The 53,776-nt window shown below is 70.5% G+C and carries 57 protein-coding genes and 1 tRNA gene (1 of these 58 cut by a window edge); 23 read left to right on the forward strand and 35 right to left on the reverse strand.

Going from position 1 to position 53,776, the window contains the following annotated elements:
* Window positions 1-311 precede the first annotated feature (311 nt).
* The gene (locus IE325_RS41025; protein ID WP_190075286.1) at window positions 312-1,106 is read right to left on the reverse strand and encodes a response regulator transcription factor; all 795 of its coding nucleotides are present in this window, start codon (window positions 1,104-1,106) and stop codon (window positions 312-314) included.
* Window positions 1,107-1,406: 300 nt separating this feature from the next.
* Between IE325_RS41025 and IE325_RS41030 the strand changes: the two genes are divergently transcribed.
* Window positions 1,407-2,078: a ScbR family autoregulator-binding transcription factor gene (locus tag IE325_RS41030; protein ID WP_190075287.1), complete on the forward strand. Its 672-nt coding sequence runs from the start codon at window positions 1,407-1,409 to the stop codon at window positions 2,076-2,078.
* Between the two features lie 26 nt (window positions 2,079-2,104).
* Here IE325_RS41030 and IE325_RS41035 read toward each other — a convergent pair whose 3' ends face one another.
* Complete coding sequence (locus IE325_RS41035) at window positions 2,105-3,013, reverse strand: quinone oxidoreductase family protein (RefSeq protein WP_190075288.1); 909 nt, start codon at window positions 3,011-3,013, stop codon at window positions 2,105-2,107.
* An 85-nt stretch (window positions 3,014-3,098) separates the two neighbouring features.
* On the opposite strand from IE325_RS41035, the gene IE325_RS41040 reads away from it, so the two are divergent.
* Window positions 3,099-3,869 (forward strand): SDR family NAD(P)-dependent oxidoreductase, encoded by a 771-nt coding sequence (locus tag IE325_RS41040; protein ID WP_190075289.1) that lies wholly within the window; start codon window positions 3,099-3,101, stop codon window positions 3,867-3,869.
* A gap of 57 nt (window positions 3,870-3,926) precedes the next feature.
* On the opposite strand, the gene IE325_RS46765 is transcribed toward IE325_RS41040, so the two are convergent.
* A complete protein-coding gene (locus IE325_RS46765; protein ID WP_190075424.1) occupies window positions 3,927-4,820 on the reverse strand; it encodes a ScbA/BarX family gamma-butyrolactone biosynthesis protein in 894 nt (297 codons plus the stop codon).
* A 101-nt stretch (window positions 4,821-4,921) separates the two neighbouring features.
* Between IE325_RS46765 and IE325_RS41050 the strand changes: the two genes are divergently transcribed.
* Window positions 4,922-5,608 (forward strand): ScbR family autoregulator-binding transcription factor, encoded by a 687-nt coding sequence (locus IE325_RS41050; protein WP_190075290.1) that lies wholly within the window; start codon window positions 4,922-4,924, stop codon window positions 5,606-5,608.
* Between the two features lie 362 nt (window positions 5,609-5,970).
* Here the strand turns inward: IE325_RS41050 and IE325_RS41055 are convergent, their stop codons facing one another.
* From IE325_RS41055 to IE325_RS41065, 3 genes are all read right to left on the reverse strand, one after another.
* Complete coding sequence (locus IE325_RS41055; RefSeq protein ID WP_190075291.1) at window positions 5,971-7,203, reverse strand: MFS transporter; 1,233 nt, start codon at window positions 7,201-7,203, stop codon at window positions 5,971-5,973.
* Window positions 7,200-7,898 carry a YczE/YyaS/YitT family protein gene (locus IE325_RS41060; protein ID WP_229912420.1) on the reverse strand — a complete coding sequence of 233 codons (699 nt, stop codon included), beginning with the start codon at window positions 7,896-7,898 and terminating at the stop codon, window positions 7,200-7,202. Before IE325_RS41060 ends, IE325_RS41055 begins: the two co-directional genes overlap by 4 nt.
* Window positions 7,899-8,001: 103 nt before the next feature.
* Window positions 8,002-8,322 carry a VOC family protein gene (locus IE325_RS41065; RefSeq protein ID WP_190075292.1) on the reverse strand — a complete coding sequence of 107 codons (321 nt, stop codon included), beginning with the start codon at window positions 8,320-8,322 and terminating at the stop codon, window positions 8,002-8,004.
* Between the two features lie 223 nt (window positions 8,323-8,545).
* Between IE325_RS41065 and IE325_RS41070 the strand changes: the two genes are divergently transcribed.
* Together IE325_RS41070 and IE325_RS41075 are read left to right on the forward strand one after the other, a co-directional pair.
* Complete coding sequence (locus IE325_RS41070; protein WP_190075293.1) at window positions 8,546-9,187, forward strand: TetR/AcrR family transcriptional regulator; 642 nt, start codon at window positions 8,546-8,548, stop codon at window positions 9,185-9,187.
* A gap of 124 nt (window positions 9,188-9,311) precedes the next feature.
* The gene (locus IE325_RS41075) at window positions 9,312-9,899 is read left to right on the forward strand and encodes an NADPH-dependent FMN reductase (protein ID WP_190075294.1); all 588 of its coding nucleotides are present in this window, start codon (window positions 9,312-9,314) and stop codon (window positions 9,897-9,899) included.
* A 582-nt stretch (window positions 9,900-10,481) separates the two neighbouring features.
* Here IE325_RS41075 and IE325_RS41080 read toward each other — a convergent pair.
* The gene (locus IE325_RS41080) at window positions 10,482-11,870 is read right to left on the reverse strand and encodes a M1 family metallopeptidase (RefSeq protein ID WP_190075295.1); all 1,389 of its coding nucleotides are present in this window, start codon (window positions 11,868-11,870) and stop codon (window positions 10,482-10,484) included.
* A 66-nt stretch (window positions 11,871-11,936) separates the two neighbouring features.
* Between IE325_RS41080 and IE325_RS41085 the strand changes: the two genes are divergently transcribed.
* Window positions 11,937-12,437 (forward strand): hypothetical protein, encoded by a 501-nt coding sequence (locus IE325_RS41085; RefSeq protein ID WP_190075296.1) that lies wholly within the window; start codon window positions 11,937-11,939, stop codon window positions 12,435-12,437.
* Window positions 12,438-12,510: 73 nt separating this feature from the next.
* Here the strand turns inward: IE325_RS41085 and IE325_RS41090 are convergent, their stop codons facing one another.
* Together IE325_RS41090 and IE325_RS41095 are read right to left on the reverse strand one after the other, a co-directional pair.
* Window positions 12,511-12,723, reverse strand: coding sequence for a hypothetical protein (locus tag IE325_RS41090; RefSeq protein WP_190075297.1), 213 nt, complete (start codon window positions 12,721-12,723; stop codon window positions 12,511-12,513).
* 210 nt (window positions 12,724-12,933) lie between these two features.
* On the reverse strand, window positions 12,934-13,629 hold the full coding sequence (locus IE325_RS41095) for a pentapeptide repeat-containing protein (protein ID WP_190075298.1): 696 nt from the start codon (window positions 13,627-13,629) through the stop codon (window positions 12,934-12,936).
* A 211-nt stretch (window positions 13,630-13,840) separates the two neighbouring features.
* Here IE325_RS41095 and IE325_RS41100 point away from each other — a divergent pair, with 211 nt between their 5' ends.
* From IE325_RS41100 to IE325_RS41110, 3 genes are all read left to right on the forward strand, one after another.
* Complete coding sequence (locus IE325_RS41100) at window positions 13,841-15,001, forward strand: NAD(P)-binding protein (protein ID WP_190075299.1); 1,161 nt, start codon at window positions 13,841-13,843, stop codon at window positions 14,999-15,001.
* Between the two features lie 53 nt (window positions 15,002-15,054).
* Window positions 15,055-16,035: a zinc-binding dehydrogenase gene (locus tag IE325_RS41105; RefSeq protein WP_190075300.1), complete on the forward strand. Its 981-nt coding sequence runs from the start codon at window positions 15,055-15,057 to the stop codon at window positions 16,033-16,035.
* A 143-nt stretch (window positions 16,036-16,178) separates the two neighbouring features.
* Window positions 16,179-17,612 (forward strand): MFS transporter, encoded by a 1,434-nt coding sequence (locus tag IE325_RS41110; RefSeq protein ID WP_373315335.1) that lies wholly within the window; start codon window positions 16,179-16,181, stop codon window positions 17,610-17,612.
* 66 nt (window positions 17,613-17,678) lie between these two features.
* On the opposite strand, the gene IE325_RS41115 is transcribed toward IE325_RS41110, so the two are convergent.
* Window positions 17,679-19,085, reverse strand: a complete 1,407-nt coding sequence (locus tag IE325_RS41115; protein ID WP_190075302.1) for an NAD(P)/FAD-dependent oxidoreductase — start codon at window positions 19,083-19,085, stop codon at window positions 17,679-17,681.
* A gap of 55 nt (window positions 19,086-19,140) precedes the next feature.
* Between IE325_RS41115 and IE325_RS41120 the strand changes: the two genes are divergently transcribed.
* From IE325_RS41120 to IE325_RS41130, 3 genes are all read left to right on the forward strand, one after another.
* Window positions 19,141-20,028 carry an aminoglycoside phosphotransferase family protein gene (locus tag IE325_RS41120; RefSeq protein WP_190075303.1) on the forward strand — a complete coding sequence of 296 codons (888 nt, stop codon included), beginning with the start codon at window positions 19,141-19,143 and terminating at the stop codon, window positions 20,026-20,028.
* 10 nt (window positions 20,029-20,038) lie between these two features.
* On the forward strand, window positions 20,039-20,530 hold the full coding sequence (locus IE325_RS41125; RefSeq protein WP_190075304.1) for a GNAT family N-acetyltransferase: 492 nt from the start codon (window positions 20,039-20,041) through the stop codon (window positions 20,528-20,530).
* 70 nt (window positions 20,531-20,600) lie between these two features.
* Entirely contained in the window at window positions 20,601-21,743 is a 1,143-nt protein-coding gene (locus tag IE325_RS41130) for a DUF4037 domain-containing protein (RefSeq protein ID WP_229912423.1), read from the forward strand.
* On the opposite strand, the gene IE325_RS41135 is transcribed toward IE325_RS41130, so the two are convergent.
* From IE325_RS41135 to IE325_RS41160, 6 genes are all read right to left on the reverse strand, one after another.
* Window positions 21,740-22,999, reverse strand: coding sequence for a condensation domain-containing protein (locus IE325_RS41135; protein ID WP_190075305.1), 1,260 nt, complete (start codon window positions 22,997-22,999; stop codon window positions 21,740-21,742). The two genes, IE325_RS41130 and IE325_RS41135, sit on opposite strands and share 4 nt — an antisense overlap.
* A 51-nt stretch (window positions 23,000-23,050) precedes the next feature.
* The gene (locus IE325_RS41140; protein ID WP_190075306.1) at window positions 23,051-24,259 is read right to left on the reverse strand and encodes a beta-ketoacyl-[acyl-carrier-protein] synthase family protein; all 1,209 of its coding nucleotides are present in this window, start codon (window positions 24,257-24,259) and stop codon (window positions 23,051-23,053) included.
* On the reverse strand, window positions 24,256-24,546 hold the full coding sequence (locus IE325_RS41145; RefSeq protein ID WP_190075307.1) for an acyl carrier protein: 291 nt from the start codon (window positions 24,544-24,546) through the stop codon (window positions 24,256-24,258). The genes IE325_RS41140 and IE325_RS41145 overlap by 4 nt, the downstream gene beginning before the upstream one ends.
* A gap of 26 nt (window positions 24,547-24,572) precedes the next feature.
* A complete protein-coding gene (locus IE325_RS41150; RefSeq protein ID WP_229912425.1) occupies window positions 24,573-25,814 on the reverse strand; it encodes a wax ester/triacylglycerol synthase domain-containing protein in 1,242 nt (413 codons plus the stop codon).
* 81 nt (window positions 25,815-25,895) lie between these two features.
* On the reverse strand, window positions 25,896-26,174 hold the full coding sequence (locus IE325_RS41155; RefSeq protein ID WP_190075308.1) for a hypothetical protein: 279 nt from the start codon (window positions 26,172-26,174) through the stop codon (window positions 25,896-25,898).
* Between the two features lie 72 nt (window positions 26,175-26,246).
* Window positions 26,247-27,008, reverse strand: a complete 762-nt coding sequence (locus IE325_RS41160; RefSeq protein WP_190075309.1) for a hypothetical protein — start codon at window positions 27,006-27,008, stop codon at window positions 26,247-26,249.
* 401 nt (window positions 27,009-27,409) lie between these two features.
* On the opposite strand from IE325_RS41160, the gene IE325_RS41165 reads away from it, so the two are divergent.
* The 3 genes from IE325_RS41165 to IE325_RS41175 all read left to right on the forward strand — a co-directional run bounded on the left by IE325_RS41165 (window position 27,410) and on the right by IE325_RS41175 (window position 29,018).
* A complete protein-coding gene (locus IE325_RS41165; protein ID WP_190075310.1) occupies window positions 27,410-27,892 on the forward strand; it encodes a hypothetical protein in 483 nt (160 codons plus the stop codon).
* Between the two features lie 264 nt (window positions 27,893-28,156).
* Entirely contained in the window at window positions 28,157-28,447 is a 291-nt protein-coding gene (locus IE325_RS41170) for a hypothetical protein (protein ID WP_190075311.1), read from the forward strand.
* Between the two features lie 268 nt (window positions 28,448-28,715).
* Complete coding sequence (locus IE325_RS41175; RefSeq protein ID WP_190075312.1) at window positions 28,716-29,018, forward strand: hypothetical protein; 303 nt, start codon at window positions 28,716-28,718, stop codon at window positions 29,016-29,018.
* Between the two features lie 85 nt (window positions 29,019-29,103).
* Here the strand turns inward: IE325_RS41175 and IE325_RS41180 are convergent, their stop codons facing one another.
* The 5 genes from IE325_RS41180 to IE325_RS41200 form a co-directional block, all read right to left on the reverse strand.
* Window positions 29,104-29,451 carry a hypothetical protein gene (locus IE325_RS41180; RefSeq protein WP_229912426.1) on the reverse strand — a complete coding sequence of 116 codons (348 nt, stop codon included), beginning with the start codon at window positions 29,449-29,451 and terminating at the stop codon, window positions 29,104-29,106.
* Between the two features lie 236 nt (window positions 29,452-29,687).
* Window positions 29,688-30,014 carry a hypothetical protein gene (locus tag IE325_RS41185; protein WP_190075313.1) on the reverse strand — a complete coding sequence of 109 codons (327 nt, stop codon included), beginning with the start codon at window positions 30,012-30,014 and terminating at the stop codon, window positions 29,688-29,690.
* 295 nt (window positions 30,015-30,309) lie between these two features.
* Window positions 30,310-30,687, reverse strand: coding sequence for a hypothetical protein (locus IE325_RS41190; RefSeq protein WP_190075314.1), 378 nt, complete (start codon window positions 30,685-30,687; stop codon window positions 30,310-30,312).
* A gap of 184 nt (window positions 30,688-30,871) precedes the next feature.
* Complete coding sequence (locus IE325_RS41195) at window positions 30,872-31,108, reverse strand: hypothetical protein (protein ID WP_190075315.1); 237 nt, start codon at window positions 31,106-31,108, stop codon at window positions 30,872-30,874.
* 192 nt (window positions 31,109-31,300) lie between these two features.
* Window positions 31,301-31,375 (reverse strand) — tRNA-Thr (locus IE325_RS41200).
* Between the two features lie 216 nt (window positions 31,376-31,591).
* On the opposite strand from IE325_RS41200, the gene IE325_RS41205 reads away from it, so the two are divergent.
* The 3 genes from IE325_RS41205 (at window position 31,592) to IE325_RS41215 (ending at window position 34,135) form a co-directional block, all read left to right on the forward strand.
* Window positions 31,592-32,680: an ABC transporter ATP-binding protein gene (locus IE325_RS41205; RefSeq protein WP_190075316.1), complete on the forward strand. Its 1,089-nt coding sequence runs from the start codon at window positions 31,592-31,594 to the stop codon at window positions 32,678-32,680.
* A 218-nt stretch (window positions 32,681-32,898) separates the two neighbouring features.
* Window positions 32,899-33,357: a hypothetical protein gene (locus IE325_RS41210; RefSeq protein ID WP_190075317.1), complete on the forward strand. Its 459-nt coding sequence runs from the start codon at window positions 32,899-32,901 to the stop codon at window positions 33,355-33,357.
* Window positions 33,358-33,403: 46 nt separating this feature from the next.
* On the forward strand, window positions 33,404-34,135 hold the full coding sequence (locus IE325_RS41215; RefSeq protein WP_190075318.1) for a nucleotidyltransferase family protein: 732 nt from the start codon (window positions 33,404-33,406) through the stop codon (window positions 34,133-34,135).
* A 136-nt stretch (window positions 34,136-34,271) separates the two neighbouring features.
* Here the strand turns inward: IE325_RS41215 and IE325_RS41220 are convergent, their stop codons facing one another.
* From IE325_RS41220 to IE325_RS41245, 6 genes are all read right to left on the reverse strand, one after another.
* Window positions 34,272-35,906: a DoxX family protein gene (locus IE325_RS41220; RefSeq protein WP_190075319.1), complete on the reverse strand. Its 1,635-nt coding sequence runs from the start codon at window positions 35,904-35,906 to the stop codon at window positions 34,272-34,274.
* 134 nt (window positions 35,907-36,040) lie between these two features.
* Window positions 36,041-36,982 carry a 23S rRNA (guanosine(2251)-2'-O)-methyltransferase RlmB gene (rlmB, locus tag IE325_RS41225; RefSeq protein ID WP_190075320.1) on the reverse strand — a complete coding sequence of 314 codons (942 nt, stop codon included), beginning with the start codon at window positions 36,980-36,982 and terminating at the stop codon, window positions 36,041-36,043.
* A gap of 98 nt (window positions 36,983-37,080) precedes the next feature.
* Complete coding sequence (gene cysS / locus IE325_RS41230) at window positions 37,081-38,478, reverse strand: cysteine--tRNA ligase (protein WP_190075321.1); 1,398 nt, start codon at window positions 38,476-38,478, stop codon at window positions 37,081-37,083.
* Window positions 38,479-38,530: 52 nt separating this feature from the next.
* The gene (ispF, locus tag IE325_RS41235; protein ID WP_190075322.1) at window positions 38,531-39,025 is read right to left on the reverse strand and encodes a 2-C-methyl-D-erythritol 2,4-cyclodiphosphate synthase; all 495 of its coding nucleotides are present in this window, start codon (window positions 39,023-39,025) and stop codon (window positions 38,531-38,533) included.
* A complete protein-coding gene (ispD, locus tag IE325_RS41240) occupies window positions 39,015-39,767 on the reverse strand; it encodes a 2-C-methyl-D-erythritol 4-phosphate cytidylyltransferase (protein WP_190075323.1) in 753 nt (250 codons plus the stop codon). The genes ispF and ispD overlap by 11 nt, the downstream gene beginning before the upstream one ends.
* A 275-nt stretch (window positions 39,768-40,042) precedes the next feature.
* Window positions 40,043-40,525 carry a CarD family transcriptional regulator gene (locus tag IE325_RS41245; protein WP_003953493.1) on the reverse strand — a complete coding sequence of 161 codons (483 nt, stop codon included), beginning with the start codon at window positions 40,523-40,525 and terminating at the stop codon, window positions 40,043-40,045.
* Window positions 40,526-41,151: 626 nt separating this feature from the next.
* On the opposite strand from IE325_RS41245, the gene IE325_RS41250 reads away from it, so the two are divergent.
* Window positions 41,152-41,859, forward strand: coding sequence for a copper chaperone PCu(A)C domain-containing protein (locus tag IE325_RS41250; RefSeq protein WP_190075324.1), 708 nt, complete (start codon window positions 41,152-41,154; stop codon window positions 41,857-41,859).
* A 101-nt stretch (window positions 41,860-41,960) separates the two neighbouring features.
* Here the strand turns inward: IE325_RS41250 and phoP are convergent, their stop codons facing one another.
* Window positions 41,961-42,632: a two-component system response regulator PhoP gene (phoP, locus tag IE325_RS41255; RefSeq protein ID WP_004000192.1), complete on the reverse strand. Its 672-nt coding sequence runs from the start codon at window positions 42,630-42,632 to the stop codon at window positions 41,961-41,963.
* 5 nt (window positions 42,633-42,637) lie between these two features.
* Window positions 42,638-43,915 (reverse strand): two-component system sensor histidine kinase PhoR, encoded by a 1,278-nt coding sequence (phoR, locus tag IE325_RS41260; RefSeq protein WP_190075325.1) that lies wholly within the window; start codon window positions 43,913-43,915, stop codon window positions 42,638-42,640.
* Window positions 43,916-44,310: 395 nt separating this feature from the next.
* Between phoR and phoU the strand changes: the two genes are divergently transcribed.
* Complete coding sequence (gene phoU, locus IE325_RS41265) at window positions 44,311-45,012, forward strand: phosphate signaling complex protein PhoU (protein WP_190075326.1); 702 nt, start codon at window positions 44,311-44,313, stop codon at window positions 45,010-45,012.
* Window positions 45,013-45,405: 393 nt separating this feature from the next.
* Here the strand turns inward: phoU and IE325_RS41270 are convergent, their stop codons facing one another.
* Together IE325_RS41270 and IE325_RS41275 are read right to left on the reverse strand one after the other, a co-directional pair.
* Window positions 45,406-46,050, reverse strand: a complete 645-nt coding sequence (locus tag IE325_RS41270) for a DNA alkylation repair protein (protein ID WP_373315336.1) — start codon at window positions 46,048-46,050, stop codon at window positions 45,406-45,408.
* Between the two features lie 147 nt (window positions 46,051-46,197).
* Complete coding sequence (locus IE325_RS41275; protein ID WP_190075328.1) at window positions 46,198-46,959, reverse strand: phosphoglyceromutase; 762 nt, start codon at window positions 46,957-46,959, stop codon at window positions 46,198-46,200.
* Window positions 46,960-47,112: 153 nt separating this feature from the next.
* Here IE325_RS41275 and IE325_RS41280 point away from each other — a divergent pair, with 153 nt between their 5' ends.
* Complete coding sequence (locus tag IE325_RS41280; RefSeq protein WP_190075329.1) at window positions 47,113-48,372, forward strand: MDR family MFS transporter; 1,260 nt, start codon at window positions 47,113-47,115, stop codon at window positions 48,370-48,372.
* Between the two features lie 4 nt (window positions 48,373-48,376).
* On the opposite strand, the gene IE325_RS41285 is transcribed toward IE325_RS41280, so the two are convergent.
* A complete protein-coding gene (locus IE325_RS41285; RefSeq protein ID WP_373315326.1) occupies window positions 48,377-48,862 on the reverse strand; it encodes a DUF2000 domain-containing protein in 486 nt (161 codons plus the stop codon).
* Here IE325_RS41285 and IE325_RS41290 point away from each other — a divergent pair.
* The gene (locus IE325_RS41290; protein WP_190075331.1) at window positions 48,861-49,658 is read left to right on the forward strand and encodes a helix-turn-helix transcriptional regulator; all 798 of its coding nucleotides are present in this window, start codon (window positions 48,861-48,863) and stop codon (window positions 49,656-49,658) included. The genes IE325_RS41285 and IE325_RS41290 overlap by 2 nt on opposite strands.
* Here the strand turns inward: IE325_RS41290 and IE325_RS41295 are convergent.
* The 3 genes from IE325_RS41295 to mshA all read right to left on the reverse strand — a co-directional run bounded on the left by IE325_RS41295 (window position 49,637) and on the right by mshA (window position 53,233).
* Window positions 49,637-51,295, reverse strand: a complete 1,659-nt coding sequence (locus tag IE325_RS41295) for a glycosyl hydrolase family 28-related protein (protein WP_190075332.1) — start codon at window positions 51,293-51,295, stop codon at window positions 49,637-49,639. The genes IE325_RS41290 and IE325_RS41295 overlap by 22 nt on opposite strands.
* 137 nt (window positions 51,296-51,432) lie before the next feature.
* Window positions 51,433-51,933, reverse strand: a complete 501-nt coding sequence (locus IE325_RS41300) for a type III secretion system chaperone family protein (protein ID WP_190075333.1) — start codon at window positions 51,931-51,933, stop codon at window positions 51,433-51,435.
* On the reverse strand, window positions 51,926-53,233 hold the full coding sequence (gene mshA / locus IE325_RS41305) for a D-inositol-3-phosphate glycosyltransferase (protein WP_373315337.1): 1,308 nt from the start codon (window positions 53,231-53,233) through the stop codon (window positions 51,926-51,928). The genes IE325_RS41300 and mshA overlap by 8 nt, the downstream gene beginning before the upstream one ends.
* A gap of 291 nt (window positions 53,234-53,524) precedes the next feature.
* Between mshA and IE325_RS41310 the strand changes: the two genes are divergently transcribed.
* Window positions 53,525-53,776, forward strand: the beginning of a protein-coding gene (locus tag IE325_RS41310) for a class I SAM-dependent methyltransferase (RefSeq protein ID WP_190075335.1). Its footprint extends 543 nt past the window's final position; the window shows 252 of its 795 coding nt (coding positions 1-252); it begins with the start codon at window positions 53,525-53,527; the stop codon falls past the right edge of the window.

Raw genomic sequence — 53,776 nt, forward strand, 5'->3', positions numbered from 1 at the left:
TGGAGGTCTCCTAGATACGAGAGACCCACCTGTCAATAACGTCCGTCAGTTTTAGACCTAGGGCGTGCCCGGCGGATCATGCCGGCGTCGCGGGGCCTGGCACGCACTCCCCCACTGCCTGAAGGGCGTGGGGGGACCCCCAGCCGCGTTGTCGTCACTCGCCGCCTCCCCCACGCTCGAACAACCTCGCGCGGGGGGACCCCCATCGCGTCGGCTCCCTCCTCCGCCTTGCAGCTGCACGCACCAGACCCCGCTCACCAGCGTTGATGAGGCTCCGTTCCTTGCAGCCGCCCTGATCCGCCGGACAGGCCCTAGGCGTGCCCGAGCCGGAAGCCGACTCCCCGTACCGTCACCACCCAGCGGCTGGAGCCGAGCTTGTTGCGCAGACTGCTCACATGGGTGTCGAGCGTGCGGCCGGGCCGTGACCAGGGGTCGTCCCAGACCTGCATCATCAGCTGGCGGCGGGAGATGACCTTGTCCGGCTGGGAGGCCAGCAGGTGCAGCAGGTCGAACTCCTTACGGGTCACATCGATGTGCCGCCCGCCGAGACTGACCTCGCGCGTGCCCGCGTCGATCCGCAGCAGGCCGCGGACGATGACCTGCGGGCGGGGCTGCTGCGGACGGGCCCGGCGCATGACGGCCTCGATACGGGCCATCAGCTCCAGAAAGCTGTACGGCTTCGCCAGGTAGTCGTCCGATCCGGCCTGCAGACCCAGCACTCGTTCGAGTTCGGAGTCCCGGGCCGTGACGATGATGATCGGGGTGTCGCAGACGGCGCGGATGCTCCGGCAGATCTCCAGGCCGTCCAGGTCGGGCAGTTCGAGGTCGAGGAGGATCAGGTCGCAATTGTGGTGCGCCTGCAGTGCCTTGGCGCCGGTGGCCACGCTCTCGGCCTGGCAGCCGTGCCGCCGCAGCCGCTGCACCAGGCTCATGGCGGTCTTCGGGTCGCTCTCGACCACGAGAACCCGGACAGCGGCCCGCCGTGGACGGGCCGCGCCGGCGCCCGCCGGCTCCCGCGCCTCGGCGGACAGCGATGTCAACTGGTCCTGATAGGCGGTCAGCTCGGTTATGTGTGGGTTGAGTAAGGCGATGGGCTGCTGCGTCATCTGCTGCTCCTGCACATCCGCGATACGGACAGTCATCCCCGGTAGAGCTTTTGGCCCGATCACGATAAAAACCAGCTCGCCGGTTTGTCAACGACTCCCAAAATGTGCAAAGTTCGGCCAGGAAACGCGGTGTTTACGCCATATTCTCGATCCAGTGCGCTACCCAGCCCCACCTGGGCACCTCCGTATACAAACCAGTGCGCTGGTTTAATTGGGCCATCTCGCAGACATACAACGTCTGCTTCGTCTTCCCCTGCCGGCCTCGGCGCCGCAGGAGCAGTTCCCCGACTGGAGCCACCGGTGACCAAACAGGAACGGGGCACCCGCACCCGCCACATGCTGATCCGTTCGGCGGCCGAGGTGTTCGAACAGCACGGGTACGAGCGGACCCGCCTGGCCGACGTCAGTGCGCACGCCGGTGTCAGCACCGGCGCCCTGCACTTCCACTTCAAGAGCAAGGCGGCCCTGGCCGACGCCGTGGAGTCGGCGGCCTCCCGTTCCCTGCATCACGCGGCGAGCAGCGTCGGCCGCCATCCGGTGAGCGCACTGCAGACGCTCACCGACATCTCACACATCTTCGCCCTCCTCCTCGACCGTGACGTGGTGGTGCGCGCCGGGGTCCAACTGGGCTGCGACACCGTCCGGGACCCCACCCTGAACTTCCATCGGGAGTGGCAGGACTGTGTACGACGCCTGCTGGACCGTGCCGCGGCCGAGGGCAGCCTCGCCGACGACGTGTCCCAGCAGGATGTGACGACGACCGTGGTCGGGGCGACCATGGGCTTTCTGTCCATGCGCCGGGAGGGCGGCGAGTGGCTGACACACCGTTCGCTCACCGGGTTCTGGCGGCTGCTCCTGCCCCGTGTGGCCACTCCCCCGCTCCTCGGCTCGCTGGCCCCGGAGGGCACGCGCTCCGTGGCGGGCGCCTTTCCGTCCACGGCCCGGACCGTGCCGGAGCGTCAGCCGCAGTAGCCCCGGGGCGGACCGCCTCGCCGGGCTCACGGCCGCAGGATCACCTTGCCCATGGTGCGCCGGGCCAGCAGGTCCGCATGGGCCCGCCCCGCCTCGGCCAGCGGATACTCGGCGCCGGCGACCGGCCGCAGCCGCCCCTGCCCGGTCAGCGAGAACAGCTCCTGGAGCGGCTCGGTGAAGCCGCCGGGCCGGGCCAGCACAGGGCGCAGCCAGAAGCCGACGACCGAGGCGCCGAGCCGGCTGAGCCGCGCGGGGTCCAGCGGAGTGAACCCGGCGCGGGAGGCGTTGCCGTAGGTCACCAGGCGGCCCGACACCGCGAGGGAGCCGAGGCCCTCGTCGAAGAGCCGGCCGCCGACCGCGTCGAGGACGACGTCGACCGGCTTGTCCAGCGGATACTCGACCACCGCGTCGGCTCCGAGGCCCAGGGCGAGTTCCCGCTTGGCGGAGGTGGAGACCTCGGCCCCGACCCACGACGCCCCGAACTCCCGGGCCAGCTGCACCGCGAGGCTGCCGACGCCGCCCGCCGCGGAGTGGACGACGACGCTCTCGCCGGGCTGCAGCCGGGCCGCGGTGCGCAGCAGATGCCAGGCGGTCAGCCCCTGCATGAGCAGGGCCAGCACCTGGCCCGCGGGCAGCTCCTCGGGTACGTCGATCGTCTTCGTGTCGTCGGCCAGGGCGAGTTCGGCGTAACCGCCCCGGGTCAGGGCCGCCACCCTGCGGCCGTCGGCGGTCCGGCCGACCACCTCTCGGCCCGGCACATACGGCAGCTGGTCCGCGCCCTCGTAGGAGCCTTCGGCCTGGAGGGCGTCGGCGAAGTTGACGCCCGCGGCCTCGACGGTGATCAGCGACTGGCCGGGGCCGGGGACCGGCTCGGGCACCTGTCGCGGTGTCAGCACCTCGGGACCGCCGAAGCGGTCGACCTGAATGGCACGCATGGTCAGTGAACTCCGTTCGTTCGGCAAAGGCCCGGTAACCCGCGTGTCATGAACTCTTCCAGGACGACCTGCAAGACTGCGAGGCATGATCACATCGGGTGGACTGTTACTTGGGAAAGTGGTTCTGATCACAGGGGCGAGCAGCGGCATAGGTGCCGCGGCCGCTGCCGTCTTCGCCCGTGAGGGCGCCTCGGTCGTGCTCGCCGCACGCCGGGAGGACAGACTCGCGGCCCTCACCGCCGAGTTGACCGGCAAGGGCTTCGACGCGGCATACGTCGTAGCCGATGTCACACGCGCCGACGACATGCGCGAAGCGGTCGCCTTCACCGTGGACCGGCACGGCCGGCTCGACGGGGCGTTCAACAACGCCGGCATAGGCGGCGACCAGACCCCCTTGCACGAGATGCAGGACGACATCTACGACTCCGTCATCGACACCAACGTCCGCGGACTGTGGAACTGCATGCGGGCCGAGATCGCGGCCATGCTGGCGAGCGGCGGCGGCGCCGTAGTGAACAACAGCAGCGTCGGCGGCCTGGTGGCCATACCGACCGCCGCGCCCTATGTCGCCGCCAAGCACGCGGTGGTCGGTTTCACCCGGGCCGCCGCCGACGAGTACGCGCGTCAGGGCATCCGGGTGAACTGCGTGGCCCCGGGCTCGACCCGCAGCGAGATCACCGCCGACTGGTACGGCCGCAACCCCGGCCTGGAGGAGGCGATCCACGCGATCACCCCCCAGGGCCGTACGGCGGCCCCCGAGGAGATCGCCGAGGCCGCGACCTGGCTGCTCAGCGACCGCGCGTCGTATGTCACCGGCGTGGTGATGCCGGTGGACGGCGGTTTCGTCAACCGTTGATGCGAGAGGGGAAGCCGCCCGGTTCACGGACGGCTTCCCTGCCGCGCCCCCGAGGGGCTACTCACCGACCAGACCGACCCTGAACGCCGTGGCCCCCCGCTGCACACCCGTGACCTCGACCCGCGTACGACCGTCGTCGGCCGACGAGTCGACCACCGCCTCGATCCAGCAGGGCGCGTCGAACTCTATGTACCGGTCGTACCAACTGGTCACCTCGACCGGCGTGAACACCGCGGGCCGCATGAGCCCCTGTGCCGCCTGGCATGCCCCCTCGATCAACGCCAGCGCGGGCACATGGTCGACGGGATGGTCGTAGAGGACCTTGTTGTCGACGTCGGTGCGCAGCTGCCACCGGCCCGGCAGGTCGGTGGCGGCGAGCACCACGCATGAGGTGTCCGCACGTCCCACGGTGTGCGCCTCGACGGGCGCGGGGAGGGGGACGGGGAACCGGCCCCAGGGAACGTCCAGATACTCCCCCCGCAGCCGGCGGTACACCGCGGGAGCTATCCAGCTGAAGGAGACCACGGACGTGGCGACGGTCTGCTTCTCGTGCAGCAGGGTGAGTTCCATCCGCATCGAGCGGCGGCCCGTACTTCGACACGAGACCTTGACAAGAAGGTCAACCGGTCGGTTTTTGAGAGCACGAAAACCGGGAGCGAGGGAGAAATCCATTCGCTCCATCAATGTCTGATGCGACAACGGAACCGACCGTTCCGCGTGCGCTATGACCAGGCAGCTCTGCCGGATCGTCTGGGTGAGCAGCAGCGGATCGGGTAACCCCTGCTCCGCCGCAGGCCAACGCGCGCCTACCGAGTACTGGTCGTCACCGTCCTTGGACCAGCCGGTGACCAGGACGGATTCCTCCCGATGCAGGTGGACGTACTCTTTGGGAACGCCCTTCCCCTGGGCCTCGTCAACATGATCGCAACCAGGCAGCAAAATATTTGACATAAATCCCCCTCTGTCTGGCGACAACTGCTCCGACCCTCGTTAAGATACCGGCTTGCCGGTCTTTTTTAAAGAAATGATTGATTGCGGTGAGGAGAACAGCCGTGGCACGACAGGAGCGGGCGATCAGGACCCGCGGCGTCATCTTGGAGGCCGCCGCGACGGTCTTCGATGAACTCGGCTACGAAGCCGCGACCATCTCAGAGATCCTGAAGCGGGCCGGTGTGACCAAGGGAGCCTTCTACTTCCACTTCCCGTCCAAGGAGGACCTGGCCTGGGGGCTGCTCGACCAGGCGGTGACGACCGAAGGCGTCCGGCCGCAGCCGATCAAGCTCCAGGAGGTGGTGGACACGATGCTGATCATGGCGCACCGGCTGCCCCGGGAGCCCGTGTTCAGCTCCGCGCTGCGGCTGTCGGTGGACCGCAACTCGCAACGCCTGTTCGGTACGCGCTGGCCGGACTGGATCTCGCTGCTGACCTCCCTGCTGGGTGAGGCGAAGGAGCGCGGCGAGATCTACCCGTATCTCGACGAGACGACGACCGCCCGGCTGCTCCTGTCCGCCTGGACCGGGGTCCAGATCGTGTCCGAAGGGCTGCCGGAGGAGCACGACCTGTCGACCGAGGTCTCGCGAATGCTCCAGCTGATGCTGCCGAGCATCGCCGTGCCCACGGTACTGAGCCAACTGGAGGTCTTCGCCGACCGAGGCGCCCGCCTCCTCGCCGCCGCCCTGCCGGACACCGAAGCGGACGACACCACGGTCGAGAAGAACGCCGCCACCACCGCCGGCTGAGACCCCGACCATGCCACCGGACGGCGAGCCCGTCGCGCCCGCCCGGCTGACCACCACGCCCGGTACGGTCGCGGCCGGTTGAGGCCCCGTCCACTCCGGCCCCACCGCCGTACGGCTACCGCCGGGCCGCTGCCCGGCGGCCCGGCCGTGTCCTGCGGGCGGCGGCGGTGCCCAAGCGCACACGGAGCCCCGGCCGTTCCTCACCTGATGCGGGTGGAGGAGGCCGGGGAGCACCGACAGGACCACCGCCACCCGCGGCTCAGGCCTCATCCGCTCCGGCCCCACCGCCGTACGGCAGCCGCCGGGCCGCTGTCCGGCGGGCGGGTGCGATGCCCGTGCGCACCGCGAGCCCTGGCCGCTGCTCACTTGACCCGGGCGGCGGCCGGGGCGGGTTCGTCGGACGGGGAGTCCGTCGTGTCCGCGCGGCTGAGGACCAGGAGGATCACCGCCACGGCCGGTACGGTCGCCGCGACCAGGAAGCCGGTGATGGCCGAGGTGGCCTGGATGAGCGGGCCGATCAGCAGTGGGGAGGCGAACTGGCCGGCGAAGGTGGCGGTGCCCGACAGGGAGGTGGCCTTGCCGCGGATCTCCGCGGGCACTCCCTCGCCGACCAGCACCGTGGTCACCGGGAAGAACACGCCCTGGCCGAGGCCGAACAGCAGTGGTGCCAGGAACAGCAGCGGCGCGTTGGGCGCCACGGCCAGCAGCAGGAACCCGGCCACCCACAGCGACAGCGATCCGCGCAGCAGCACGCTGTAGGCGAGGCGGGCCCGCATCGAGGCGTAGGCGAGGCCGATCAGGCTCATCGCGGCGGACATGCCCACGGTGTAGAAGGAGACCAGCAGCGGGTCCTCGACGCCGACCTCGGCCAGCCGCTGGGGGAGGAAGACCACCAGCACGTACAGCAGCAGAGAGCCACAGAACTGCAGCGCGTACCAGACCAGCAGGAGCCGGTGTTCGCGCAGCATGGCCCAGACGCCGGGCGCCGGTCCGCCCGCGCGGCCGGAGCTGGCCGGTGCGGTGCGGGGCAGCATCAGGGCGGTGGCGATGCCGAGGGGCACACCGACCAGGTAGATCCCGAACGGCAGATGCCAGGAGATCCCGCCGATCGCCCCGGCCAGCAGCGGCCAGAGGACTCCGCCCAGACTGGTGGCCGTACCGCGCCAGCCCATCGCGCGGTCCTGCGCCGGCCCCCGGTACATGTTCAGCAGGGCCACGGTGGTGCCCGAGAAGACCAGGGCCGCTCCGGCGCCGAAGACGGCACGGGTGGCTATGAGCGCCGGATAACTGTCGACGAGGAGCCCGGCACCGCCGGCCACCCCGTACAGCACCAACCCGCCCGCCAGCGGCAGCCGTACGCCCCAGCGGTCCAGCATCCATCCGGCCAGCGGACTGGTGACGGCGATGGCGAGGCTGTGGGTGGTGATGATGAGGCCGCCGGCGGTGCCGCCGACCCCGAGGTCACCGCGGATGACCTGGATGACCGGCGCGAGGATGGAGCCCGCCATCACCGTCAGGGTCGAGGCGAAGAGGAGCAGCGGCAGCGTCCCGGGGCGGATCGCCGCCGGTGCCGGTTCCTGTGCGAGCGCGCTCATCGGGTGGCCTGCAGAACGGGGCCGCCGACTCCACCGGTGTGCGTCAGACCGTGGTTGGTCAGGTTCAGCGCGCGGGAGTTGAAGGACATGAAGGGCTGGATCAGTCCGTCGACGAAGACCAGGAAGGCCAGGGTCCCGATGCCGACCGGGCCGCCGAGCAGCCAGCCGAGGGTGAGCAGTACGGCTTCGACGCCGACCTTGGCACCCCAGAAGGGCACCTTCCAGCGCTGGTTGAGGGTGATCACGATGAGGTCCATGGCGCGGATGCCGGTGCCGCTCATGATGATCAGGGCGGAGCCGTAGGCGCACAGCACGACCGCGACACACAGGGACGGCACGGAGGCGATCCAGCTCAGGTCGGCCAGCAGTAACAGGTCGATGAGGCTGCCGCAGAGAAGGAAGGTGACGAACGGCATCAGGACCGGGCGCCGGCGGTTCCACACCGACCAGATGGCGATGCACACGGCCGCGACGAGCGCCTGGACCACGCCGATGGTGAGCGGGAGGTGCTCCAGCACGCCCAGCGAGAGGACGTCCAGGGGGTCCACGCCGAGTTCGGAGTGGATGAACAGGGTGGCGCCGGACGCGAAGACCACGCATCCGGTCAGATAGAGGGCGTAGCGGTACAGGCGCTCGCGCAGGTCACCGGGGAGCGGGCGGCGGGCGGTCGCTTGGGTGGTCACTGACTTGGACATGATGAGGCTCCTCGACAAAGACCCCTGCGGACCGTCCGGCAGACGACGGGGGATGACGGAGCGGACGGCCCGCAGGGGAGTTTCGGGTTGGAGACGGCTTCGGTCAGGCGTTGACGAAGATCAGCTGGTTGCCCTCGGGGTCGGTGATCTCGAAGCGCTCGCCCGTCTTGTGCGGAACGATGCCGGTCGGGCCCAGGTCGCCGATCTCCTTGTGGGCGGCGGGGATGTCCACCTCGGTGAAGGCGATGGCGTTGGGCTGGTCGCCCTTCTGGATGATCAGCTCGCCGTCGTGGCCGGTGTCGAAGACGACCGAGACCCCGGGGTACTCCTCGCGGATCCTCAGACCGAGCCGGTCGCGGTAGAAGGCGACCATCGTGTCCAGGTCGTCGCAGTAGATCTTGATCACGGTCAGCTTGCCGAACATCGCGTGTTCCCTTTCATGAGCGCCCCTCAGCAGGGGATCCGACGCTTGGCGGGGCATCGCCCGACCGAGAAGGAAACTACACGGTGCAGTGCAGAAAGTAAACCGCTGAGTGCAAAAGGGCCGGGTCTGTAAACTAAACGGTATAGTTTCGCCCGAGACACACAGGCGCCCCGAACATCAGCGCGATCGAACAAGGCCAGCGCGGTCGAAGGAGTGAACCACCATGACGGCCCCCACCCCGACCCGAACAGGACGGCCCGCGAAACGCACGGCGATCGACTGCGCCGCCCGCGCCGTCTTCGGCCGCGAGGGATACACGCGCGCCAGCATGGACAGCATCGCCGCGGAGGCGGGCGTCTCCAAGCGCACGATCTACAACCACTACCAGGACAAGGAGCAACTCCTGCTGAGCGTCCTCCAGGAGAGCACGCACGCACTCTCGGCCCACCAGCAGGAACTCATCGACCGCCACCTGTCCGACCCCGCCGACCTGAGAGCCGGACTCCTGGCACTGGGCCGCGCCCTCGCCGCCCCGCAGAGCGGGTTCGAGCAGCACTTCGCCCTGGTGCGGGTCATCTTCGCGGAGGCGTCCCGGCTGCCCGCCGAGGTCATCGGCGGCTGGCGCGCCGAGGGCCCGCGGCGCACCCAGGCCCTGCTCGCCGAGCACTTCACCACCCTGACGCAGGCCGGCCGGCTCCGCGCGGACGACCCCGCGCAGGCCGCCGCCCACTTCACCCAGCTCGCCATGTCCGAGGCCTACGAGCGCTCCTTCCACGGCGCTCTCCCGCTGCCGTCGACCGAGCTGGACGAGCTGGTCGCCTCCGGCGTGAACGCGTTCCTGCGGCTGTACGAAGCGGTCGACTGACCGACGTCGCGCCTCCGCCCTCGTAGCACGGGGAAGACTTTTTGCTCCGCACGGTGTAGTTTACTTTCTGTCGGGGCACTCGCCGCTCCGTCCGGCCGCAAGCCGTCTCTCCCGGAGGTAGCGCATGACCAGCCAGCCCCTGTCCGTCGCCGTCATCATCGGCAGCGCACGCGGCGGACGCCTCGGTGACAAGGTCGGCCACTGGTTCGCCAAGCAGGCCCAGGCACGCGACGACATGACGGTCGATGTGATCGACGTCCTGGAGCACCCGTTGCCGGTCGCCCTGCCCGCGATGAACGAGGAGCCGGCCGACCACGTACGGACCGTCAAGGACGCCCTGTCCGCCCGGCTGACGGCCGCCGACGCCTTCATCGTCGTCACCCCCGAGTACAACCACTCCTACCCCGCCTCCCTGAAGAACGTCATCGACTGGCACCTGCGGGAGTGGGCCGCCAAGCCGGTCGGCCTCGTGTCCTACGGTGGCATGGGCGGCGGTCTGCGTGCCGCCGAGCACCTGCGCCAGGTCTTCGCCGAGGTGCACGCGATGACCGTGCGCGAGATGGTCAGCCTGCACAACCCCTGGGGTTCCTTCACCCACGCCGACGACGCCCCGGAGGGCGCGGACGCCGCCGCGAAGAAGCTCCTCGACCAGGTGGCCTGGTGGGGCCGCGCACTGCGCACCGCACGCGACGAGCAGCCCTACGCCCTCTGACCCGAACGGGCCGTGCCCGATGAGCACCGAGCCCCCCGCCGAGGCAGACGCCCTGCCGCCGGACCGCGTGGAACGCGACGGCGGCAGGGCGTTTTTGACGGTGGGCCGACCGCCGCGACCCCGCTGTCGCACCCGCCCGCCCAAGTCGGGGTCAGCGATGGACGGTTCGGCTGGCGTGGGCAGCTCCCACCAGGCACTTCGGGCAGTGTTCGCGGAGCGGCTGCGGGAGGGCGACAGCCACGCGGCCCTGACCGCCGCAGACACCGCTCACGACCAGGCGCTGGCCGCCGGGCTCTCTGAGCTGTGCGGGCCTTGCGCGGTTCGAGCTCGGCGAGTTCGCCGCGCTGCGGGCCGGCCTCGCCCGGATCGCCGCCGGTGATCGACTCTCGGGTGACCCGTTCCAGCAGGAGCTCGCCCTGACCGCCCACCGGCTCGGGGAGATGGCCGCCCGGGACGGCGACACCGACGAGGCCGTACGCCACCTGGAGCGGGCCCGTGACACCGGCGACGCGGCCTTCGGCCCCCGGGCCACCCGGCTGCCGGCCCGCCCGACCGGATGAACCGGCCTCGGCACACCGTCGGCTAGGGCCGCGCAGGCTTGCCATCCCCATACAGCCACTCGTCCCAGATCGCGGTGAAGTCCTCGTCCGGGGCCGTCTTCTCCACGTACCTCGTGAAGTCCTCGGTGTCCGCGTTGCCATGGCGGTGGGTGGCGGCCCAGCCCTGGACGATGTCGTAGAAGGTGTCGTCGCCGACCTTCTGGCGGATCTTGTGCAGGACCATCGCGCCGCGCTCGTAGACCGGCGCGTCGGAGATGTGCGCGGCGCTCGTGGGCTCGGCGGGCGGGAAGGACCAGAGGTCCTCCTCGTCGTCCTCGCCGTGGGCGTAGAGGTGGTCGAAGGTCTTCTGGGCGCTGTCGCCGCCGTCGTCCTCCTCCCACAGCCATTCCGCGTACGTGGCGAAGGCCTCGTTCAGCCACATGTCCCGCCAGCTCTTCGGTGTCACGGAGTTGCCGAACCACTGGTGGGCCAGCTCGTGGACGAGGAGTTCGGTGCTGGGGGCGCCCGGGAAGACGGGCCGGTTCTGGGTCTCCAGGGCGTATCCGGCGTCGTCCTCGTCGGCGACGATCGCGCCGGTGGAGGAGAAGGGGTAGGGGCCGAAGTTGTACTCCGCCCACTCCATGATCTCGGGCAGCCGGGCGAGCACCTTGCGGGCGGGGCCCGACTGGGAGCGGGTCACGGCCGTGTAGACGGGGAGATCGGCAGCCGTCGTGGAGCGGGCGATGTCGTAGTCGCCGATGGCGAGAGTCGCGACGTAACTCGCCATGGGTTCCGCCGTCCGCCAGTGGAACGTCGTACGGCCGCCCCTCGTGCCGTGGTCCGTCAACTCGCCGTTGGAGACGGCCTCCAGGCCCTCCGGCACGATCACCGAGATGTCGTACGTCGCCTTGTCCGAGGGGTGGTGGTTGCCGGGGAACCACGCCATGGACCCGGTGGGCTCACCGAGCGCGAGCGCGCCGTCGGTGCGGGGCAGCCAGCCCTCCTCGGAGCCGTCGGGGTCGGTGAGGGTCTGCGGGGTGCCGGAGTAGCGGACGGTGATCCGGAAGGTCTCGCCCTCGTCGAGGTCGTCGTGCGGTCGGACCACCAGTTCCTGGCCGTTGCGGCTGAAGCGGGCGCGCTCGCCCTCCACCGAGACCCGCTCGACGTCCATCCCCTTCAGGTCGAGGTCGAAGGCGGAGAGGTCCTTCTCGGCGCGGGCGGTGATCTCGGCGGTACCGGTGAGGTGGCGGTCGTCGGGGTCGTAGGCGAGGTCGAGGGCGTAGTGGTCGACGTCGTAGCCGCCGTTGCCGGCCTTGGGGAAGTACGGGTCGCGCACACCGGCCCCGCCGGGGGTGCCCTCGACGCCGCCGCACGCGGTGAGGACGAGCAGGGCAGAGGTGACGGTCAGGGCAACGGGCGCGAATCGGGACACGCCAGCGATCCTATGAGACGGGCACGCCGAGTGATCCTATGAATTCGGCCGTGACACCATCCCTACGTGCTCGACATCGGCTACGCCCTCTCCAACCGCTTCCCGGACCCTCCGCAGACGGACTACCGCCGCGCGGACGTCCACGCCCTGCGCCATGACCTGTTCTGCGGTGACGTCTATCTCGCCGACACCAAGGCGGACCGGGAACTGTCCACAGCCTGGGGATGGGTGCCGGTGCTCGACTTCGCCTGGGCGTTGTGCGACATCGCCGAGCGGCTGGACCGGGACCCGGCCGGCTCCCGCGCCTCGCGCCCCCAGCACGCGGAACTGGACTTCACCGAGTCCACCGACCGCATGCTCTTCGAGCGCCGCTTCGGCTGGGTGGACATCGAGGCGGACTGGATGCCGGCCGAGGAGCCCCCGCTGTCCTTCGCGCACTCCGAACTGCGCCGCGAGGCCCGCGACTTCCTGCACGACCTGCTCGCCGACCTGGTCGACCTGCACGACGACCTGGGCGAGAACCCGGCGATCTGGACGCTCCAGGCCCGCTACCCCCGGATGACCTGAGCGGACGCGAACCGCCGACTCCCGAGGCCGTCCCAGGCCCTGAGAGCCGGCGTCACGGGCGCCGAGCCGCGGCTCAGCCCGCGGAGATCGGGCCCAGCGGGATGTCCTCGACCGACAGGCTGACGGACTTCACGGAGCCGCCGGTCAGGATCGGCAGACCGTTCGGGCCGGGCGCGAACGACGCGGTCAGGCCCTCCACGGAGCCGCTGACGGACAGACCGCCCGCGACGCCGTCGAGCTCGGCGTCGGCTATCTCACGGGTCTCGATGCGAGAGATGCTGCTCATGCTGATGAGCGTCCTTCTTCTCTAGTGGGAACGGTCGCGGCGCGTGGCGGCGCACCGCGTGACGGGAAGCCATGCGTGAACTCCCGCCCCGACCAGGATCGAAGCACGCCCAGGTAGGGACCGGCACCTCGAACGCCCACCCTCTACGCGCCGTTCACAGCATGGATCGCCCCTGTCCTTCACCCTTGCGAACACTCCACCGATCGGTCGTCATCCCTCCACCCGGATCCCGAGCTGCGCCGCCAGCACCGGTGCCAGATCGAGGAGTTGTCCCGCACTGATCACCGCACCGGACAGCCGGTCCACACCCCGGGCGATCTCCAGCTCCGCCGCCCCGCGAAGATCGACATCCGTCAGCGTCGCCCCGGTGAGGTCCGCCCCCTTCAGCGCGCAGTCCACGAACTCCACCCGCTCGAGCCGGGCGCCCCCGAAGTCCGGCTCGACCAGGACGCAGCTCTCGAAGACGACGTCTCTGAGCCGGGCCTTGCGCATGTTCAGGTAGTCGATCTTGCCGCCCCTGATCACCACCCGCTCCAGCACGGCCCCGTGCACCTGCACCCCGCCCAGCCGGGCGTCGACCAGCTCCACATCGCGCAGGGTCGCCTCCGCGAGGTCGGTGCCGACACCTCTCGGCGCGGTGAACACAGAGTCGAGGATCCGGGCGTGCCGCAGCCGCGTCTCGTCCAGGACGCAGCCCTTCAGCGCGCAGTCCATGAAGCGGGCGCCCCCGCCGTCATGCCCGGTGAGGTCCTCCTCGCGGAACTCCAGGCTGTCGTAGTCCCCGTCCGGCTCCAACTCGCCGTCCCGGAACGGCTCCAGTGGCGGCAGCCGCAGCTCCGGCCGCTTCGCCCCCTTCACCGCGCCCCGGCCCGGCCCACCGCTTCCACCCGTCGCTCTCCTCGCCATGCCCCCATGCTGCACCCCGCCACTGACAATCCCCCCGACCTGCGGAAACACCGCGCATGTCACATTCCGGTGCCCCCGTGCCGTCGTACTCACAGAAGAACGTCGCACGCACAGAAGAACTCCACAGAAGAACCTCACAGCAGAACGTCGCAGAAGAACGTCACAGCAGAACGCAGGACAGGCGAACCGAGCGAGAGGGAGACCCCCAGCCATGCACCGCATCACCGTCATCGGCGGCGGCTTCGCCGGACTCACCGCGGCCATCACCGCCGCCGAGGCGGGCGCCAAGGTCACCGTGTACGAGGCCCACCACACCCTGGGCGGGCGGGCACGGACCGCCGAGGGGCCGTACCGCACCAACGAGGGGCCGCACGCCCTCTACAGCGGCGGCCCGCACTGGGCCTGGCTCAAGCAGCGCGACCTCATCGGGCCGCTCGCGCCGATCCCGCCCCTGGAGGCGGCCCGGCTCCGGCTGCGGCACCGGGGTGTCCTGCGCCGCACCCCGCCCTTCGCCATGCTCAAGCTGCTACGGCCCGCCCTCCCCCAGGCACCCGTCGACGTCGACTTCATGACGTGGGCGACCGGTATCGCGGGCGAGGAGGGCGCGCGGGCCGCCGCGCACTACTCCGCCGTCGCCCTGTTCCATCACGACCCCGGTGCCCTGTCCGCCGCGTTCGTGCAGGAGCGGCTGCGGCGGGCCACCAAGCTGCCGCCCGAGGCGCACTATCCCGTCGGCGGCTGGGCGGGCCTCATCGACCGGATGGCGGCCCGGGCCTGGAATCTCGGGGTCCGGATGGAGACCCTGTCCCGGGTCGACGAAGTGCCGACGGACATGCCCGTCGTCGTCGCCACCTCCCTCGACTCCGCCCGCCGCCTCCTCAGGGACGACTCGCTGACCTGGACGAGCGGCCGTACGGCACTGATCGATCTCGCCGTGCGCACCCGGCGCGGGGACGCCTTCATCGTCTCCGACCTCGATGAGACCGGGTGGCTGGAGCGGTTCACCGCGCAGGACCGGTCGCTGGCCCCGGCCGGTGAGCAGCTGATCCAGGGTCAGATCCCGCTCGCGCCGCACGAGTCCAAGGCCCACGGCGTCGCCCGCGCCGAGCAGCTTCTCGACCTCGGGTTCCCCGGCTGGCGCGAGCGCGTCACCTGGCGCAGCGCGGCCGTGGCGAACGGCCGTACCGGTGCCGTCGACCTGCCCGGCACCAGCTGGCGGGACCGCCCTGCCGTCGACCGCGGCGACGGCGTCTATCTGGCGGGCGATCAGGTCGCGGCCCCCGGCGTGCTGTCCGAGGTCTCCTTCAACAGCGCGCTGACGGCCGTGTCCCTGGCCCTCGGCCGGCACGCCCTTGACCTCAAGCAAGCTTGAGGTTGAAGAGTGGGCGACCTGAACAGCCCGAGCTCACCACACTGGGGGACCTCATGCACGCCATCCGTCTGCACACCTTCGGCCCGGCCGAGAACCTCACCTACGAGCAGGTCGACGACCCCGCGCCCGGCCCCGGCCAGGTCCGTATCGCCGTACGAGCGGCCGGTGTCCACCTCCTCGACACCGCCCTGCGCGAGGGCGCCCAGGGCCCGGCGCCCGAGCCGCCGAAGCTGCCCACGATCCCCGGCCGTGAGGTCGCCGGAGTCGTCGAGTCCCTCGGCGAGGGCGTCGCGGAACTCTGGCTCGGCAGGCGCGTCGTCGCCCACCTCGGATTCGCGCCGGGCGGTTACGCCGAGCTGGCCGTCACCGACGTCGACCGTGTCCACGAGATCCCGGCGAACCTCGACTTCGCCGAGGCCGTCGCCATGATCGGCACGGGCCGTACGACGATGGGGATCGTGCAGTTCGCCGAGCTGGGCCCGGACTCGGTGGCCGTGATCCCGGCGGCAGCGGGCGGCATCGGCACCCTGCTCGTGCAGTACGCGAAGAACGCCGGCGCCGTCGTCATCGGGCTCGCGGGCGGGCCGGAGAAGGCCGCCCGGGTGCGGGACAACGGCGCCGATCTCGCCGTCGACTACACCGACCCCGACTGGCCCGGCAAGGTCCGCGCCTTCCTGGGCGGGCGCGGCGCCACCGTCGTCTTCGACGGCGTCGGCGGAGACGTGGCCCGCGAGTCCGTCGCCCTGCTCGCGCCCGGCGGCACGCATGTCGTCTTCGGCTGGTCGGGCCAGGGCCTGCACGACGGTGAGCCCTACCTCGTCGACGGCGTCTCCGAACAGGTCCTCGGCCCCGTGATGATGCGCAAGGCCGGCGGCCCCAACCCCGTACAGACCCTCGAACTGCGTGCCCTCGCCGAGGCCGCCGCGGGCCGCCTCACCCCGGCCGTGCAGCGCTTCCCGCTCGCCGATGCCGCCGGCGCCCACCGTGCCCTGGAGACGCGCGCGACCACCGGAAAGGTGGTACTGGAGCCATGACCAGCCGCAAGTCCCGGTCCGGCCGGACGCCGGGCCACTCCCCGGATGCGATACGTCCCGAACCATGGTCTTCTGGCCAGGTGACCGTCACCCGAACGGGTGAATCAGCCCGAGACGCCGACCCCCGCCGCTGGTGGGGACTGGTGATCATCGCGCTCGCGCAGCTCATGGTCGTCCTGGACGCGACCATAGTGAACATCGCGCTCCCGTCCGCCCAGGCCGACCTCGGCATGACCGACGGCAACCGGCAATGGGTGATCACCGCCTACACCCTGGCGTTCGGCGGGCTGCTCCTGCTCGGCGGCCGGATCGCCGACCTGGTGGGCCGTAAGCGCACCTTCATCATCGGCCTCGTCGGCTTCGCCGCCGCCTCCGCGCTGGGCGGTGCCGCCACCACGTCCGGCATGCTCTTCGGCGCCCGCGCCCTCCAGGGCGTCTTCGCCGCCGTACTCGCCCCGTCGGCCCTGTCGCTGCTGACGACGACGTTCACCGACCCCAAGGAGCGCGGCAAGGCCTTCGGGATCTACGGCGCCCTGGCCGGCAGCGGCAGCGCGATCGGGTTCATCGTCGGCGGACTGCTCACCGAGTACCTGGACTGGCGCTGGTGCCTGTACGTCAATGTGCCCATCGCCGTGATCGCCGTCTTCGGCGCCCTCGCCCTGCTCCACGACAGCCCCGGCCACCCGGGCGCCCGCCTGGACGTGCCCGGTGTGCTGCTCGGCTGCGGCGGCCTCGTCGCCATCGTCTACGGCTTCGCCGAGGCGGAGCCGCGCGGCTGGACCGACCCGATGGTGCTCGCCCTCTTCGCGGGCGGCGTCGCCCTGCTCGCGACCTTCGTGTGGTGGCAGACGAGGGCCCCCGTGCCCCTGCTCCCGCTGCACATCATCAAGGAACGCAACCGCGCCGGCTGCTTCCTCACCATGGCCCTGGCCGTGATCGGCATGTTCGGCCTCTTCCTGTTCATGACCTACTACCTCCAGGTCATCCTCGACTACTCGCCGGTGATGACGGGCCTCGCCTTCCTCCCCCTCACCGCGGCGATCATCATCGGCTCGACCCAGATCGCCGCCCGCCTCCTGGACCATGTGCCGCCCCGCGTGCTCATGGGCCCGGGCGCCCTGCTGGCGACGATCGGCATGGTGCTGCTGACCCGGCTGACGGTGCACTCCTCGTACGCGGCCGACATCCTGCCCGCCCTGGTCCTCATGGGCCTCGGCATGGGCCTGATCTTCATGCCGGTGTTCGCGACGGCGACGGCGGGCGTCGCCCCGCAGGACTCGGGCGTGACGTCGGCGACGATCAACACCTCGCAGCAGGTCGGCGGCTCCATCGGTACGGCCCTGCTGAACACCATCGCCACCACCAGCAGCGCCGCCTTCGTCACCGCCCACCTCACGAACCCGGCCCAGCGCGACCTGATCGTCAGGGAGGGCGTCGTGCACGGCTACACCGTCGCCATCTGGTGGGCCGCCGCCATCATGCTGCTGGCCGGCCTGGTCGCGACCCTGATGGTCACGGCGAAGGCCCCGAAGCACGGGGCACCACAGCAGACCCCGGCACCGGAGCCGGTGGCCTGACCGGCCGCCATGAACGGGAGGGGGGCTCCCCCGGACCGCGGAGCCCCTCCCCCATCCCGTGCGACGTCAGTGCCGCCCTGAGATCCGGTCCGCCACCCGCGCCGCCCGCGACGACTCGGCCCTCGGCGTGCTGAACTCCCGCCGATCGGCCGCCCGGTACGCGGCGTACAGCCCCTGCACCCCCAGCCAGCGCAGCGGCTCCGGCTCCCACTTGCGCACCTTGTGCCCGACCCACGGCAGCTCGGTCAGCTCGGTGCGCATCCCCTGCCCCGAGTCGATCTGCACCAGGTCCCGCAGCGTCCGTGCCGCGAGGTTGGCGGTGGCGACACCGGAGCCGACATAGCCGCCCGCCCAGCCGAGCCCGCTCGACCGGTCCAGGGTGACGGTCGCGCACCAGTCACGCGGCACGCCCAGCACCCCCGACCAGGCATGCTCGATCCGCACCCCGGCGAGGGAGGGAAAGAACCCGACAAGGACCTCCCGCAGTGCTGCCACGGTCTCCGGCTGCGTCCGCCCGTCGTTGTCCGTCCGCGAGCCGAAGCGGTACGGCACCCCGCGCCCGCCCAGCGCGATCCGCCCGTCCGCCGTGCGCTGCGCGTACATATAGGCGTGCGCCATGTCACCGAGCGCCTCGCACCCGTCCCATCCGACCGACGCCCACTGCTCCTCGCTCAACGGCTCGGTGGCGATCATCGACGAGTTCATCGGCAGCCAGGTCCGGTGCTGGCCCTTGAGGTTCGCCGTGAACCCCTCGGTGCAGCGCAGGACATAGGGCGCGCGGACGGTGCCGTACGGCGTGACGGCGTGCTTGGGCCGGATCTCGGTGACCGGCGTCAGCTCGTGGACGGTCACCCCGAGCGCCTCCACGGCCGCCGAGAGCCCCTTGACCAGCTTCACCGGATGCACCCGCGCCCCGTGCGGCGTCCACGACGAGCCCACGGCGTCGGCCACTCGGATCCGCTCGGCCGTCTGCCGGGCGTCGTACAGCTCACGGTCCTTCTCGCCGTACGTCAGCTCCCGCGCGTGGAACTCCTTCAGCCGCGCCAACTGGGCGGGCGTACGGGCGACTTCGAGCACCCCGCCCTTGCGGACACCGGCGTCGAACCCCTCGGCCTCCACGACCCGGATGACCTCGTCCACGGTGTCGTTCATGGCCCGCTGAAGCCGGACGGCCGCGTCATGGCCGTGCAGCTTGGCGTACCGGTCGCGCCCCGCGATGCCGTTGTACAGCCAGCCGCCATTGCGCCCCGAGGCGCCGTACCCGCAGAACTTCTGCTCAAGGACGGTGATCCGGAGGAACGGAACCGCCTGCTTCAGGTAATAGGCGGTCCACAGCCCCGTATACCCCCCGCCCACGATCACCACGTCCGCGGACGCGTCCCCCGCGAGCGGCCCACGCACCCCCGGAAGGCCGTCGTCCGCGTACCAGAAGGAGATGCCGCCGTTGACGGTGTCTCTGCCCGAGCTACTCATGGCGAGGACGTTAATTGGCATGAGCCGATTCCGGCACCCCGCTAGGGTCCCCAGGATGATCGACATCCCGGACGAGCTCATCGCCCAGCACGTGCGGTACGACGGAGAGGCGGGCCGGGCCTACGTCGCCTCGCTCGCGGAACGCGCCGAACGCTTCCTGGAGCAGTGGGGGCTGCGCCCGGACGGACGGACCATGTACGGCCGCTGCGCGCTGGTCCTGCCGGTGCGGGACGCGGAGGGAACTCCGGCCGTGCTCAAGCTCCAGGACGTCGACGAGGAGACCGCGGGCGAGCCGGTCGCGCTACGGGCATGGCAGGGCGACGGAGCGGTCCGCCTCCTGGACTGCGACGACACGACAGGCACCCTCCTCCTGGAGCGCCTCGCCCAGGACCGCGTCCTGGACGACCTGCCGGACTCCCGCGAGGCCACCCTGGTCGTCGCCCAACTCCTGTCCCACCTCACCACCACCCCGGCCCCACCCGGCCTCCGCCGCCTGGGCGACCTCGCAGAGACGATGCTGGCCAGGACACCCACGGCCCTGAAACACCTCAACAACCCCGACGCCCGCCGCCTCCTCACCGACTGCGCGGCAGCCGTACGCGAGGTCGCCACCACCCCCGGCGACCGTCTCCTCCACTGGGACCTCCACTTCGAGAACGTCCTCGCCTCCGACCGCGCCCCCTGGCTCGCCATCGACCCCAAACCCCTCGCGGGCGACCCCGGGTTCGACCTCTTCCCGGCCCTGTGGAACCGCTTCGAACCGGACGAGGTGGAGTGGCGCTTCGACGCCATGACAGACGTCCTGTCCCTCGACCGCCACAACGCCCGCGCCTGGACCCTGGCCCGCGTCCTCCAGAACTCCCTGTGGCAGATCGAGGAGAACCGCGCCCCGCTCGCAGCCCACCTGGAAATCGCGAGGCGCCTGAGGAAAGGGCCCGGCTAGCCTCGGCCCCATGATCCGACCCGCGACCCCCGCCGACGTCCCCGCCATCCACACCCTCATCCGTGAGCTCGCCGAGTACGAGAAGGCGCTGGAGGAGGCCAAGGCCACCGAGGAGCAGCTGCACGCGGCCCTCTTCGGCGACCACCCCGCCGCCCACGCCCACATCGCGGCCGACGACACGACCGGCGAGACCGTCGGCTACGCGATCTGGTTCCTGAACTTCTCCACCTGGCGCGGCGTCCACGGCATCTACCTGGAGGACCTCTACGTCCGCCCCACCGCCCGCGGTGCCGGCCACGGCAAGGCCCTCCTGGCCGAACTGGCCCGCCTCTGCGTGGAGCGCGGCTATCAGCGCCTGGAGTGGTCCGTGCTGAACTGGAACACCCCGTCCATCGCCTTCTACGAGTCCCTCGGCGCCCGCCCCCAGGACGAGTGGACGGTGTACCGCCTGACGGACGAGGCCCTGACGAAGCTGGGCGGCGGCCAGCACTCCCCGGCATGAATGTCCGCAACCCGCAACAGTGTGCACACCCCCCGCATGAGCCTCCACCGAATGGGCACGGCTTGCTGGCATGAGCCCCACGAATATGCGTGACCCGTTCAACTCCCCCACATCCGAGGTCGAGTTCGTCCCCGGTCTCGAACTCTCCCGCCGCTTCTACACCGACGCCGTACGCCCATTGCTGGAGGAGGCCGCCCCGGGCGTCCCCCACTCGGCGGCCCGCATCGGCAGCGGGTCGGAGGTCCTCGGCTACGACACCCCCCGCTCCGCCGACCATGAGTGGGGCCCGCGTCTGCAGGTCTTCCTGCACCGCCACGACGTGCCCCGGCACGCAGCCCGCATCAGACACCTCCTCTCCGAGCACCTGCCGAAGACGTTCCTCGGCCACCCGACGAACTTCGCCCGCACCGACGAGGACGGCGACCGGGACATCCGCGTCATGCGGGCCACCGACGGCCCCGTCCACCACCGCGTCGAAGTGACCGCCACCGCCATCTGGTTCACCGACACCCTCGGCTTCGACCCGGCGCAGGACATCACCCCGGCCGACTGGCTGGCCACGCCCACCCAGCTGCTCGCCGAGGCCACCGGGGGCGCCGTATTCCACGACGGGCTGCACACCCTGACCCCGTTACGCCGCGCGCTGCGCTGGTACCCCCATGACGTCTGGCTGTACGTCCTGGCCTGCCAGTGGCAGCGCATCGCGCAGGAGGAGGCCTTCGTGGGCCGCGCCGGCGAGGTCGGCGACGAACTGGGCTCCGCGGTCGTCGCCGCCCGCCTGGCCCGCGACCTGATGCGGCTCTGCCTGCTGATGGACCGTCGCTACCCGCCGTACGGCAAATGGCTCGGCAGCGCCTTCGCCCGCACCGCCTCCGCCCCACGGCTGACCCCCGTCCTCACGGCCGCACTCGCCGCCCCGGACTGGCGCACCCGCGAACGCCATCTCGCGCACGCCTACGAGATAGTCGCTCACCAGCACAACGACCTGCTGCTGACCGACCGCGTCGCCCCCACCACCCGCCCGTACCACTCCCGCCCCTTCCGGGTCCTGCACGCCGACCGCTTCACCACCGCCCTCCTGGCCCGCATCGGCGACGGGTCCCTGAAGGACCTGCCGCCCATCGGCACGGTGGACCAGTTCATCGACAGCGCGGACGCCCTGACCCACCCCCGACTGGCCCGCACCCTCAGCCACGACGCACGCAAGCCCTAAGGCGTACGCAGCCCCTGGACGGCCCGCGCGACAGTCGTCCCGGCCGACGCGACCGCCTCCAGCTCCCGCACCACGGCGCTGCCGAGCAGCTCGGCGTCCCCCGGGCGCAGATGGCTGACGACGGTGAGGGTGTAGGTGTCGGCGCTGTGCACGAGGCAGAGGTTGGCGGTGCCCGGCGGGGAGAGCTGCGGGAGGGGGACGACCCGTGACAGGGACCGGCCGTGCAAGTGGCTGGGGTTGTCCCGCCACTTGAAGGCGGTGCACAGACTGGTCGTCAGCTCGGGACGCGCGAGCCGCCTGGCCATCACCCCGGCCAGCCACGGCACGCTGCGCGCGGCGGCCTGGAGCGTGGGAAGGATCGCGCGGTGCGCCTCGCAGCGGTCGTCGAAGGCGGCGACCTGCTCCTGGCAGGCCCGCAGCCGGGCCACCGGCGAGTCCAGGTCAACGGGCAGCGGCACCCGCAGCGCGGTGACGCCGTTGCCGAGCTGCCGCGCGGTGTGCCGGGTCCGTAGATCGACCGGCACCGTGGCGTAGAAGGGGCCCGGCCCCTTCGCCCACGCCCGCAGGGCACCGGCGTACGAACTCAGCAGCAGCTCATTCAGCGTCGCCCCACGCCCGTCGGCCGGCTGCCGCCGGGCGGCGCGCATCACCCGCGGGTCGATCCCGAGCACCGCCACCGAAGGCCGGGCGTCGCCACGGGACGACGCGGGGACGGGCCGGCCCATGGCCCCGATCCGCCGCAACTCCCGTCCCACACCCGGCAGCCGAGAGGGCCGGTGCCGCGCCACCGCGGTGACCAGTGAGGGGCGCGGCGGCACGGCGCCGTCCATCAGCGTCCGGAAGAGGGTCTCCAGGGACCTGCCGTCCAGCAGCGCGTGATGGGCGAGCAGCACCACGGCGTGTTCCCCGGCCGGGGTGGGGCGCCGGGTCACCAGCAGCCGCCACAGCGGCCGCCCGGCCGGCAGCACCTGGGTGACACCGTCGGCCAGCAGGGCGTTGACGTCCTGGTCGGTGGCGACGATGTGCGCGGCGGGGTCGAACGGCCGGGCGGCCGACCATCGATGGCCGGACAGCGCCGAAGGACCGGCGGGGGGCACCGGCACCAGGCTCATCCGGTCGAGACCGCCCCATCGCTCATGCACCCGGGCCCGCACCCACGCCAGATCGAACGGTTCTCCGGGGAACACCGCGGCGATACCGATCGTCCCCGGCAGCCCGTTGCGGAGATGCCCTTCCTCGATGGCCGTCAGCCTCATCTGTCCCCAGCCTTCCGTTCCCAGGTCCCCCCTGTGCCGCGCCTTCGCCGCTCAGAGATGCGGCGAGTCGAAGACGACGCAGGCGTTGTGACCGCCGAAGGCGAAGCTGTTGCTGATCACCGGCCCGTCGGGGATCTTGCGCGGCTCGCCGGTGACCACGTCCAGTTCGCACCGGGGATCCAGCCGCGTCAGATGCGCGACCGGCGGCGCGAGCCCCTCACGCACCGACAGCACGGTGATCACGGCCTCCAGTGCCCCCGCGAGCCCCAGCCCATGCCCGGTCACCGCCTTGGGGGCGGTCACCGGGACCCGGCGCGGGCCGAACAGATCGCTGATGGCGCGCGCTTCGGCGAGGTCGTTCAGCTCGGTGCCGGTGCCGTGCGCGTTGATGTGGGTGACGGCGTCGGCCGTGGTCCCCGCGTCGGCGAGCGCCAGCTCCATGCAGGCCCGGGCCCCCGCCCCGTCGGGATGCGGCGCGGTGAGGTGATGGGCGTCGGAGGTACGCCCGTACCCGGTGAGCGTGGCGTGGATGCGGGCGCCCCGCGCGCGGGCGAGGTCGAGCCGTTCGAGGACCAGGAAGGCGGCCCCTTCGGCGAGGACGAAGCCCCGCCGCTTCACGTCGAACGGCCGTGACGCGGCGGCCGGATCCTCGCACTCGGTGACCATCGCCCCGGCCCGTCCGAAGGCCAGCGCGGTCGTGGGCGTGAGCGGGCTGTCGTGCCCGCCGGCCACCACGACGTCCGCACTGCCCGCCCGGATCAGCTGCATCGCCTCCCCCACCGCATGCGTCCCGGAGGCACAGGCGGTGGAGACCGTCAGACTGGGCCCGGTGATCCCGTGCCGGGCGCTGATCCAGTACGCCCCGGCGTTGTGCATCAGCCGAGGTGCGTAGAGCACATCGGGATGCCCGATGCCGTTCTCCTGCCCGATCACCCCGCCGTACCCGGTCCCGGTGACCACCGCCCGCCGCCCTGGAGCGACCCGCAGCCCCCCGGCGTCCTCCACCGCGTCCGCGGCCGCGCACACGGCCAACTGCACCGAACGGTCCGCCCGCCGCACCTCCTTGGCCGTCAGATACCCGGAGGGATCGAAGCCGGCGACCGGACACGCGGGGTACACGACGGTGCCCTCGTCGTCGAAGGCGTGCAGCGAGATCGCCGAACGACGTTCCACCAGGCTCTCCCACAGCTCCGCCGGTGTCGCCCCGGCCCCGCTGCGGACGCCGAGCCCCGTGACGGCGACGGCGTGCCGGCCGGTCATCGGACGAGGGGGCTGTGGGCGTCGGGGGAACCGGTGCGCAGCCGCACGATGAGGCCGACGACATCACCCACGGTCGACACCAGGCTCTTGTCCGTCCCGCGCAGCGACACTCCGAACAATTCCTCGGACGCCGCCTCCAGTTCGGTGATGTCCAGACTGTCGGCGCCCAGATCGGCGACCAGCCGGGCCTCGGGCACGACCGCCTCCTGCGGCACCGACATCACCCGCGCGCACAGCGGGCGCAGCGCTTCCCATACGTCACCTGTGTCCCGGCGCTCGGCTTCCATGCAACTGCCTCCCTCTCCTGGTGCCGTCAGAGCACTGACGGCGTCGCCGTCCGAGCCCATGTCTCGAACTCCGTGACGACCGCGCCGGCGAGCCGACCCGCGTCGTCCGGGCCCGCGTTGCCCACCGCGGTGAGCGTGAACGCCTCCCCTGCCTGTGCCAGGGCGAAGCTGACGGTGCCCGGGTACTGCAGCGGCGGCAGCCCGACCGCGCGCACGAGCCGACGGCCCTGGAAGGTGCTCGATCCGCCGGGCCACTTGATGGCCGTGGTCGCGGTCGCCGCGAAACAGGAGTGCCGGCCGCGCCTGGTCAGCAGCCGGGTCACCCAGGGCCCGGTCCGCCGGGCCGCCTCCGCCGCGGGGAACAGCACGGTGGCGTGTACGGCGGCCCGCTCGGGCACCCCGGCCAGCGCGGCCTGACACGCCCGCAGCCGCGCCACGGGGCCGTCCACGTCGACGGGCAACGGCACCCGGACGACCGTGAGCGTGTTCCCGAGTTCGCCCGGGTTCCCCCGGCCGCGCAGATCGCACGGCACGGCCGTGTACACGGGCACCGCGGGCTGCCGCCACTCCCGCGCCGGGCCGTGGTGGGCCCGCACAGCCCCGGCCACCGCTGCCACCAGCAGCTCGTTCAGCGTCGCACCGCGCCCGTCGGCGGGCTGCCGGCGCGCGGATCGCACGGTGTCCGCGGGCAGTTCACGCACCACGACCGAGGTGTACGTCCGTCCCGGCACCGGCAGGGGCTGCCCCGGAGCCGTCATCGCCCTGAGCTCCCGCCCCGCCGCCCGCAGCCCGCTCCGCGGCACCGGCACCGCACGGCCCGCCCCGCTCGCCGGCCCGGGGTCGTCCATCAGCGCCCGCATCAGCGTCGCCAGCGACCGCCCGTCCAGCAGCGCGTGCTGGGCCACCAGAGCCAGCGCGAAGTCACCGCCGTGCGCCGCGTCCGGGACGACGTACAGCCGCCAGGGCGGCACCCCGTCGGCCAGCGGCCGGTCCGCACTCCCGGCCCACAGCTCGTCCAACTTCTCAGCCGCCACGACCACATGCGCCACCGGGTCGAACGGTCCCGGTACGACCCATCGCGCGCACCCGCGCCGCCCGTCCGCCCGGTCGAGCACACAGCTCATCCGCTCCAGGTCCGCCCACCGCTCGACGACCCGCGACCGCACCTGATCCACATCGGGCCGCTCGCCGGAGAGGACCACCGCCAGGCCGATGACTCCCGGACACCCGTTGAGCAGCAGCATTTCATCGGCACAGGTCAGTCGCACCGGTCCCTCCGGATCTCCAGGGCCAGCAGTTCAACGCCCGCCCCGTGACGGAGCGGGCGTTGAACCGGACGCTTCGTGCGCTTACTTGACCGCGCTGTTGCAGCCCATGTCCGAGCCGAGGTGGCTGGGCTGCGCACCCGGCGAGCCCTCACCGTTGAGCGCGTTGGCCAGGACGCTGTTCAGGGCGCCGACATTGCCGAGGATGTCGATGTTCATGTCGTGCGAACGGCACTCGATGCCCTGCGTGATGTCGAAGTCGTGGGCCATCGCCTCACCGTGGGCGGAGGCCGTGCCCACGCCGAGGGTGCCGACACTGCCGAGGACGGCACCCACGAAGGCGGCCTTGTGAAGCTTGCGCATTTCTTCTCCGTTGGTCGAGCGGTTGTGCTGTGCGGGGGATGGGGTTGAGTCGGTGGGCCGTTGTTACGGCCGTCAGCCGAGGCGGGGCAGACCAAGCTGGCCCACGGGCGGCGCCGCGACCTGTCCGAGGCCGAGCCCGGGCACCTGCGGGGCGCTGGCCGGCGAGACCAGCGGGTTGATCAGCGGGTTCACCTCGGGGTTGACCTGCGGGTTCACCTGGGGCGCGACCTTCGGCGCGGGCTCCGGGTTGAAGACCTGCGGCGCGGAGACCTGCGGAGCGACCTGCGGCATGACCTGCGGGGCCGTCTGCGGGGTCACCTGCGGGACGACCTGCGGAACCGACTGCTGCTGGGCCGGCCGCGGCCCGTTGTTGGCCTCGGCGAAACCGCCCGACGAGGCCGACGCGGAGGCGTATCCGGTCTCCTCACGCGGGGCGGGCGGCGGAGCCACGTACTGCGGCTGCGGCGCCGGCTGGGGCGCGGGCTGCGGGTGGTACTGCGGACGGGCCTGTGCCTGGGCATAACCGCCCGAGCGCGCCGACGCCATGGCCGGAGGAGTGCTGTGCTGCGGCGGCGCGTACTGGGGAGCGGGAGCGTACTGCGGCGGCGGCGCGTACTGGGGAGCGGGAGCGTACTGCGGCGGCGGCGCGTACTGCGGTGCCGGACCGTACTGCGGCGCCGGGCCGTACTGGGGAGCGGGAGCGTACTGAGGTGCCGGGTACTCGGGAGCCGCGTATCCGACGGGATATTCGGCCGCCTCGCTGACGCCGGCGCCGATGGCGGTCAGACCGCCGGCCGCTGCGACGACGAGCGCGGCCTTGTGAAGCTTGCGCATGGAACCCTCGGCCCTTCATTACCTGTGCAGGGAAATCCGTTGTATTTCAGTGCAGTCTTGCGTGTGCTCAGTCTGATATTCGTACTGCGCCCTTACAGGGGTAATGCCTGAGCTGTCATGTGGACTTCACGCCGGAGCAGACAGCGGATCCCGTTGCCTCTCTCTGATTCCTGCCGCTGCCCTCTCTTTGCTGGCAACGACATTTCCCGGGCCAGGTCACGGGATCCGGAATTCCGTCACTCCATTGCCATCCATCCGATTTTCACACCCTCGGGCAATTGGGTGACCCCGCCCCAACTCACGTGACTGGCATCCCGGTTGCCTCGTTCCGCACAGGGAGAGTCCATCGCAGCCGCATTTCCGTACGTTCCATGCACAGGTCAATGAAGGGCCGAGGTTCCATGCGCAAGCTTCATCAGGTCGCGCTCGTCGTAGCAGCAGCCAGTGGTCTGTCCGCGATCGGCGTCGGTCCCAGCGTCGCCGACGCGCCCCTCAGCTACGGCGCCGTCCCGCCGCCCGCTCCGCAGCAGGATCTCCAGGCCGCCACGTGGAGCAACACCCAGGCGAGCGCGCAGTCCTCCAACTCGCCGCACGCGCAGCGCCGGCAGGAGGCACCTTCGCAGGGCGCCGAGGTCGCTCCGCAGGTCAATCCGCAGCTGAGCCCGAAGATCAGCCCGGAGGTCAACCCGCAGCCGGCCGTGGCGCCGTCCGGGCCGATCGAGCAGGCCAACCTCTTCCGCCCGTACCAGGAGTGCAGCCCGCAGTCCCTGCTCAACGCGGCCGTCCCGGTCGCCGTACTGGCCGCCGCCGAGACCGAGGGCGTCGACTGCGACCAGGCCAACAGCCAGGCGAACTCCCTGGCCAAGTCCCGCTACACGCACTGAGGCGTGCCCGCGGAACCCCACCTGGTCGTGCGCTGATCACACCGCGCGGCTGCGGCGACCACACGGTTCGGCCCCCAGTTCCCCGTCGACAGGCGGGTGACTGGGGGCCGTTCGCATGCGCTGCGACTTCCGGGTGCATCCGGCGCGAGATCACAAACCCCGGCGCGTCGTTCATACATGTCCGTATATTTCCTATTAATCTCCGGTAACTGTACGAAGTCGATCTCCCACAGATCGCACCCACCTCACTCCACCGGAGATGACATGCACAAGCTTCGCAAGGCCGCCGTCGTGGTCGCCGCCATCGGCACCGTCGCGTTCCTCGGCGCCGGCACCGCCACCGCCGACGGGGGCGGTCACGGCGGCAAGGGCGGCGACAAGTTCAGCGTCCTGCAGAGCTCCAACTGCAAGTCGCACGACCTGAACGTCGACGTCCTCGGCCAGGTCGGCGTCCTCAACGGCCTGCTGGGCAGCGCGCTCAACGGCGAGGGCGACCCGGGCGCGCAGGACACGCACCTGGGCTCGTCGATGGGCTGCAACAACAGCGCCTTCTAAGGCACTAACGGTCGCCTAGCCGACCGAAGCGGGATACAAGTCCCGGTACCGAGCCGCGAGCCCGGTACCGGGACTCCTTTTTGTGCGCGATTCGTGCGCAACAGCGGCGTATTTCATGCCCATCGGCCAAGGCGGTGAGACTTTTCGGAATTCGGCGTGCCGCTGATTGCGTCGGAATACTTCCTATTAGCCTCCGTAATTGTACGAAGTCGATCTCCCGGACGCACTCCCGGAGATCGCAAACCACTCCACTCCACCGGAGATGAACATGCACAAGCTCCGCACGGCCGCCGTCCTGGTCGCCGCCCTCGGCACGGTCGGCCTCCTGGGCTCGGGCGCTGCCCACGCCGACGGCGACTGGGGCAGCCAGAAGCGCACCAGCAGCAACAGCATCAGCGTCCTGCAGAGCACCAGCTGCAAGTCGCACGACGCCAACGTCGACATCCTCGGCCAGGTCGGCATCGCCAACGGCCTGGGCGGCAACCTGCTCAACGGCGAGGGCAACCCGGGCGCGCAGGACACGCACCTGGGCTCGAGCATGGGCTGCAACAACGCCGCGTTCGGCAAGTGACATAGCCGAACCGCCTCACAAAGAATGCCGGACCGGGAGTGATTCCCGGTCCGGCATTCTTTGTCCGCCCGCCCTCGTCGGTGCGTCAGAAATGGAACTTGGGGAGCTTGACGCCCTTGGGCAGCTCCGTCCGGTTGTTGCACTCGACGATCGGCCCGCTCTGCAAGGACCCGCCGCTCGCCATGCCCTCCTTGGGTCCGATGACACGCGGCCGCTCGATCGTGCTGCAGTCCTGCGCCTGCTGGACGACGTACCCGTTGCGCTTGTCCTTGTGGACGACCTCGCTCTTCTTGATGCAGACGATGTCTCCCTGGGCGGTGATCGTGCAGTTGCCCTTGGGGTCGTCGGCGTACGCCGGCGCCGCGCCGCTGTAGATCACGGCGAGGGCTCCCAGGAGCCCGGAGACGGTTGCGATCTTCTGTCGACCGATCATGTGCTGCGTTCCTTTTGCCTTGGAGAAGGTCGAAATGCCACAGCCCGGCCGCGCTCCCTGAGGGGTCTGCCGCGCGTCCGGGCTGTGTTTGCTAAGGGTGTTGTCCAGCACACCGATGAACAGTCCGACCTGATCCAGGAGCTGGGGCATTCAGATCGTGCGCCGTGCATACGGTGTTCCCGCGGATGTCGATGCGCCTGTGCCCTGAGATGCGCGCACCGACGCTCGGTGACTGCTTACTGAGCGGCGTACGTCGGAGCGCTGTACTCGCCGTAGCCGTACTCCGGCGCGGCAGCCTTGGGGGCGGCCTCCGGCGCGGCGACGGGGGCGGCCTGCGGGGCAGCCTGCGGAGCGGCCTCCGGCGCGGCGTACGGAGCACCGGCGTCCTTGCCGTACGGAGCACCCGACGTGGCCACGGCGTTGGCCGACGAGTTGGCGACGGCGGTGACAGCCTGACCGTCCCAGTCGTCCTCGTGGGCGAAGGCGCTGCCGGCCCCGATGCCGAAGGCGGACAGCCCCGCGACCGCGGCGGCTACGACTGCAACGCGCTGAAACCTGCGCATAGTTAGACCCTTTCTTCCGGGCGCGAAGCCCTTGCTTGACTACTTAATGTGAGCATATACAAGCGAACCGTAACAATTTGGGACATTCCTCCTTCCCTGTGTCGTGTCGGCCCATGACAAGGAGCCGGTGCGCACACCGATTTCCCTGATCGGAGAACGACGCCTCCCCGCGGTCGGGTCACGGGCCGCGACAGCCGCTCACCCGATTGCCGACAAGTCCCTGACGGGGCGCGCGAAAACGGCGGATGGCCGGACCGGGGGCTACCCGGTCCGGCCATCCGCCGTGCGGAGACGCTCAGCCCAACAGGCGTGAGATCAACGGGCTGGCGGCGTCGGGCTCGCTGTCGCCGCTGCTGGGCGCCGTCGTCGTCATGGGAGTCTCGTTGTCGGCGCAGGTGATGTGCGGGCCGATCCGGGTCTGTCCGTTGGACAGCAGACCGGGCGTGGGCAGGGTCAAGGGCTGCGAGGGCTGGCAGTTCACCGTCCGACGCAGGACGAAGCCGTCGCCCTCGGGCGTCTGACCCTGGAGCTGCTGGGTGCAGATGATGTTGCCCTGGGCGTCGAGTGTGCAGGCACCCGGGGTCGCCGCATGGGCCTGGGTGGCGCCGAGACAGGTCATGGCAAGGCCACCGAGAAGCCCCGAGACAGCCATGAACTTCTTCCCGTTGAACATGTGTTGCGTCTCCTCTGTGGGGGTGTTCGCTTACGAACTGAAGGACAGGCCTGGCGGGCGACCGCTCCGCGAGGGACCACCCGCTCATCACCGCACCGGAGTTCAGCCACGCATGGACGAGCCCCTTCGGGAACGACCCCGAAGGGGCCCGCGGAAGGCGTCGCGCACGACTGTGCCGCCGACCTCAGCCGGTGAAGGCGTTGTTGAACTGACCGCAGGTGGTGTCGAACGTCTCGGAGAGGCCGAGCACGGCGACCGGGACGTCGGTCGCGGCAACCGTCTGCGGGCTGCACTCCTGGTACGGCCGGTAGAGGTCGGACACGGACGGCGTGACGTCATAGGCAACGCTCGTGCCGGCACCGACGGCGGTGAGCCCGCCCGCGGCCGCCGCGGCGATCATGACCTGGTGAAGCTTGCGCATGGAACCCTCGGATTTCATTACATGTACATTGAGGCTGATTGCCCACTGTGACTGAGTGAACACTAGCAGTAGCGATCCTATTCCACGCCGGTGCATGTCCCGTGTCCCAATGGGGACATGGGGGTGCGCGAGGGAATGGGAAAAACGTGCGGGGCGGTGTCATCGACAACCGCCCCGCCGCAGAAAAAAAAGAGCCCCCTGTCGGATTCGAACCGACGACCTGCTGTTTACAAGACAGCCGCTCTGGACCAACTGAGCTAAGGAGGCCTGCACGCGCGGTTTCGCACGCGCCCGTGCAGTGTACCCAGGTTCCGAGGGGGCCCTGTCGAAAATTTCCGCGAAGTTCACATGCCCCCAGGTACTGACAGAACAGGCGAACGCCGGGTACCGTCCAGAGCCAGTCCGCACATGTGGACTAAACCAACCACCTTCCTACAACGGATCGTCCGGCACGTTCCTGCCGGTAGAAGGGGGCCCTTCACCATGGCCACTGTCTCGTTCGACAAGGCGACCCGGATCTACCCGGGCACCGAGAAGCCCGCCGTCGATGGTCTGGAGATCGAGGTCGGGGACGGCGAGTTCCTCGTCCTCGTCGGTCCGTCCGGCTGCGGCAAGTCCACCTCGCTCCGCATGCTCGCGGGGCTCGAGGACGTGAACGCCGGCGCCATCCGCATCGGTGACCGCGACGTCACGCACCTGCCGCCGAAGGACCGGGACATCGCCATGGTGTTCCAGAACTACGCGCTGTATCCGCACATGACCGTCGCCGACAACATGGGCTTCGCGCTCAAGATCGCCGGCGTCAACAAGGCGGAGATCCGCAAGAAGGTCGAAGAGGCCGCGAAGATCCTCGACCTCACCGAGTACCTGGACCGCAAGCCGAAGGCCCTCTCCGGCGGTCAGCGCCAGCGTGTCGCCATGGGCCGCGCCATCGTGCGTGAGCCGCAGGTCTTCCTCATGGACGAGCCGCTGTCCAACCTGGACGCCAAGCTCCGTGTCTCGACCCGTACGCAGATCGCCTCGCTGCAGCGCCGCCTCGGCATCACGACCGTCTACGTCACCCACGACCAGGTCGAGGCCATGACGATGGGCGACCGCGTGGCGGTCCTCAAGGACGGTCTGCTCCAGCAGGTCGACACCCCGCGCAACATGTACGACCGCCCGGCCAACCTCTTCGTCGCCGGCTTCATCGGCTCCCCGGCCATGAACCTGGTCGAGGTCCCGATCGCCGACGGCGGTGTGAAGTTCGGCAACTCCGTGGTCCCGGTCGACCGTGAGGCGCTCTCCAGCGCCACCGACAAGACCGTCACCGTGGGTGTCCGCCCCGAACACTTCGACGTGGCCGGTTCCGACTCGGACCAGGGTCTCGCCGTCACCGTCAACGTCGTCGAGGAGCTCGGCGCCGACGCGTACGTCTACGGCACCGCCAAGGTCGGCGCGGACTCCAAGGACCTCGTCGTCCGCGTGAGCGGCCGTGACGTCCCGGAGAAGGGCAGCACGCTGCACATCGTCCCGCGTTCCGGCGAGACCCACGTGTTCTCCACCTCCACCGGCGAGCGCCTCTCCGACTGAGGCAACCCAGGCAGTACAACCCGGGGTAATTCACCCAGGTTGACGAAGAGGGCCCCGCAGACCGCTGCGGGGCCCTTCTCGTTGTCGACAAATACCCCGGCATACCGGTCATTTCGAGTGCTGTACGTCAACGTCGTACCCGAATCGAGGCCCCTCTTCATCCCCCGAACCGGTGACTAAATGTCGCCATATCCGCACTGAACGCTACCCTCACTCGCGTGAAGCACTCCACCACCCAACAGACACGACGCGGCCACCGGGGCCCTGCCCGCCAGCTCGGCCGCACCATCGCCTTTGTCCTGCCCGTCGTCCTGGTGCTCTCCGGGACCCTCGCGGTCACGCGGGTCAACTGGTCGGGGAGCCCCTCGGACTCGGTGCTCGCCGCGACCGACGTATCGAGTGCGGGCAACGTGAAGAACGCGGCCCCGCGCGCCCCGCAGGACGTGCTGCGCGACCGGCTGATGACCGAGTTGCAGGAGAAGGACCCGGGCACCGCCCTGACCCATCTCCAGCAGGCCGTCGACGACCGTCCGTCCCTGGCCCAGCACTGTGCGTCGATCGCCCGCGCGCTGGGGCGTGCGGCGGTTCGCGTGTACGGGCCGACCCGGGCCCAGTCCTACGCACGGCCCGTGTGCGACACGGCGTTCGCCTCGGGCGTCGCCGCAGCGCACGGTTAGCGGGAACGGCTGCTGCCGTGAGCGGGGCGCCGCGTACAGTTCGGGCATGACTGATCCGAACGCCGCGTCCCGCCCCGTTCAAGCCGTCGTCCTGGCCGGCGGCCAGGGATCACGGCTGCGTCCGTACACCGACGACCGGCCCAAGCCGATGGTCGAGATCCCCGGTACGGGGACGCCGATCATCGGCCATCAGCTTTCCTGGCTGGCCGAGGAAGGCGTGACGGACGTGGTGGTCAGCTGCGGGCATCTCGCCGAGGTGCTCCAGGACTGGCTGAAGTCGTCCGACCTCCCGGTCCGCGTCACGACCGTCGTAGAGACCGAGCCGCTGGGCCGGGGCGGCGGCCTGAAGTACGCGGCGGCGCATCTGCCGCACCCCGACAAGCCCTGGTACGCCACCAACGGCGACATCTGGACGCGCTTCTCGCTGCGCGACATGGCGGACTTCCACGCCGAGCGGGACGCGGTCGCCACGCTGGCCCTCGCCCGGCCGCGCATTCCGTGGGGCGCGGTGCAGACGGACGGCTTCGGGCACATCACCGACTTCATCGAGTCGCCGCCGTCGACCTTCGAGATCAACGCGGGCGTGTACGTCTTCTCCCCCGCCTTCGCAGGCCTCCTTCCCGAGCGCGGCGACCACGAACGTACGACCTTCCCCCATCTCGCGCGAGAGCGCCGCCTGGCCGGCTTCCCGATCCCGCAGGGCGCCTACTGGCGGGCCATCGACACCGCGAAGGACCTCACGGAGGCGGCGAAGGAACTGGCGGCCCTGGGCCGCTGACCACACCGCCGAGCCGAGCATGACGAAGGGCCCCGGACGTCATCGCGTCCGGGGCCCCTCGTCGTCCTGCCGCTCGGCGTGAGGGCGGTGGATCAGCCGGTGGTCGCGTTGCCGAGTACGTCGCCCACCGGCCCGGCTACCCCAACAGGCCGCCCACCAGACCCGGTTCGTCGTCGGAGGAACCGCCCCCGTCGCCGCCGCCCGAGGAGGGGCCGCCCGAGGTGGGCCCGGTGCTGGTGCTGGGGGCCTCGTCGGCGGGCGCGGACTGCTGCGGCGGGGCCTGGCCCGCCGTGCCCTGGGTCTGGCTGGGCGTACCCGCGCCCGTCGTGCCCGTGTCGCTCGTGGCGCCCGGCGTCGTGGCGGCGCCCGACGGGGTCGCCGTACCCGATGTGGCACCCTGCGTCGGCGAGTTGGAGGCCGACGGCGCCTCGCCGCGCTGCCTGTCCGACTCCTCCGGCAGCGGGGAACCCGGCAGTTCGTTGCGCGGGGCCTCCCCCGGGCCCGGGACCACCACGCGGTCGGCGTCGCGGACCGCGCCGCCCAGCAGGGAGCCGACCAGGAGGGTCAGGCCGGTGACGATCGCCGTGAGCAGGGCGCCGCGGCGCAGGACGTAGTTGCGCAGCTCCCAGATGTCGGTGCGGGGGCCGAGTCGGCGCCAGGCCATGCCCGCGAGGCGGCCGTCGATGGAGTAGACGGGGGCACCGGCGATGATCAGCGGTGACCAAGCGGCGAGATAGATGATGTCCGGGGCGTCGTAGACGGGGACGCTCTTCCAGCTGACGGTGAGCAGGAGCGCGGCGGACAGCAGGGCGCCGACCACCGCGGCGACCCGCTGCCAGCAGCCCAGCACCGTCAGCACGCCCACGATCACCTGGAAGAAGGCGATCACCAGGCCGGAGCCGACGGGGTGCTCCAGGGCGAACTGGCGCAGCGGCTCGGCCACTTCCCAGGGGTGCAGGGTGTTCAGCCACTTCACCATGGAGCCGCGCCTGCCGCCGTCGAAGTAGACGGGGTCGCAGAGCTTGCCCATGCCCGCGTAGATCGAGATGAAGCCCAGGAAGACGCGGAGCGGGAGGAGGACCACGCCGAGGTTCATACGGCGGCCCGGGTAGTACGCGTGCCGTGCGGGGTCGTCGCCGCCTTGGCGCCTGAGGGCGGAGTCGGGGTCGTCGTCCGGGGCGTCGGGCTCCGGCGCGTCGAAATCCTCGGCCGCGTAGGCGAATTCCTCGTCATACGCGCTCTCGACCGTGCGCATATGGGGCAGCAGCCGGGTTTCGAGGGACTCGTGGGTGCGCTGCGGGCCGACGATCGGGGTCTCGACCGTCCGCGCCATCTCGTCCTCGTAGCCGCCGTCGTAGTCGACGTCGACGCGCGGGATGACCTGGGTACCCCCTGCGGCGGGGGCCGGTTCGTCGCCGTGGCGGACGCTGCCGTCCCGCACGGCCTGGAGGAGCCGGTGGGCGCCGGTGTCGTCGGGCGCGGACGTGCCGTTCCAGACGGAGACCCGGCGGCGGGCGGCGGGCGGCGCGCCCGCTCGGCCGGCCACTCCCGCGGCGGGGATGCGGGCGGTGTCCTCGGTGGCGCTCAAGTGCCGTGCGATCTGCGGGGATTTGGTGCGCCTGGTCGACGCGCCCAGCAGCACGCGAAAACTCGCGTGATTGACGATGATCTGCGCCGGATCGCTCGGCACCTTCACCATGCTCAGCGCGGGAGCGTCGTCGTATCCCGACGAACGGTCCCCCGTGGGTGTGCGGGGTGTTCTGGTGTCCACACTCAACTAACCGAGTGACATGTGGTTAGGACACTGCCTTGACCGGTCCGATCTGTCCGGACCGCGTCAAGGATGCGCAGGTCGCACCACTGTCACCAGAATTAACCCGCACGGGTGACGCCACGCATGTCTGTTCAGACGCGCCGGCGGGCCGCCTCGTACAGCACGATGCCCGCCGCCACACCGGCGTTGAGCGACTCCGCGCCGCCCGGCATCGGGATGCGCACCCGGAAGTCGCAGGTCTCGCCGACCAGCCGGGACAGGCCCTTGCCCTCGCTGCCGACCACGATGACGACCGGGCCGTCCAGGGCCTGAAGATCGCCCAGTTCGGCCTCGCCGTCGGCGGCCAGGCCGACGACCGCGATGCCCGCCTTCTTGTACGCCTCCAGGGCGCGCGTCAGGTTCGTGGCGCGGGCGACCGGGGTGCGGGCCGCGGTGCCGGCCGACGTCTTCCAGGCACCGGCCGTCATGCCCGCCGCACGCCGCTCGGGTACGACGACTCCATGGCCGCCGAAGGCCGACACCGAGCGGACCACGGCACCCAGGTTGCGCGGGTCGGTGACGCCGTCGAGGGCGACGATGAGCGGGTCCTCGCCACCGTCGTAGGCGGCGCTGGCGAGGTCCTCGGGGTGGGCGTACTCGTACGGCGGGACCTGGAGGACCAGGCCCTGGTGGTTGAGGCCGTTCGTCATACGGTCCAGCTCGGGGCGCGGGGCCTCCATGAGGTTGATGCCGCCGCGGTCGGCGGCGAGCTGAAGGGCCTCGCGGACACGCTCGTCGTTGTCGATGAACTGCTGGACATAGAGCGTGGAGGCGGGGACGCCCTCGCGCAGCGCCTCGACGACCGGGTTGCGCCCTACGACCATCTCGGACGTGCCCTTGCCGCCACGGCCGCGCGGCACGGGGCGGCGCGCGGCCTGCTTCGCCTTGGCGGTCGCGATGCGGTTCTTCTTGTGCTTCTTGCGCATCTCGGCGGGCGGCGTCGGGCCCTTGCCCTCCAGGCCCTTGCGCCGCTGGCCGCCACTGCCGACCTGCGCGCCCTTCTTGCCGGACATGCGGCGGTTGTTCGCGGCCATGACCTACCTGTCTGTCGTGTGTCGTCGTACGTATGTCTATGAAGTGTGCCGCCCGGATGGCCGGGCGGCACAATCGATCTTCCGGGAGCCGGGGCCGGTCAGCGCGGGCCGAGGCTCCAGCGGGGTCCATCGGGGCCGTCCTCGATGGCAAGACCCGACTGCTTGAGCTGGTCGCGGATGGCGTCCGCGGTCGTCCAGTCCTTGCGGGTGCGGGCGGCCTCGCGCTGGTCGAGGACCAGGCGTACGAGGCTGTCGACCACGCCGTGCAGATCCTCACCGCGGTCGGTCTCGCCCGCCCAGTGCGGGTCAAGCGGGTCCAGGCCGAGGACGCCGAGCATGGCGCGGACCTCGGCGAGGCGGGCCACGGCGGCTTCCTTGTCGTCGGCGGCCAGTGCGCTGTTGCCCTGCCGGACGGTGGTGTGCACCACGGCGAGCGCCTGCGGGACACCCAGGTCGTCGTCCATCGCCTCGGCGAAGGCGAGCGGGACCTCGGCGGACGGCTCGACGACTCCCGCCTTCTCCACCACGCGCTGCACGAAGCCCTCGATCCGCGCGAACGCCGACTCGGCCTCGCGCAGGGCCTCCTCGCTGTACTCGATGGTGGAGCGGTAGTGCGGGGTGCCCAGGTAGTAGCGCAGGACGATGGGGCGCCACTGCTTGACCATCTCGGACACCAGCACGCTGTTGCCGAGCGACTTCGACATCTTCTCGCCGCTCATGGTGACCCAGGCGTTGTGCACCCAGTACTGGGCGAAGTCGTCGCCGTACGCCTTGGCCTGGGCGATCTCGTTCTCATGGTGCGGGAAGATCAGGTCGAGTCCGCCGCCGTGGATGTCGAAGGCGGAGCCCAGGTAGCGGTGGGCCATCGCCGAGCACTCCAGGTGCCAGCCCGGGCGCCCGCGTCCCCACGGCGTCTCCCAGTCGGGCTCGCCCGGCTTGGCGGCCTTCCACATCGCGAAGTCGCGCGGGTCCCGCTTGCCGGTGATGCCCTCCTCGGTGGGCTGCCGCATCTCGTCGAGGTCCTGCCGGGACAGCTCCAGATAGGAGGGCCAGGAACGGACGTCGAAGTAGACGCTGCCGTCCGCCTCATAGGCGTGACCGCGCTCGATGAGGCCGCGCATCATCTCGACCATCTCGGTGACATGGCCGGTGGCACGGGGCTCGTATGTCGGCGGGAGGCAGCCGAGGGCGGTGTAGCCGTCGGTGAAGGCGCGCTCGTTCTCATAGCCGATCGACCACCAGGGGCGGTTCTGGTCGGCGGACTTGGCGATGATCTTGTCGTCGATGTCCGTGACGTTCCTGATGAACGTCACCTCATAGCCGCGGTACTCGAACCAGCGGCGCATGATGTCGAAGTTCAGGCCGGAGCGGATATGGCCGATGTGCGGTGCGGCCTGCACGGTGGCGCCACAGAGGTAGATCGAGACACAGCCCGGCTGAAGCGGGGTGAAGTCACGGATCTGCCGGGCGCTGGTGTCGTACAGGCGAATAGTCACGGGTCCAGGGTAATCGGCGATGCCCAGTGCCTCGGACGGTTGTGGATAACAGTCAGAGCGTGGTCCGCACCACGAGAGCGGTGGCCACGGCCATGAGCCCTTCACCCCTTCCGGGGAACCCCAGTCCGTCGGTCGTCGCCCCCGACACCGACACCGGCGCGCCGGCGGCCTCCGACAGGATCTTCTGCGCCTCGTCGCGCCGCTTGCCGATCTTCGGGCGGGGGCCGACGACCTGGACGGCGATGTTGCCGATGCGGAAGCCGGCTTCACGCACGATGCGCGCGGCCTCGGTGAGGAGTACGACGCCGGAGGCGCCCGACCACTCGGGGCGCCCGGTGCCGAAGTGCTGTCCCAGGTCGCCGAGGCCGGCCGCCGAGAACAGCGCGTTGCACGCGGCGTGCGCGACGACGTCCGCGTCGGAGTGGCCGGCGAGGCCGGGTCCTTCGCCCTCCCACTTCAGGCCCGCGCACCACAACTCGCGGCCCTCTTCGAAGGCGTGGATGTCGGTGCCGATGCCGACCTGCGGAAGCAGTGGCTCAGAAGCCATCGTTCAGCCTCCGGCGGGCCAGGACCGCCTCCGCCAGGACCAGGTCCAGCGGGCGGGTGACCTTGAAGGCCTCCTCGTGGCCGGGGACGACCACGACGGTGAGGCCGAGCTGCTCGACCATGCTCGCGTCGTCGGTGACGTCGTCCGTCACCGTCTCGTGCGCGCGGATCAGCGTGGCGCGGTCGAAGCCCTGCGGGGTCTGTACGGCACGGAGGCGGGCGCGCGACGGGGTGGCGACCACCGGCTCCGGGTCACCGGACGTGCGCGCGGGCTCGACCTCCTTGACCGTGTCGGCGAGCGGCAGCGCGGGCACCACGGCCGGCGCTCCTCCCCGTACGGCCTCGATGACCGCGTCCACGGTGTCCACCGGCACCAGCGGGCGGGCCGCGTCATGCACCAGGACGATGTCGTGGTCCGGCGGCAGCGCGTCCAGGCCGAGCTTCACGGACTCCTGGCGGGTCTCGCCGCCGGGGACCACCAGGAAGTCGGTGCGCTCGGGCAGCGCGTGCGCGTCGAGGAGGCTCTTGACCTCGGGGGCGCCGTCGGGCGGGGCCACCACGACCACCAGGGAGACGGCGCGGGAGGCGGCCATCGCGCGGACGGCGTGGATCAGCATGGGCGTGCCGTTCAGCGCGCGAAGTGCCTTGGGGGCGCCCGGGCCGAGGCGCACACCCTTTCCGGCGGCCGGGATCACGACGGCCGTACGGGCTTCCGAGCGCGAAGGGCGCGAATCGTCAGACATCGGTTCCTGTCAGGTTTGTGTGCTCGGCCTAGGTGGGTATGGCCTCAGCGTGCCGGGTGGGACGTCTTGACCGAACCCTTCCGTGACAACGGTCGAGGCGGCAGCCCGGACCCGGCACATCAAAGTATCGGGGACACCCCGAGGCAGGACGAACGGCGTCTGTGCGCGAACATGCCGCAGCGCCCGGCGACAGGAATAACGTCATCGGGCACCGCGGCACTTTTTTCCTCACACAGCATTACTGCTGGGTGCTGAACTGAGGCGAATGGACCTCGTCAGGACGCGAGAACCTCGTCGAGCAGGGCCTCGGCCTTGTCCTCGTTGGTGTTCTCCGCGAGGGCCAGCTCGCTCACCAGAATCTGGCGGGCCTTGGCGAGCATGCGCTTCTCACCGGCGGAGAGTCCACGCTCGCGCTCACGACGCCACAGGTCACGCACTACTTCCGCGACCTTGATGACATCGCCGGAGGCGAGCTTCTCCAGATTTGCCTTGTAACGACGCGACCAGTTCGTGGGCTCCTCGGCGTACGGCGCGCGCAGCACCTCGAAGACCCGGTCCAGCCCGTCCTGACCGACCACATCACGCACGCCGACGAACTCCGCATTGTCCGCTGGCACACGTACCGTCAGGTCACCCTGGGCGACCTTCAGCACCAAGTAGGTCTTGTCCACGCCTTTGATCTGGCGAGTTTCGATGGCCTCGATCAGCGCGGCCCCGTGATGGGGATAGACCACGGTGTCGCCAACCTTGAACGTCATGTGACAGGTACCCCTTCCGTGGCTATCCAGGGTAACACGGAAACGGCGGGTTCTGAATGGCGTTTTCGCAGGTCAGGGCATATCTCGGGGCTTGACAACTCCAACCGGAACGTGCTTCGCGGGCCGATCGGAAGAAGGTATTCGCAGGTCGGAGCGGCTCTGCGGGCGGGGTGAAACGCGTACGTTACACACATCCGGCGGCGCCGCCGAGTGGTCGAACGTACACAAATGTCCGCTTCCAAGTGTGCGACTTCCGCTACTCCGTTCGGCGTCCCGAGGGGGGCCCGGACGAATCCCGGAATTGATCACAGCCTGGTCGGCGGCATGCCCGGATGATCAATTCCGGGGCGCTCGCGCATTCCTTCACGGAAATTTTGCGCGGGCGCTTGGAGGGCGCTTATGTGAATGACGGACGAGCGACCGGGCAATGTGACTCGCGGGCCACTTCCGGGTGAAGAGACGGGTGCCGGAAGAGCCACTTCGGCGGCACTTCGGCAGCACTTGGCCCGCCGAGGGGAGGGTCGGGTGCGGCCGCGCGGGAACGGCTCGGTAACCTAAGGCCGCTGACAGACACTTAGGGCGGCTTTATTCGCCCGCCCCGTTCGAGTCAAGGAGTTGCCGCCGCCGTGAGCAGCAGCCTTCGACGCGGCGCCCTGGCCGCCGTCGCCCTCGCGTTCTCGATCACCTCGCTCGCCGCGTGCGCCGCCGGCAACAACGCCCAGACACTGGAGATCAAGCCGGACAACGCGGCCACCAGCGTCGGCGACATCAAGATCCAGAACGCCCTCGTCATCACCCAGCCCGACCTGGAGTCGACCGGCCCCGCCGCGGTCTCCGCGACGCTGTTCAACTCCGGCCGCACCGCCCAGACGCTGGACGCGATCAAGGTGGACGGCACCGACAAGACCGCCGAGCTCAAGGCCGCCAAGGGGGGCAGCCTGACCATCCCGGCCGGCGGCCGGCTGATCCTCGGCGGCAAGGACAACGCCTCCGCCGTGCTGCCCAGCAGCCGTGAGGCGATCCAGGACGGCAACGCCCAGAAGATCACCTTCACCTTCAGCGAGACCGGCGACGTCAGCCTGCGCGCCTTCGTCGTCCCGGCCGAGCACTACTTCGAGGGCTGGGGCCCGACCGAGGTCCCGGCGGTGCCGGGTACGACGTCCTCGCCGAGCGGTTCGCCGACCGGTTCCCCGGCCGGGGGTGCCGAGGCCACGCCGACCGGCGGCGCCTCCAGCAGCGAGTCGCCGGAGGCCGGTACCGGCGCGGGCACGGGCACGGGCGCCGGTGAGGCGACCCCGACCGACGCGACCTCGCAGTCGGCGGCCGGCCACTGAGCGGTCGTACGGCACCTGTAGAGCCGTAGAAAAGGGCGGGGCCCCGGATCTGATCCGGGGCCCCGCCCTTTTACGTACGCCTGTTTTCCTACGCCTGCGGTTTACGGCTCGAACTTGTAGCCCAGGCCCCGCACCGTCACCAGATACCGCGGCGCCCCCGGGTCCGGCTCGATCTTGGCGCGGAGGCGCTTGACGTGAACGTCGAGGGTCTTGGTGTCGCCGACGTAGTCGGCGCCCCACACCCGGTCGATGAGCTGCATACGGGTCAGGACGCGACCCGCGTTGCGCAGGAGCATCTCCAGCAGGTCGAACTCCTTGAGCGGGAGGTCGACCTTGGAGCCGGAGACCGTGACCACATGGCGGTCCACGTCCATGCGGACCGGGCCGGCCTCCAGCGCGGCCGGGGTGACCTCCTCGGGCTCACCGCGGCGGCGCAGGACGGCCCGGATACGGGCGACCAGCTCGCGCGAGGAGAAGGGCTTGGTGACGTAGTCATCGGCTCCTATTTCCAGGCCGACGACCTTGTCGATCTCGCTGTCCTTGGCGGTGACCATGATCACCGGGACATTGGAACGGCCGCGCAGCTGGCGGCAGACCTCCGTGCCCGGCAGGCCGGGCAGCATCAGGTCGAGGAGGACGAGATCGGCGCCGTTGCGCTCGAACTCGTCCAGTCCATCGGGCCCGGTGGTCGCGACGGCGACCTCGAAGCCCTCCTTGCGGAGCATGTACGACAGGGCGTCGGAGAAGGACTCCTCGTCCTCGACGACAAGCACTCGGGTCACGGAAGGACCTCCGGGGCGGAAAGCGTTTCGTACGCGGTTGAGTCGGGGGAATTGGGGGGATCGGATGGTGCGGGCTGCCCGGCCTCGTCGTCGAGATCGGGGTGCTGCTGAGCACGGTCACGGGCCGCACCCGCCTCCGGCAGCCGCAGGGTGAACGTGGAGCCCTGTCCCTCGGAGCTCCACACCGTGACCTCCCCGCCGTGCGAGGCGGCCACGTGCTTGACGATCGCGAGACCGAGGCCGGTGCCACCGGTGGCACGGGAACGGGCCGGGTCCACGCGGTAGAAGCGCTCGAAGATGCGCTCCTTGTCCTTCTCCGAGATGCCGATGCCCTGGTCGGTCACCGCGATCTCGATATGGTCCCCGCCCGGGGCGGTGAGCCGGCGCGCGGCGATGCCGACGCGGGTACGGGCGGGCGAGTAGTTGACGGCGTTCTCGACGAGGTTGCCGAGCGCCGCGGCGAGCTGACCCCGGTTGCCCCAGATGCTGAGGTCCTCGGCGCCTCCGGCGGCCATGGTGATCTGCTTCGTGCCGGCGGCGTGCCGGCAGCGGTCGATCGCCTCGGCGACCAGCTCGTCGACGCGGACCGGCTCGGCGTCCTCCAGCGGGTCGTCGTTCTGTACCCGGGAGAGGTCGATGAGCTCCTGCACCAGGTTGGTGAGCCGGGTCGCCTCGATCTGCATACGGCCGGCGAAGCGCTCGACGGCCTCCGGGTCGTCGGAGGCGTCCATGACGGCCTCGGAGAGGAGGGAGAGCGCGCCGACCGGCGTCTTCAGCTCATGGCTCACGTTCGCGACGAAGTCGCGCCGTACCGCCTCTATGCGTCGGGCCTCGGTGAGGTCCTCGACGAGGAGGAGGACGAGACGGGAGCCGAGGGGCGCGACACGGGCGGACACGGCGAGGGCCTCGCCCCGTCCGGTGCCACGCCTGGGCAGGTCCAGCTCGACCTGCCGTATCTCGCCGTCGCGCCTGGTGTCGCGGGCCATCTGGAGCATGGGTTCGACGGAGAGCTTGCCGCCGCGCACCAGACCGAGGGCGTACGCCGCCGAGCTGGCCTTGACGACGGCGTCCCCCTCGTCGAGGACGACCGCGGAGGAGCGCAGCACCGACAGGACCGTGTCCACGCCGGGTGGCAGGACCGGGTCGGTGTGCAGAGAGGTTCGGGTGGGTCGCTTCAGGTCGCGTTCGCTCCAGCGGAACGCCAGCATGGCGATGACACCGGTGAGAACCCCGGCGATCGCTGCCGCTGCGGCGACCGCCGCGTTCACGTCCATGCATCCAGGTTAGGCATGTCGCGGGCGGTGCCCACAGCCGTCGGAGTGCGACCTCGAACACTCGTCGCCCAGAGTTCACCTTGGAGCCAGTATTGGTTCATTTGGGGTGGCGGAAACGGACGCGTAGGACCCGGATGGTGGGGGTGTGGGGTTCGCGCGGCCGATTCGACAGCAGGCTCGGCGGCCGACTCGACGGTCGGCGCATAGATCACACAGTCGGTTTAGCGTAGGGATCGCGAGATCGCACTGGCGGTTTCACGACAGTCCGACTGTCGTTTTCGCGACGGTCTTACTGTCGGAGGGCATGACGGTAAGACTGCCGGTCCGAGGAGAGTGGTCCGAGGACAGTCTCCTGGCCCCCGGAACCCCGAGGCAGACGTAAGAGAGGGACCCTGATGCGGGACGCGTACCACGAGGAACTGGACTCGATCGGCGACAGCCTGGTGGAGATGGCCCGGCTGGTCGGGTCGGCGATCGGGCGCGCCACGGCGGCGATCCTCGACTCCGACCTCAAGCTGGCCGAGAGCGTGATCGAGGGCGACGAGAAGGTCGACGACCTCCAGCACGACCTGGAGGCGCGGGCCATAGCCCTGCTGGCGCGCCAGCAGCCGGTGGCCACGGATCTGCGGATAGTGGTCACCTCGCTCCGTATGTCCGCGGACCTGGAGCGCTCGGGCGACCTGGCCCAGCACGTGGCGAAGCTCACGCGGCTGCGGTACCCGGAGCGGGCGATTCCGCAGGACCTGCACGCCACCATCCTGGAGATGGGCCAGCTCGCGCAGCGCCTGATGGCGAAGGCCGCCGAGGTGATCATCACCAAGGACGTCGACCTCGCGATGCAGCTGGAGCAGGACGACGACGCGATGGACCTCCTCCACCGCACGCTCTTCCAGCACCTGATGGACGAGCGCTGGAAGCACGGCATCGAGACGGCGGTCGACGTGACGCTGCTCGGCCGCTACTACGAGCGGTACGCCGACCATGCGGTGGCCGTGGCGAAGCGTGTCGTCTACCTGGTGACGGGTGAGCACGCGGATGAGCTGCAGCCCGACATCCAGCCGGAGATCCAGCCGGTCTCGGGGGTGGAGGGGGCGTAGGCCTCTCGGCCGTGTGTTCCCGTCGAGGGTGGTGCGGGGCCGTGAGCGGGCTTGCCGGAGTCTGTTCGGGGCGCGCGTGCAAGCCTCTGTGCGCCGTTGATGCGCCCAGCGGGGCGGGCATGGAATGAGCACAGGCACCAGCCCGAGGAGGGACCATGGCCGAATCCCCCAGCACACCCGGCACGACGCCCGACCCCACCCAGGAACGCCCGACCGAACAGCCCGCCGACATCAGGAGCCTCCCGCTCTTCGGCGCCTGCGGCTGCGGCTCGGGCTGCGGGTGCGGGTGCCAGTCCGGGAATCCTTGCCAGTGCGGGTGAGAGTGCGGATCTGGATCTCGTACGACCATGAGGGCCTCGGCGCGCAGGACGCGCCGGGGCCTTTCGGCGTCCGCTACTTGCCGCCCTGCCGGCGCACCATCTCGTCGATCCACACCGGCGCGAACGGAGACGTACACCCCGGCGAGGTCGGATAGTCCTTCAGCACCTCCAGGCGCTCGCCGATCGCGATCGCGCGCGTGCGGTACTCGGCGTGTTCGATGCCGATCTGGGCGAGGCAGTGGTTCATCGCCCACTGGAGGCGGTCCGGGGCGTCCTTCATCTCGGACTCGATGGCGTCGAGGAGTGCGGGGAGGTCGAGGCCGTCGGGCTTCTTCGCGACGCGTTCGGTGGTCAGCGCCCAGCCGGCGCTGGCAACCACCGGATCTGAGTCGGCGAACCAGGCGACGCGCAGCTCTTCGGCGTGCGGGTTCTTCTTCACCACGTAGTTCACGAGCCAGTCCTGCACCTTGGGCGTGCGCGCCTCGCGCAGCATGGCGTCCAGTTCGTCCCGCTCGAACGCCTTCGGCCGGCAGATCAGCAGCGCCAGCAGCCTCGCCGCGGTGTCCCCCGTCCTCCACAGCTCACGCGCGAGCTCCTGCCTCGTCTTGAGCCGCTTCGCGATCGCGCGCAGCTTGCTGAGGTTCACACCGTGATCGTCGCCGTGCCGCTCGTTCACGGCACGAGCCTTCGGATCCTCCAGCGCGGCCAGCTCAGCCATCACCTCGGCGAGGCTCGCCCCGCTCAGCGCCGTATCCGCCACCTTGGCCTCCTGTCCCTGAGGTATGGGGTTCAGCGTAGGCCGAGGGCAGAGAAGAGCCCCCTCCTGCCGGAAGATCCGCAGGTAGGGGGCTGCTTCGGGGATGGGCTACTTCTTCTTGCCCTGATTCTTGACCGCCTCGATAGCCGCCGCAGCAGCCTCGGGGTCCAGGTACCTGCCCCCCGGCGTCACCGGATTGAAGTCCGCGTCGAGTTCGTAGTACAGCGGGATGCCCGTCGGGATGTTCAGGCCCGCGATGTCGGCGTCGGAGATGCCGTCGAGGTGCTTGACCAGGGCGCGGAGGCTGTTGCCGTGGGCGGCGACGAGGACCGTGCGGCCCGCCAGCAGGTCCGGGACGATGCCGTCGTACCAGTACGGGAGCATGCGGACCACGACGTCCTTCAGGCACTCCGTGCGGGGGCGCAGCTCCGGCGGGATCGTCGCGTAGCGCGGGTCGTCCGACTGGGAGAACTCCGTGCCGTCCTCAAGCGGGGGCGGCGGGGTGTCGTACGAGCGGCGCCACAGCATGAACTGCTCCTCGCCGAACTCGGCGAGGGTCTGGGCCTTGTCCTTGCCCTGGAGGGCGCCGTAGTGGCGCTCGTTCAGGCGCCAGGAGCGGTGGACCGGGATCCAGTGGCGGTCGGCCGACTCCAGCGCCAGCTGGGCGGTGCGGATCGCGCGCTTCTGGAGGGACGTGTGGACCACGTCGGGGAGCAGGTCGGCGTCCTTCAGGAGCTCACCGCCGCGGACTGCCTCCTTCTCGCCCTTCTCGTTGAGGTTGACGTCCACCCAGCCGGTGAACAGGTTCTTCGCGTTCCATTCGCTCTCGCCGTGGCGGAGGAGGATCAGCTTGTACGGTGCGTCGGCCATGCGTCCGAGCGTAATCCAAGGCTTTGGCCGGGTGCTCCCCCCTCCCGAAGGGCGGACGGTTGACGGGATCTGTTAATCGAGTGGCCTGGGCGGCGGCCCCACTTGTAAGTTGCGATCACCTTCCGCGCTTCTTACATCGCCCCGAGGATCCGCATGCCGCTCGCCGCCGCCCTGAGACGTGCCGCCCGGGAGTCCGTCTCCGGCTTCCCCCGCGAGTTCTGGTGGCTGTGGACCAGCACCCTCGTCAACCGGCTCGGCGCCTTCGTCGCCACCTTCATGGCGCTGTACCTCACCCTCGACCGCGGCTACTCCGCCTCCTACGCCGGTCTCGTCGCCGCGCTGCACGGGCTCGGCGGCGTCGTCTCGTCGATCGGCGCCGGCGTCATGACCGACCGGCTCGGGCGGCGGCCCACGCTGCTGATCGCCCAGGGCTCCACCGCCGTCTCCGTGGCCGTGCTCGGGTTCATGCATCACCCCGTCGCAATCGCCGGCGTGGCCTTCCTCGTCGGCGCCGCCTCCAACGCCTCCCGGCCCGCCGTGCAGGCGATGATGGCCGACATCGTGCGCCCCGAGGACCGGGTGCGTGCCTTCTCCCTCAACTACTGGGCCATCAACCTCGGATTCGCCGTCTCCTCCATGGCCGCCGGGTTCATCGCCGAGGTCAGCTATCTCGCGGGGTTCCTGATCGAGGCCGGGATGACGGCCGTCTGCGCGGTCGTGGTGTTCGTCAAGCTGCCCGAGTCGCGGCCCGTCGTCCAGGACGCCCAGGCGGGCGAGGACAAGGCCGGGCTGGGGAGCGTGCTGCGTGACGGGCGCTTCATGAGCGTCGTAGGGCTGTCCTTCCTCGTCGCGCTCGTCTTCCAGCAGGGCTCGGTCGGACTGCCGATCGCGATGGGGGACGCCGGGTTCTCACCCGCCGACTACGGCCTCGCCATCGCCGTCAACGGCTTCCTGATCGTCGCGCTCCAGATCCCCGTCACGCGGCTCATCGAACGCCGGGACGCCGCACGGATCCTCATCGTGTCGTCCCTGCTCGTGGGGTACGGCTTCGGCCTCACCGCGTTCGCCGGGTCCGTCGGGATCTTCGCGCTCACGGTCTGCGTATGGACCCTCGGCGAGATGCTGAACGCCCCCACCCAGACCGGCCTCGTCGTCCGCCTCTCCCCCGCCCATGGCCGCGGCCGCTACCAGGGCATGTACACCCTCTCCTGGGCCGTGGCATCCCTGGTCGCGCCCCTGATGTCCGGCTTCGTCATCGACCGCTACGGCGCCGAGTGGCTCTGGGGACTGTGCGCGGTCATCGGCACGGCGGCCGCACTCGGATACGGCGTCCTCATGCGCCGCCTGCCCGCCCAGGCCCCGGCCGACAACGCCGCCCCCGCCGACGCCAAGCCCGAGGTCAGCGCGGCGTGACTGACTACGGGTGCATCCTCGCCCCCTTCACCACCTTGTCCACCCCGTTCCTCGGCCCGTACACCGCCAGCCCCACCAGATCCAGCTCGCCGGTCGGCACGGCCCGCACCGCCGCCCGGTTGTCGCGGTCGTTGCCCGTGGTGAAGAGGTCGGAGGTGAAGAGCGCGCGGGGGAGGGCGCGGGAGAGGGCACGCGCGTGTGCTGTCTTCAGGGTTTCCTTGGTGGCCTCGAAGACCAGGACCGGCTGCCGGAACATCGGCAGATAGCCGACCCCGTCGGCGTCCTCGTAGGGCTCCCCGATCACCTCGGGAATCTCCGCCCCCAGGCCGCTGACCAGGAACGCGGTGACGTTCAGCCGTTGCCAGGGCTCCAGGTCCTCGCGGAGCAGGACGGCGATCTTGGTGTCGAAACGGACGGGTACGGGTGCTTCATCGCTCATGGGTCGAGACTGTCGGCCGGTCCGCGGTCCGGTCTTGTACGTTCTTTGCATGGGCACCCGTGAGGAAGTCACCGCGTGGCGGCCCCGGGTCCCGGGCGTCACCGAGGTCTTCCACGCCCACTTCACCGAGTACGCGTATCCGATGCATGTGCACGAGGCCTGGACGCTGCTCATCGTCGACGACGGCGCCGTACGGTACGACCTCGACCGGCATGAGCACGGCACCCCGCACGACACGGTGTCCCTGCTCCCGCCGCATGTCCCGCACAACGGCTCCCCCGCCACCCCGCACGGCTTCCGCAAACGGGTGCTGTATCTGGACGGCACGCGGCTCGGCGACGATCTCATCGGCCCGGCGGTCGACTCCCCCGACCTGGCGGATCCGGTGCTCCGGCTGCGCGTCGCTCAGGTGCACACCGCCCTCACCCACCCCGGGGACGAGTTGGAGGCGGACAGCCGGCTCACGCTCATCGGCGACCGGTTGCGGACCCATCTGAGGCCGAGGAGCCTCCCCGACGTCCCGCGCCGCGACCCCGCCCTCGCCCGCCGGCTGCGTGAACTCCTCGACGAGCGGGTCGTGCCGGGGCTCGCCCTTGATGAGGCGACGGTGCTGCTGGGCGCCCATCCCGCCCATCTCGTACGGTCGTTCAGCACCGCGTACGGCATCGCCCCGCACCAGTATCTGATGTCCCGCCGCGTCGACCGGGCCCGCCGGCTGCTGCTGGAAGGCCGGTCGCCTGCCGAGGTGGCCGTGGCGACCGGCTTCTACGACCAGTCCCATCTCACCCGGCACTTCCGGAAGCTGGTGGGCGTGCCGCCGGGGCGCTATCGCGACAGCGCGCGCTGAGCGTCGTACAGATTGCGCGGGCGTACGGCGTCCGTGGTGCCATACAGCTCCAGGCGGGAATGGAGGTCACCGGTGAAGTCGGGTACGTCGATCTGGTCGAACTCCCTGACCTCGTTGAGGCCGACCGTGGCGGAGTAGGGGGCGAGGCCGTCGAGGCGGATCATGCCCGCGCGGACGTTGGTGACCCGGATGTTCCAGTGGGTGAAGCGGGCGCCGAAGAGCGGGCCCGCGCTGGCGTCGCCGCCGTGGCGGCCGTTGTTGTCCACGGTGATGTCGGTGCGGACGTTGGCGAAGGGCAGGCCTCGGTGGCTGTCGAAGGTGCCCATGCGCATGTCGCCGCGGGACCAGACATTGTGGGAGGACAGGCCCTCGACGTTGATGCCGTGGAGCTGGGTGTTGGTGGGCGCCTGTGTCGTGCGGGGCTCGATCGTGAAGTGCTCGATCAGGTTGTCGTGCGAGCCCTCCCGGCAGAAGTACGGGTGGTGGGTGCCCCGGCCCGCCACGCGTGTGCGGCGGAGGGTGCAGGCGGAGGCCGCCACCAGGCCGAAGCCGTTGTCGACGTGGCGGACCGTCACGTCGTCCGCCCAGCAGTCGTAGGCGCACTGGAAGACGACGCCGTTGTGGCCCTTGTCGAGGAGGTGGGGTTGCTGCGGGGTTTCCGTCGCCTCCAGGGTCAGGGCCTCGACGCCCGCGCCCGTCAACTCCTGGACGTGGGTGGTCAGTCGGGGGTCCCATTCGGGGCGGATGTCGAGGGGGAGGGGGCGTTCCAGGGTGAGCTCGCGGCCGTGGATCCGGGTGATGCGGACCGGCCACTCGTAGGGGACGTATGACGTCAGTTTCGTCTTGTCGTCCCAGGTGTAGGCCTCGGGGCCTGGGCCGCCGCCGCACATGTGCTCCAGCAGGGTGTGGCCGGCGTCGTCGGCCAGGCGGAGCAGGACCAGGGCGCCGGGGCGCAGGGCCGAGGTGTCCTGGGCGGTGACCGTCCAGGAGCCCCGGCGGGCGGGGGCGAGGGTGGTGAGGGTGCGCCACTCGTCCCGCTTGTTGCCGGTCCAGCCCTCGAAGGGCCATGCCTTCGCCCTGATCGCGGCGACCAGGGAGGTCCAGCGGGCCTCGGGGGCGAGCCAGATCAGGCCGCCCGCCCAGGACCAGGACGACTTGTCGCCGCCGTAGCGGGAGCCGTAGACGCCGATGAGTTCGGTGAGGTTCTTCGTCGCGTGGAGCTTGGTGCGGGTGCTGCCCGCTCCGCGGAGGACCACGTTCGAGTGGCCGATGCGGATCACGTCGTCGATGCGGAACGTGCCCGGCGGGAGGGTGACCATGCCACCGCCGGCCCTTCCGGCGGCGGCGATGGCACGGTTGATCGCGGGGGCGGAGTCGGTCGTACCGTCCGGCACGGCGCCGAAGTCCCGTACGTCGGCCACGACTCGGGGGCGCGGGAGGCGGGTCGCGCCGGCCCGGCAGCCCGCCCGGCCGATGTAGGGGATCTGGGGGTGGGTGAAGGGGGTGCGGGTGAACTCCCTCCAGAGGGATGGGACTTCGGGCCCGGTGGTTGCGGATGCCGTACGGCTCATGGCTCCGAGTGCCACTGCTGTGGCTCCGCCCAGCACGGCCCGTCTGGTGAGATGCCTGTTGCCCATGTCCGTACGTCCCTTTCATTCCATGCGGCTCTTCATGGATGTGAACGACGTTCAGAAGTGCGGTGGGCGTGAGCATGCCACGGCGATGGGAGGGCATGGAAGGGGTCGTGCAGAAGGAGTTGGTTCAGACTTTTACGTCACTCGGGCGAACGCTGGGTCAGATGCGTGAACGCATCCAGGTTGCGTGTCGACTCGCCGCGGGCCACCCGCCACTCGTACTCCTTGCGGATCGCCGACGCGAAGCCGAGCTCCAGGAGGGTGTTGAAGGCGCCGTCCGCCGCCTCCAGGACCTGGCCGAAGAGGCGGTCGATCTCGTCGGCGGTGATGGCGGCGAGGGGGAGCTTCGCGGCGACATAGATGTCGCCGAGCCGGTCCACAGCGTAGCTCACGCCGTACAGCTTGAGGTTGCGCTCCAGGAGCCAGCGGTGGACGCCGGGTTCGTTCTCGTCCGGGTGGCGGATGACGAAGGCGTTGAGGGAGAGGGAGTGGCGGCCGACGATCAGGGAGACCGTCGTCGACAGCTTGCGGGTGCCGGGGAGCTTGACGACGTAATTGCCGGGGGCGGGGCTCTCCCACTCCAGTTCGGCGTCCTTCAGGGCTCCCTCGATGACGACCTGCGCCTTCTGTGCCTCAGCCATGGTGGGAGCGTACGCGACGGCGGTGGGCCTGGGCCGCAGCCGTGTAGACGTCCGCCGTGGCGGCGGCCGAGGCGTCCCAGCCGAAGGACTGGGCGTGCCGGGCGGCGGCCTCGCCCATCCGGGCGGACAGGTGCGGGTCGTCGGTGAAGGCGCGCAGCACGCGCGCGTACTCGGCCGGGTCGTGGCCCTGCACCAGGAAGCCGGTACGGCCGTCCCGGACCGCGACGGGGAGTCCTCCGACCGCTGCCGCCAGTACGGGTGTGCCGGCCGCCTGCGCCTCGATCGCCACGAGGCCGAAGGACTCGCTGTACGACGGCATGACCAGCACCGACGCCGCCCGGAACCAGTCCGCGAGCTGTTCCTGGCCGACGGGTGGGCGGAATCGTACGACGTCCGCGATGCCCAGGCGGGCCGCCAGCTTCTGCAGGCCCTCCGGCTTGGCGAGGCCGCTGCCGCTGGGGCCGCCGACGATCGGGACGAGGACGCGGGAGCGCAGCTCGGGGTGCTCGCCGAGGAGGACGGCCACGGCGCGCAGGAGGATGTCCGGGGCCTTGAGGGGCTGGATACGGCCGGCGAACAGCGGGATCACCGCGTCCTGCGGGAGGCCGAGGCGGGCTCGGGCCGCGGCCCTGCCGTCCGCCGGGGAGAAGCGGGTGAGGTTCACGCCGGGGTGGACGACCGCGACCCTGCCGGGGTCGGCCGCGTAGTGGCGTACCAGTTCGTCCGATTCCTCGGCCGTGTTGGCGATGAGGCGGTCCGCCGCCGCGACGATCTGGGTCTCGCCGATGACCCGGGCGGCCGGTTCCGGGGTGTCGCCGTCGGCGAGGTTGGCGTTCTTGACCTTGGCCATGGTGTGCATGGCGTGCACCAGGGGGGCGCCCCAGCGCTGGGCCGCGAGCCAGCCGACGTGGCCGGAGAGCCAGTAGTGGGAGTGGACCAGGTCGTAGTAGCCGGGGCGGTGGCCGGCCCAGGCCTGCATCACTCCGTGGGTGAAGGCGCAGAGCTGGGCGGGGAGGTCCTCCTTGTTGAGGCCCTCGTAGGGGCCGGCGTCGATGTGGCGGACCAGGACGCCGGGGGCCAGTTCGACGACGGGTGGGAGGTCGGTGGCCGTGGTGCGGGTGAAGATCTCGACCTCGATGTTGATCGCGGCGAGGCGCTGCGCGAGCTCCACGATGTAGACGTTCATGCCGCCGGCGTCACCTGTGCCGGGCTGGTGGAGGGGGGAGGTGTGCACGCTGAGCATGGCCACGCGGCGGGGGCGGCGGTGGAGCCACCCGAGCCTGCTGACGTACTGGCTCACGTAGCGGTCCTCCTTGGCTGCGGGCATGCCTGAGGGAGGGTGCGGGTGCCCTCCACGGGCTGCAACAGCGGAGGGATGGGTTCCCATTCCTGGTGGGGTGGTTTTTGCCTAGGAATTACCGAGGGTCGCTCAACCGTTCGAAGTGCTGGTGCGTGGACCTCCGGTGGTTGGGTGGGGATGCCTGCGGCGGCCCGTCGTTGTCCGGTGGGGGTTCGCGTAGCGCCCGCGGTTGCGGGGTGGGGCGGGGACGCGGGTGCCGGTGCATTCCGGTTTACGCATACGCTCGTGTGCATGAGTTCCCGCGCCTTTGCCCGCCCTGTGGGCACCGTCACGCGTGGGACCACCAATCCGAATCGGCTGCGGCGTATGGATCGGTGGATCGCCCATACGCATGGGGCCGCGTTGCGGCGGGCCGTTGATCCGGTTGCCGTTGATCTGGGGTACGGGGCCGCTCCCTGGACCGCCGTGGAGTTGCTGGGGCGGCTGCGGGGGGTTGCGGGTGATGTGCGGGTGGTCGGGCTGGAGATCGAGCCGGCTCGGGTT

Source organism: Streptomyces lanatus (assembly GCF_014655715.1).
Lineage (GTDB): Bacteria > Actinomycetota > Actinomycetes > Streptomycetales > Streptomycetaceae > Streptomyces > Streptomyces lanatus.

What these genes read in the sequence shown, in the direction of transcription:
- IE325_RS41025 (WP_190075286.1), bottom strand. Translation starts at nt 1,106, where the DNA reads ATGACGCAGCAGCCCATCGCCTTACTCAACCCACACATAACCGAGCTG.
- IE325_RS41035 (WP_190075288.1), bottom strand. Translation starts at nt 3,013, where the DNA reads ATGCGTGCCATTCAGGTCGACCGCTTCGGCGGTCCCGAGGTGCTGACA.
- IE325_RS41040 (WP_190075289.1), top strand. Translation starts at nt 3,099, where the DNA reads ATGATCACATCGGGTGGACTGTTACTTGGGAAAGTGGTTCTGATCACA.
- IE325_RS46765 (WP_190075424.1), bottom strand. Translation starts at nt 4,820, where the DNA reads ATGTCAAATATTTTGCTGCCTGGTTGCGATCATGTTGACGAGGCCCAG.
- IE325_RS41055 (WP_190075291.1), bottom strand. Translation starts at nt 7,203, where the DNA reads ATGAGCGCGCTCGCACAGGAACCGGCACCGGCGGCGATCCGCCCCGGG.
- IE325_RS41060 (WP_229912420.1), bottom strand. Translation starts at nt 7,898, where the DNA reads ATGTCCAAGTCAGTGACCACCCAAGCGACCGCCCGCCGCCCGCTCCCC.
- IE325_RS41065 (WP_190075292.1), bottom strand. Translation starts at nt 8,322, where the DNA reads ATGTTCGGCAAGCTGACCGTGATCAAGATCTACTGCGACGACCTGGAC.
- IE325_RS41070 (WP_190075293.1), top strand. Translation starts at nt 8,546, where the DNA reads ATGACGGCCCCCACCCCGACCCGAACAGGACGGCCCGCGAAACGCACG.
- IE325_RS41075 (WP_190075294.1), top strand. Translation starts at nt 9,312, where the DNA reads ATGACCAGCCAGCCCCTGTCCGTCGCCGTCATCATCGGCAGCGCACGC.
- IE325_RS41090 (WP_190075297.1), bottom strand. Translation starts at nt 12,723, where the DNA reads ATGAGCAGCATCTCTCGCATCGAGACCCGTGAGATAGCCGACGCCGAG.
- IE325_RS41095 (WP_190075298.1), bottom strand. Translation starts at nt 13,629, where the DNA reads ATGGCGAGGAGAGCGACGGGTGGAAGCGGTGGGCCGGGCCGGGGCGCG.
- IE325_RS41100 (WP_190075299.1), top strand. Translation starts at nt 13,841, where the DNA reads ATGCACCGCATCACCGTCATCGGCGGCGGCTTCGCCGGACTCACCGCG.
- IE325_RS41105 (WP_190075300.1), top strand. Translation starts at nt 15,055, where the DNA reads ATGCACGCCATCCGTCTGCACACCTTCGGCCCGGCCGAGAACCTCACC.
- IE325_RS41115 (WP_190075302.1), bottom strand. Translation starts at nt 19,085, where the DNA reads ATGAGTAGCTCGGGCAGAGACACCGTCAACGGCGGCATCTCCTTCTGG.
- IE325_RS41120 (WP_190075303.1), top strand. Translation starts at nt 19,141, where the DNA reads ATGATCGACATCCCGGACGAGCTCATCGCCCAGCACGTGCGGTACGAC.
- IE325_RS41125 (WP_190075304.1), top strand. Translation starts at nt 20,039, where the DNA reads ATGATCCGACCCGCGACCCCCGCCGACGTCCCCGCCATCCACACCCTC.
- IE325_RS41130 (WP_229912423.1), top strand. Translation starts at nt 20,601, where the DNA reads ATGAGCCCCACGAATATGCGTGACCCGTTCAACTCCCCCACATCCGAG.
- IE325_RS41135 (WP_190075305.1), bottom strand. Translation starts at nt 22,999, where the DNA reads ATGAGGCTGACGGCCATCGAGGAAGGGCATCTCCGCAACGGGCTGCCG.
- IE325_RS41140 (WP_190075306.1), bottom strand. Translation starts at nt 24,259, where the DNA reads ATGACCGGCCGGCACGCCGTCGCCGTCACGGGGCTCGGCGTCCGCAGC.
- IE325_RS41145 (WP_190075307.1), bottom strand. Translation starts at nt 24,546, where the DNA reads ATGGAAGCCGAGCGCCGGGACACAGGTGACGTATGGGAAGCGCTGCGC.
- IE325_RS41155 (WP_190075308.1), bottom strand. Translation starts at nt 26,174, where the DNA reads ATGCGCAAGCTTCACAAGGCCGCCTTCGTGGGTGCCGTCCTCGGCAGT.
- IE325_RS41160 (WP_190075309.1), bottom strand. Translation starts at nt 27,008, where the DNA reads ATGCGCAAGCTTCACAAGGCCGCGCTCGTCGTCGCAGCGGCCGGCGGT.
- IE325_RS41165 (WP_190075310.1), top strand. Translation starts at nt 27,410, where the DNA reads ATGCGCAAGCTTCATCAGGTCGCGCTCGTCGTAGCAGCAGCCAGTGGT.
- IE325_RS41170 (WP_190075311.1), top strand. Translation starts at nt 28,157, where the DNA reads ATGCACAAGCTTCGCAAGGCCGCCGTCGTGGTCGCCGCCATCGGCACC.
- IE325_RS41175 (WP_190075312.1), top strand. Translation starts at nt 28,716, where the DNA reads ATGCACAAGCTCCGCACGGCCGCCGTCCTGGTCGCCGCCCTCGGCACG.
- IE325_RS41180 (WP_229912426.1), bottom strand. Translation starts at nt 29,451, where the DNA reads ATGATCGGTCGACAGAAGATCGCAACCGTCTCCGGGCTCCTGGGAGCC.
- IE325_RS41185 (WP_190075313.1), bottom strand. Translation starts at nt 30,014, where the DNA reads ATGCGCAGGTTTCAGCGCGTTGCAGTCGTAGCCGCCGCGGTCGCGGGG.
- IE325_RS41190 (WP_190075314.1), bottom strand. Translation starts at nt 30,687, where the DNA reads ATGTTCAACGGGAAGAAGTTCATGGCTGTCTCGGGGCTTCTCGGTGGC.
- IE325_RS41195 (WP_190075315.1), bottom strand. Translation starts at nt 31,108, where the DNA reads ATGCGCAAGCTTCACCAGGTCATGATCGCCGCGGCGGCCGCGGGCGGG.
- IE325_RS41205 (WP_190075316.1), top strand. Translation starts at nt 31,592, where the DNA reads ATGGCCACTGTCTCGTTCGACAAGGCGACCCGGATCTACCCGGGCACC.
- IE325_RS41215 (WP_190075318.1), top strand. Translation starts at nt 33,404, where the DNA reads ATGACTGATCCGAACGCCGCGTCCCGCCCCGTTCAAGCCGTCGTCCTG.
- rlmB (WP_190075320.1), bottom strand. Translation starts at nt 36,982, where the DNA reads ATGGCCGCGAACAACCGCCGCATGTCCGGCAAGAAGGGCGCGCAGGTC.
- ispF (WP_190075322.1), bottom strand. Translation starts at nt 39,025, where the DNA reads ATGGCTTCTGAGCCACTGCTTCCGCAGGTCGGCATCGGCACCGACATC.
- ispD (WP_190075323.1), bottom strand. Translation starts at nt 39,767, where the DNA reads ATGTCTGACGATTCGCGCCCTTCGCGCTCGGAAGCCCGTACGGCCGTC.
- IE325_RS41245 (WP_003953493.1), bottom strand. Translation starts at nt 40,525, where the DNA reads ATGACGTTCAAGGTTGGCGACACCGTGGTCTATCCCCATCACGGGGCC.
- phoR (WP_190075325.1), bottom strand. Translation starts at nt 43,915, where the DNA reads ATGGACGTGAACGCGGCGGTCGCCGCAGCGGCAGCGATCGCCGGGGTT.
- phoU (WP_190075326.1), top strand. Translation starts at nt 44,311, where the DNA reads ATGCGGGACGCGTACCACGAGGAACTGGACTCGATCGGCGACAGCCTG.
- IE325_RS41270 (WP_373315336.1), bottom strand. Translation starts at nt 46,050, where the DNA reads ATGGCTGAGCTGGCCGCGCTGGAGGATCCGAAGGCTCGTGCCGTGAAC.
- IE325_RS41275 (WP_190075328.1), bottom strand. Translation starts at nt 46,959, where the DNA reads ATGGCCGACGCACCGTACAAGCTGATCCTCCTCCGCCACGGCGAGAGC.
- IE325_RS41280 (WP_190075329.1), top strand. Translation starts at nt 47,113, where the DNA reads ATGCCGCTCGCCGCCGCCCTGAGACGTGCCGCCCGGGAGTCCGTCTCC.
- IE325_RS41290 (WP_190075331.1), top strand. Translation starts at nt 48,861, where the DNA reads ATGGGCACCCGTGAGGAAGTCACCGCGTGGCGGCCCCGGGTCCCGGGC.
- IE325_RS41285 (WP_373315326.1), bottom strand. Translation starts at nt 48,862, where the DNA reads ATGCAAAGAACGTACAAGACCGGACCGCGGACCGGCCGACAGTCTCGA.
- IE325_RS41295 (WP_190075332.1), bottom strand. Translation starts at nt 51,295, where the DNA reads ATGGGCAACAGGCATCTCACCAGACGGGCCGTGCTGGGCGGAGCCACA.
- IE325_RS41300 (WP_190075333.1), bottom strand. Translation starts at nt 51,933, where the DNA reads ATGGCTGAGGCACAGAAGGCGCAGGTCGTCATCGAGGGAGCCCTGAAG.